The organism is Streptomyces sp. BF23-19, from assembly GCF_041106355.1.
Classification (GTDB): Bacteria; Actinomycetota; Actinomycetes; order Streptomycetales; family Streptomycetaceae; genus Streptomyces; species Streptomyces virginiae_A.
In genome coordinates, this window is record NZ_JBGBPT010000002.1 from 171511 (window position 1) to 226937 (window position 55427).

A 55427-nucleotide genomic window follows, 5' to 3' on the forward strand; every position below is an offset into this window, starting at 1 on the left:
GGTCGTCGGCCTGGAAGTAGAGGCCCGGCTCGACGGTGAGGCACATGCCCGGCTCCAGGGTGCCGTCCACATACGCCTCGCGGCGGGCGGCGGCGCAGTCGTGGACGTCCATGCCGAGCATGTGGCCGGTGCCGTGCAGGGTCCAGCGGCGCTGCAGGCCCAGCTCCAGGACCCGCTCGACCGGGCCCTCCAGCAGGCCCCATTCGACGAGCTTCTCGGCTAGCACGTGCTGGGAGGCGTCGTGGAAGTCGCGGAACTTCGCACCCGGTTTCACCGCGGCGATGCCGGCTTCCTGGGAGTCGTACACGGCGTCGTAGATCTTGCGTTGGATGTCGGTGTACGTGCCGTTGATCGGCAGGGTGCGGGTGACGTCGGCGGTGTAGAGGGTGTGGGTCTCGACGCCGGCGTCGAGCAGCAGGAGGTCGCCGGAGCGGACGTCGCCGTCGTTGCGGACCCAGTGCAGGGTGCAGGCGTGCGGGCCGGCGGCGCAGATGGAGCCGTAGCCGATGTCGTTGCCCTCGACGCGGGCGCGCAGGAAGAAGGTGCCCTCGATGTAGCGCTCGGAGGTGGCCTCGGCCTTGTCGAGGACCTTCACGACGTCCTCGAAGCCGCGGACGGTGGAATCGACGGCCTTCTGCAGCTCACCGATCTCGAACGTGTCCTTCACGGCGCGGGCCTCGGAGAGGTAGACGCGCAGTTCCTCGTCGCGCTCCTTGGTCACCTTGTCGGTGAGGGCGGACTCGATCACCGAGTCGTGGCCGCGCACCGCGCGGACGGGGCCCTCGGCCTCGGTGAGGGCCTCGGCGAGCTCGCGGACGTCCTTCGCGGGGATGCCCAGGAGCTGCTCGGCCTCGGCGAGGGAGTGGCGGCGGCCGACCCACAGCTCGCCCTGGCCGGACAGCCAGAACTCGCCGTTCTCCCGGTCGGAGCGCGGCAGCAGGTAGATGGTGGCGATGTGCCCGGCCGGGCCGGTGGGCTCCAGGACCAGGACGCCGTTCTCGGTCTGGTCGCCGGTGAGGTACGCGTACTCGGTCGAGGCGCGGAAGGGGTACTCGGTGTCGTTCGAGCGGGTCTTCAGGCGGCCCGCGGGGATGACGAGACGCTCACCGGGGAAGCGCCGGGACAGCGCGTCACGGCGGGCGAGGGTGTGCGCGGCCTGGGCGATGGGCTCCAGCCCGTGCAGCTCGGTGTCGGCCCAGCCGCTGCGCATGTTCTCCGCGAGTTCGTCGCTGACGCCCGGGTACAGACCGTTCTTGCGCTGCTTGTGCGTCTTCTTGGGCTGCTCTTCTTCCGGGGTCTCCGGGGTGAGCTCGTCAGCCACGTCTTCTCCTCAGCTACGACGGTACGGACCTGGGTGTGGACCGCATCCATCGTATGCGTGTACGGGAGAGAGCTGTTCCGAATCGTGCCGTCCGTCACGATTCGGAACATGCTCCGGGCCTCATTCGAACCGGGCCGCGAGCAGCACGATGTCCTCGGGGGCGTCGGTCGGGTTCCCGCCGGGCAGGACGGTCCGCAGGATGTGCTCGCACAGGGCGGCCGGGTCCTCGCGGACGCTGCGGGGGGCCCCCGCGGCCGCGGCGTGCAGCCGGGCGTAGGCCCGGTCCATCGGGTCGCCCGTGTGGTGCAGCAGCCCGTCGGTGTAGAGAAGCACCGTTTCTCCGGGTGCGGGTTCGATCTCCATGCTCGGTGCCTCCCAGCAGGACAGCATCCCCAGGGGCGCGGAGAGCGAGGTCTCCACGTACTCGGTGCGGTGCTCGCCGATCAGCAGGGGCGGGGTGTGCCCGGCTCCGGCCAGGATGATCTTGCTGCCCTGGCCGGCGGACTGCGGCCCCCCGGCGGGTTCGCAGTAGGCGAAGAGCGCGGTGGCGGAGCGGGCGGGCTCGGTGAGGCGCAGCAGCAGTTCCAGGTCGGACAGGACCGCCACCGGGTCCTCGCCCTCCATGACGGCGTAGGCGCGCAGTGATGCGCGCAGCCGCCCCATCGCGGCGACGGCGCTCGGCCCGGAGCCGGTGACGGAGCCGACGGCCAGGCCCAGGGCGCCCTCGGGCAGCGGCAGGGCGTCGTACCAGTCGCCGCCGCCGAGCGGCCCGGTGTGGTGGCGGGCCGCGAGTTGTACCCCGGGGATCCGGGGGAGCCGGCTCGGCAGCAGTTCCTCGGAGACGGTGGCCAGGTGCGAGCGGGAGCGCTCCACCTCCAGCATCCGGGCCAGGTGCTCGGCGGCGTGTCGCACGTACAGCCCGACGAGGTCGCGCTGGCGGTCGCTCGGCTCGGCCTGCTCGTCGTAGAGCCAGACGGCCGCGCCGAGCCGGCCGGTGGCCTCGGCGGTGAGGGGGAGCGAGTAGCTCGCGGCGTAGCCGAGGCGGGCGGCGACCTCACGGTGGCGGGGGTCCACGGGGGCGGCGAAACCCCCGGTTCCGGGGGGTGCGCCCGGCTCGGGAAGGAATTCGGAGCCGCCCTGGGCGTCGGGCAGACCGTCGAGGATCCGCCCGTAGGAGGTGGCGCTGCGCGGCACGGTCTCGATGTGGCCGAGCTCCGCGTGGCCGAGCCCGAGGCCGATCGTGCTGGTCGGGCCGAGTCCGTCGGAGGGCTCCAGGACGATCAGACCGCGGCGGGCACCGACGAGCGTGGCTCCGGCGCGCAGGAACTCGCGCAGCGAAGTATCGAGGTCACTGGTGCGAGCGAGGCGTTCGGTGAGTTCGTGGAGGGTGGTGAGGTCCGAGACCATGCCCGCCAGCCGGTCCTGGATGACACTGCCCGGGCCGCCGGGCGGAGGTGCCGGTACAGGGGTGGTCCGGGCGGGCGTGGGCGCCGCAGTGTGCGGCGACGCCGTTACTGCTGGATCGATTCCAGCCACTTTCGGCAGATGCGGGGCGCTCATGGCGTCCGCCTTTCCACCTGGTGCGATTCGCCAAATAGCATCGCAAACCCCCAGATCGTGCTGCGCCGCCATCAAGGAATCCACATCTACACGCACACATGGATGCATGTCCAGCATTGCCCAGGTGGGAATCCTGGTGTCCGTGGGGCCGCAACTCACGGTCGAGCCAAGGCTAGAACTTGGCCGGAAAAAGCGGGAAGCGGTCGGTTTTTGCGATCGACTGAGCGGGCTCCGCAGGGGGCTCGGGTACGTACTCGTTGATGCACGGGGCCAGTTGGCGCCGCCGGGAACCACCCGGCGCGGGCCGTCGTCCTTAGCGGCGGCCGCCGGTCCCGGTGGCCGGCGCGGGTCGCGCTCCACCTCCGCGGGACGTTTGATGGACCTGTAAGAAACTGCACGAACCGTGTGAACCTGCTTCTGGCGGACAGTGACGCGAAACCTGTACGTGTGGTGAGACACCGGTTACATGGTGTGATGTGGCCCTCGGCGTTCAACGGAAAGGAACGAGCGCACATGCGCGAGATCCTCGGAAGGCGTCTCCAGCGGCTCCGCGATCGCTTTCAATTCCTGCGCCCCGACCCGGTACAGAGCGACGGCTCATCGGCTCTCCTCGACGCGGCGCTCGTCTGCGCCACCACCTGGCAGTGGCCCGTCCTGCCCGGCGTCGGCCGGTCCGGCTCCGACGGCAAGCGATGTGCCTGCCCCGACCCCGACTGCGCCGTCCCCGGCGCGCACCCCTTCGACCCCGGACTGCTCGCCGCCACCACCGACCCCCGGATGGTGGCCTGGTGGTGGACCAACCGGCCCACCGCCCCCGTCCTGATGGCCACCGGCGGGACCGCCCCGTGCGCGGTGAGCCTGCCGGCCGGCGCGGCCGCGCGCGCCCTCGTACGACTGGACGCGCAGGGCATGCGGCTCGGTCCGGTCGTTGCCACGCCCACCCGCTGGGCGTTGCTGGTGGAGCCCTACTCCCTGGAGCGGCTCGGCGAACTCCTGTACGCGAAGGATCACGTGCCCTCCTCCCTGCGCTTCCACGGTGAGGGCGGCTACCTGTTGCTGCCGCCCTCCGCCGCGTCCAGCGGTGGTCAGGTGCGCTGGGAACGGGAGCCGCGCGCGCAGTCGACGGCGCGGCAGCCGCGGGCACGTTCGGCGCGGGCGCAGGCGCATGCACAGGTGCCGCAGGCGCCGGCGGGAGGCCTCTGGCTGCCCGAGATCGAGGCGGTCGTGGACGCGCTGGTCGAGGCCAGCAGCGGCGCGCCCGGTGGCGGCAGCAGGCTCGCGTACTGACCTGCGGGGCCTGTGAGGATCACTCGTACGGGTGTCAGCGGGACGAGTTTCCAAGGGAATTGGGCGCGGGGATCTCCGCGCCCCATTCCCTCCTCGCTATGTTCGGCGAATGAATCTCCGTCTGATCGGTATCGGCACCGGTGTGTTGATCATCTTGTCGCTCCCGCTCGCCGGCGCGATCGCCGGGCCGGACTTTGCCGGTCAGGATGACGGGAAAGGCGGCGGCCTGCTCTCGGCGCTCGGCCTTTCGGACTCTTCCCGCACATCCCCCGCCGCGCCCGCGCGCTCGGCGCCCACGGCCGACCCGCAGCAGCCCGGTCCGGCCGAGCAGCCCCGTACGGATTCCAGCTGCGGCCCCGAGCTGTCCTCGCCGCACGGGGTGGAAGCACAAACCTGTGTGTTGGTCGGTGAAGGTCAGACGTGGGGCCGGAGTTACTACCGGAACACAAGTGGTCGCGCCCTGGACGCGGTGCTGACGGTGATGGGTCCGGCCGGGCGCACGGTCCAGATCCGGTGCGCGGTGGGCGCGGGTGACGAACCGGGTTTGTGCGAGACGCCGAAGGAGGCTTCGGCCGGCGGCCCGGAGAGTTACTCGGCCGTAGCGGAGTTTGCAGTTCCGGATGATGAAGGGGAACTGCTCTTGAGGTCCGGGAGCAACTCACCGGCACCGGGTGATCGTTGATCGGACCCGGAAAATCAAGGGCCCGGTCGCTGGCGACGGGGGATGCACCAGCGACCGGGCTACAAGAACGGTAACAAGAGATCGCCTGTACGCAAATTCGATCTCCGATATTCAGACACCGATTTGCAGACGATTAGCGGGAGTTGTGACTCCGGTCACCGGCTCCGCGCGGCCGCTCGGTCAGCTGAGCGTCACCTGGCGGTTGGTGAGTCCACCACGTGCCCGGCGCTCCTCCGTGGTCAGCGGGGCGTCCGTGGCCAGAGCCCCGGCCAGCCGCTCCGCGAACTCCGCCGCGGGCTTCTCGACGTCGTCGGCCGTGACCCCGGTGGGCAGGTCCCAGACGGGGACCATCAGGCCGTGGGCGCGGAAGGAGCCGACGAGCTTCGTGCCCTCGCCGAGCGAGGAGGTGCCGGCCGCGTGCAGTCGCGCGAGGGCGTCGAGCAGCTTCTCCTCGGGGTGCGGCATGACCCAGCGCAGGTGGTTCTTGTCCGGCGTCTCGCACCAGTAGGCGGCGTCCACGCCGGTCAGCTTGACGGTGGGAATGGCGGCCGCGTTGGCGCGCTCCAGCGAGGCGGCGATCTCCGGCGAGGCGTTCTGGGCGTTCTCGGATTCCGGAATCCAGAATTCGAAGCCGGTGTGCACAACCGGCTCGAAACCGCCGTCGGCGTCCAGGAGATCCTGAAGTCGGGGACCCTCGGCGGGAACCCGGCGAGCGGCGACCGGCGTACCGGGCTCCGCCACGAGGGCGCGCTCCAGGGTGTCGGCCATGTCGCGGCCGAGGTCCCCGGAGGACGAGTCGTTCTGCAGGCCGAGGAGGACGGACCCGTCGTCGCGGCGCAGCGCGGGCCACGCCATGGGCAGTACGGTCACCAGGGTGACGGAGGGCACGCCCTCGGGCAGACCGCCCTTGAGGGACAGCGGGACGGTGGCGGCGGGCACCAGCTCGCGCAGCGCGACCCAGTCGCACTCGCCCGGCAGTCCTTCGAAGGGGCGCCGTACGTGCTCGGTGACGGCGTGCGCGGCGGCCGCGCCGTGGCAGGCCTTGTAGCGGCGGCCGGATCCGCAGGGACAGGGCTCGCGGGCGCCCACGACGGGGATCTCACCGTTGTTGAGCTGCGGCTTTGCAGTCTTGGCTGCGGGGCGCTTCTTGGCCATCGTGCGTGTCTCCCGGTTGCGGCGGTACGGCGTCGTGTCTGGGCGCGAGCCTAGCCGTTCGTACCGCCGGAACCGGTTGGGTGCGGCCGGGAGCACGGTCGGCGTGCGCTCCCGGACGGCCGCCTGTGCGGATGACCGGTACTGCTGTAGTGCTGTTGTGCACTCGAGTCGTTCGTGCACTCGAGTCGTTCGTGCGGTCGTGCGGTCGTGTTCGTCATACGGTCGGGGATCCCGGTTCAGGGATCCAGGTCGTCGAACGCCGTACTGAAGTCGATCGCCGGGGGCGCAACGCGCGTAGCGAAATCCTCGTGCCGGGGCCCACAGGCAACGATCACCCACACGGTGACCTCACCCGCCGCTCCGTCCCGGACACCCCAGTCCTGGGCCAGGGCGCTGATGATGTTCAGCCCCCGACCGCCCCGTGCGGTGACCGAGGGCGTGGCAGGAACCGGGCGGGTGGGCCCGCCTCCGTCCGTGACCTCGACCGTCAGTCGACCCGCTCTGTCGACGCGCCATGCGGCGCGTATCTCCCCGTCCCCGACTTCCCGAGAGCCGAGCGGCCTGCCGTGTCGGCAGGCGTTGCTGAGCAGTTCGGAAAGGATCAGTACGGCATCGTCCACGACCGATTCGGGCACTCCGCCGATACGCAGTTGCTCGCGCATCCGGTGTCTTGCCTCGCCCACGCCCGCAGGACCATGGCGTACGTCCATGCACGACGACGTGGGCACTTCTTGTGCCACCACCAACGCCACCCCCGGAACCTCCTTAGCCCCACGCATGGTCTGGATGCCCCAATGGCCTGGACCGGAAACCGCCGAAGCAGCCCGAAGCGGGCCCCTCTGACGCATTCATGGCGACCGAATGCGGAGCGGATGCGCCGGGGCACACCCTGTAACGAACGGGTCAGGGGTGGCGGGTGTGCAAAAGGGTGCTTCAGCGCCCGAGTTGGGACAGAACCTGGCGGGGTCTGTTCGTGATGATTGCTTCCACGCCCAGATCAGCGCAGAGCTGAACGTCTTCGGGTTCGTTCACGGTCCATACGTGTACGGAGTGGCCCGCGCCCTGGAGCTTGTGGATGAAGGCGGGGTGATTGCGCACGATCCGCATCCCGGGGCCCGCGATCGTCACGCCGGCCGGCAGCCGACCGTCCCGCATCCGGGGCGAGATGAACTGCATCAGGTACACGGTCGGGATCGTTGGCGCGGCCGCCCGGATCCGGTGCAGGGAGCGCGCGGAGAAGCTCATGACCCGCACCGGGTGCGGACCCTCGGCCGGTGGGGCGTCCAGATCGAAGCGCTTGAGGAGGGCGAGGAGGCGCTCCTCCACCTGTCCGGCCCAGCGGGTCGGATGCTTCGTCTCGATCGCGAGCTGAACCGGCCGTCCGGCGTCGGAGACCAGCTCCAGCAGGCGTTCCAGGGTGAGGACGGAGGTGCGTTCGGGGTCCGCGTCCCAGTCGGGGGATTCCTCGCGATCCTTCCAGGATCCGAAGTCGAGGGCGGCGAGATCGGCCAGCTCCAGGGCGGAGACGGCACCGCGGCCGTTCGAGGTGCGGTTCACCCGGCGGTCGTGGACCAGGACCAGATGGCCGTCCGCGGTCAGCCGGACATCGCATTCGAGGCCGTCGGCGCCGTCCTCGATGGCCTTGCGGTAGGCGGCCAGGGTGTGCTCGGGGGCATCCTCCGAGGCGCCGCGGTGGGCGACGACCTGGATGGTGCGCGGCATTGCGTGGGTCACCGGGTCATGGTGCCACCGAGAGGTGCCCGGGCGTCGGGGTGGACCCCGAGAGTGCATCCGAAATGTCGGATATAAAGAATGGGGAGAGATGCACAGGTCCGGCTTACAGTGCTCTGACGGGTCATGGGAAAGGCTTTGCCCAGGAACTTGTGCGGCACGTCGAACGTTCAGTCGGACCGATATCGCCAGAGAATTTTCCGAAGCCGTGTGTGACGAGGAGAGAGCGCTGTGAGCAACGAGAACGAGGGCACCGCGGCCCCGACACCCCCCGCGGCCCCGTCCGTACCCCCTGCTCCGGCCTCCGAGACGCAGGACGCGGCCCCCGCGCCCGCCGCCGGCGAGCCGGTGACCCAGCAGCTGCCGCCGACCCCGGCCCCCGGCACCGAGCCCACCCAGCAGATCCCGCCCGCACAGGCGCCCCCGGCCTACGGTCAGGCTCCCGCCCCGGCCGCGCACGGGGCCGAGGGCTGGCCGCCTCCGCCGCCCACGGTGCCGACGTACGGCGCGGGCGGCCACGGCGGCGGCGCCTGGGGCGCTCCCCTGACCACCGACGGCCACCCCGCGCCCAAGCCGAAGGGCAAGGGCGGCCTGGTCGCGGCCGTGCTCGTGGCGGCCCTCCTCGCGGGCGGCATCGGCGGTGGCGTCGGCTACTGGGCCGCCCAGCGCAGCGACAACGGCACCGGCTCCACCACGATCAGCGCCGCGAACACCCCCAAGGACCTCAAGCGCGAGGCGGGCTCCATCGCCGGTCTGGCCGCCGGAGCCCTGCCCAGCGTGGTCACCATCGAGGCCTCGGCCGGCGACGGCGAGGGCGGCACCGGCACCGGGTTCGTCTACGACCAGCAGGGCCACATCCTCACCAACAACCACGTCGTGGCCTCCGCGGCGAACGGCGGCAAGCTCTTCGCGACGTTCTCCGACGGCAAGCGGTACGACGCCGAGGTCGTGGGCCGTGCCCAGGGCTACGACGTCGCCGTCCTCAAGCTGAAGAATCCGCCGGCCGGCCTCAAGCCGCTGCCGCTGGGCGACTCCGACAAGGTCGCGGTCGGCGACTCGACCATCGCGATCGGCGCCCCCTTCGGGCTGTCCAACACGGTCACCACCGGCATCGTGAGCGCCAAGAACCGCCCGGTCGCCTCCGGTGACGGCTCCGGCAGCAAGAACTCGTACATGAGCGCCCTCCAGACGGACGCCTCGATCAACCCGGGCAACTCGGGCGGCCCGCTGCTCGACGGACGCGGCGCGGTCATCGGCATCAACTCCGCCATCCAGTCGGCGGGCAACGGCGGCTTCGGTGGCGGCCAGGCCGGATCCATCGGCCTCGGCTTCGCCATCCCGGTCAACCAGGCGAAGAACGTCGCCGAATCGCTCATCAAGACGGGCAAGCCTGTCTACCCGGTGATCTCGGTCTCCGTCGACCTCCAGGCCAAGTCCGAGGGTGCCAAGATCTCCGAGCAGGGTGCGGCCGCCAACGAACTGGTCGACCCGAACGGTCCGGCCGGCAAGGCGGGACTCAAGCCTGGCGACATCATCACCGAGTTCGGCGGCAAGCCGGTCGACAGCGGCCCGACCCTGATCAGCATGATCTGGACGTACAAGCCCGGCGACACCGTGAAGCTGACCTACCTGCGCGGTGGCAAGCCGACCACGGTCGACATCACGCTCGGCTCGCGGGTCGGCGACAAGTAGCAGCACCCCAGCACCACCGGTCGCGGCGGTGACCCGATGAGGAGGGGCCGTAGGCGGGATTGCGCCTACGGCCCCTCCAACGTCCGCTTATGCTTCGTTGGTGTTCGATTCTCGGCACATACGGACCTTTCACGCGGTGGTCGCCTCCGGGTCGTACTCGGCCGCCGCCCGCGTGCTGGGGTACACCCAGCCCGCCATCACCCAGCAGATGAAGGCGCTCGAACGCGCCGTCGGCACCCCGCTGTTCACTCGTGTGGGCCGCAAGATGCAGCTCACCGAGGCCGGGGAGTCCCTCTCCCGGCACGCCGAGACGATCCTCGGCAACCTCTCCGCCGCCGAGGCCCAGCTGAGGGCGTACGCCCGGCTACGCACCGGCCGGGTCAGGCTGTGCGGCTTCCCCAGCGCCAATGTCACCCTCGTCCCCGAGGCCCTGAGCGGCCTGGCCAAGGACCATCCGGGCATACAGGTGGAACTGCTGGAGGGCGAGCCCCCCGAGTCGCTGCGCCGACTGGAGCGCGGGGAGTGCGACATCACCCTGGCCTTCACCTATCCCGGCCTGCACGAGGAGATCCCGGAGGAGGTTGCCGAGGTCAGGCTGATGGAGGACCAACTGACGGTGCTGCTCCCGACCGGGCATCCGCTGGCCCGCCGCCGCGCCGTGCACCTGGCCGACCTCGCCGAGGAACGGTGGATCGCGGGCTGCCCGCGCTGCCGGGCGAACCTGCTGCACGAATGCGCGGAGCTGGGGTTCGTGCCCGACATCCGGTTCGCCACCGACGACAACCTGGTCGTGCAGAGCCTGGTCGGACAAGGACTGGGCGTGGCGATGATGCCAGCCCTGGTGCTGCCCTCCCTCTCGCTGAGCCGCGTCTGCGGGCGGGCCCTCCAGCCCGCCGCTCGCCGGCACATCGCCGCGTACGTCTACCGCGACCATCTGCGGATCCCGGCGACGGCCGTGGTGCTCGACGCGCTGAAACAGGTGGCGGGGAACCGGGTCGGCTGCTGACCGATCCATAAGCGGTGCTTGGGATTTCAGGTCATAACTGTCGTTGGACGTGATGGAACGTCGGCAGCACGCTGCCGATATGACCACCACCACGCCGGCCCGCACCACCACGAGGATGGCCGCCCTCGTCAGTGAGATCCGCACGGTCGTGGAGCGGGGGCTGGCTCCCGACCTCACCGCGTACCTGGTGGGCGAACGGCTCGCCCCGCACCTGGGCGCGCCCGACCTGCTGACCCCGGCGCAGCAAGAAGGAGACCCGGAGCGCTACCGGCAGCACATCCTGCACGCCGAATCCGACGGCAGCTTCTCCGTGGTGGCACTGGTGTGGCTGCCCGGGCAGGAGACCTGCATCCATGACCACGTGTCCTGGTGCGTGGCCGGGGTGCACCAGGGCGAGGAGAGCGAACGCCGCTTCCGGCTCGCACCGGGCGCCGGTCCCGCCCGGCTGGTGGCCACCGAGGACGTGGTCAACGCCCAGGGCGACGTCTGCGGGTTCGCTCCGCCCGGTGACATCCACAAGGTGCGCAACTCTTGTACGGCCAAGGCGATATCGGTGCATGTGTACGGCGCCGACGTCTCCCGGCTCGGCACCAGCATCCGTCGCGTCTACACGCTCCCCGTCGACTGATGGCCCTCCTCCACCGCCCTCAGGGCACGCCGGTCCGGCCTGTTTCACGTGAAACACCCACTCCGTGGCCCGGGTTGGCGATGGCAGCGGGCGGCGCGCTGACGGCCTGGTGCGTCCATCGCCTCGTGCCCGCCGTGCCGATGCTGACCGCGTCGGTTGTGCTGGGCATCGCGGTGGCGCACCTGCCAGGCCTACGGACGTTCGTACGCGCGGCCGCGCGCCCGGGTCTCTCCCTGGCCGGCCGTCGGCTGATGCGGATGGGCATCGTCCTGCTGGGCCTCGGCCTGGGACTGGAGCAGGTGCTCCGGTTGGGCTGGGCCACAGTGGCCATGGTGGTCGGCGTGGTCGCGGCCACCTTCCTCGGCACCCTCTGGCTGGGCCGTCGGCTGGGACTCCCCGGAGATCAGCCGCTGTTGATCGCCACCGGGTACTCGATCTGCGGTGCCTCGGCGATCGGCGCGGTGAGCGAGGTGTCCGGGAGCGACGAGGAGGACGTGGCCGCCTCGGTGGCACTGGTCACCCTCTGCGGCACGCTCGCCATAGGGATACTCCCGCTTCTCCAGGGGCCGTTGGGACTCTCCGACCCCGCCTTCGGGCGGTGGGTCGGCGCCGGCGTCCACGATGTCGGCCAGGTCGTGGCCACCGCGCAGACCGCTGGCCCCGCCGCCCTGGGCGAGGCGGTCCTGGTCAAACTGATGCGGGTGGCGCTGCTCGCTCCACTGGTGGCGGCCGTGGCCTTCTCGGTACGGGCCCGGCGCCGCGGGGTGCGTACCGCCTCGGGCCGCAGGCCGGCGCCGGTGCCGCTGTTCGTGCTCGGGTTCCTGGCCGCGGCCGGGCTGCGCGCCACCGGGGTCCTGCCCGACGTAGCGCTGGAGTGGGCGCACACCGCCCAGGAGGCCCTGCTGGCGGCGGCCCTGTTCGGCCTGGGGAGCGCGGTGCACCTGCCGACGCTGGCCCGGACCGGCGGCCGGGCCGCGGCACTGGGCCTCGGGGCGTGGGTGGTGGTCGCGGGCGTCTCGTACGCGGGCGTGATGCTCACCGTATGACGCGGCATGACGCGGCATGACGCTGTATGGCGTCGCAACGGCGCGGAGTTGGCCATTTCCTGGCCGGAACCGACCGAACGTTCCGACTGCCCGCTGACATCGCGACGCGCCCGTGCCACTCTGCCCCCGGCAATCAGCACGACGCACGACGCACGACGTTCCATGAACCGCGCACAGCCGATCCGCACCGACCGCTCTTCACCCCCACCCTGCCCGGCTTCGCCACCCGGCCCGGGCACGGCAGAAGGAGTCATGCGTGAATCGTCATCGCACGGCCTTGTCCGTCCTGCTCGCGGCCGGCGCCCTGGTCGCGGGCGCCCTGACGGCGGCCACCCCCTCGATCGCCGCGGATGCCCCCGCGTCCTTCAGGCAGCAGCACACCCAGGGCTTCTGGACCGCCGAGCGGATGCGCACAGCCGTCCCGCTCGACGTGACGGCGGTCCCCGGAGCGGCCCGTACCCCGGTCGCCACGTCGGCGACCCCCACGACCGTCGCCCCGACGGCGGCCGCGTCCCCCACGGCGTTCCCACAGGCGGGAGGCGCCTGGACGGCCGGCGGCGCCGTGGTGAAGACCTCGGGGCGCGTCTTCTTCACGATGGGCGACCGGACCGCGTCCTGCTCCGGCGACTCGATCACCAGCGCCAACGGCAGCACGGTCATCACGGCCGGCCACTGCGTGAAGTACCAGGGCGCCTGGCACACGAACTGGGTCTTCGTCCCCGCCTACAACAACGGCTCCGCTCCCTACGGGCAGTGGTCGGCCACCAAGACCTTCGCCACCGACCAGTGGGCCGCGAGCGAGGACATGAACATGGACGTCGGCCTCGCCGTCGTCGCCCCGCTGAACGGGCAGACCCTCAGCCAGGCCGTCGGGGCCCAGGGGATCGCCTTCAACGGCGGCTACAACAAGAAGATGTATTCCTTCGGCTTCCCCGCGGCGGCTCCGTACGACGGCACCAAGCTGGTCTACTGCAGCGGCAACACCGGCAAGGACTTCCTGCTGACCAAGGACCACAGCCTGGGCTGCAACATGACCGGCGGCTCCAGCGGCGGCCCCTGGTTCCAGGACTTCAACGAGGCCACGGGCCTGGGCACCCAGGTCTCGGTGAACAGCTTCGGCTACACCTTCCTCCCGAACCGGATGTACGGCCCGTACTTCGGCAACGAGGCGAAGGCGGCCTACGACAAGGCCCAGACCTCCTGACCCCCGAGCCGCTCCCGCCACCCCCACCTGGCCGGTACTCTGTACCGGCCAGGTGGGTTGCCCGAGCGGCCTAAGGGAACGGTCTTGAAAACCGTCGTGGCGCGAGTCACCGTGGGTTCAAATCCCACACCCACCGCAGTGGAACGGCCCCTGACCAGGATCCATGGTCAGGGGCCGTTCTGTTCCGGCGTGCCGGCGGCCGACGCGGCGCTCCCGGTGATTCCTCGCCACCTCCCCGCCCGGCGCCCGGCGGCGGGAGGCTCCCGAGGCAGGGCTGACACGTGCCATTTCCTGCGGTCGCGGTCGGTCGCGGTGGCGCGTCGTCGAGGTTGTTTCGAACTTGCTCCGCGTGATGATCATCAGTGTGTGAACAGAAGGATGTTTGCAGTGCAGATCAAGCGCAGCATGAAGAGCGCGGTCGCCACCGGCGCCCTCATCGTCGCCGGTGCCGCTCCGGCGCTCGCGACCAGCGCCTACGTCGGTGGCGGCGAGTGGAACTACGGCGCCGGCACCGCGACCGTGTGGTCGGACTACTACAACGGCTCCAAGTGCCACGGCTCGACCTCTCGGTGCGTACATCGACAGCGACGAGGCCGCCAAGGGCTCCTGGTCCATCACCTCGGCCAAGGTCAAGCTGAGCGGCAACAAGTCGTACTACAACACCTCCTGCTGATCTGAGGCCGGGTCCCACGGCCCGGCCTTCATGAGCGCCCGCCTCGTCCGACGTGCCGTGATCGGCGCTGTGCTCGTCGCCGGCATCGTGGTGCTGGCCGTCTACGGCACGCACGCCGGCACCATCCTCGGCCGGATCGGGCTCAGCATCTTCTGACGCCTCGCCTGTCTCGCCTTTATCGCTTTTCTCGCCCTTCCGAAGCAGGCCCGGGTCGCCGACCCGGGCCCCCTTCCGCATTCACGCCTCCAGGACGTACGTACGTACTCCGCGGGGGCAAGGCGGGCGAGGCGATTCCCGACTTGCCGGTCCGGCGGGTGAGTGCTGAAGGAAATGCGCAGGTCAGGGCGGGTTCGGGCGCAGGTTTTCCGGCGGCTCCGGGGAGGGCGGGCACGGGGCTGAGCCACGTTCTTGGGCCTTCCGAGTGGTGTTTGTCGGAAGATCGGCGCGCGTCGTGGGGACGACGCGGTTGCGGCCACATCATGACGAATGTATTCAGATCCGCCCGTCCGAACATCGTGAATCGAGGCACCTCGTCATGACTCACCGCAGCATTCTCACGTCGATCTGGACCTCCGTCCTCGCCGTCCTGATGGCCGTCCTCTCCGGCTTCGGTCTCGCAGCGAAGTCGGCTCCGGCCGCCGCCGTCTCCGCCCCCGCGGGCACCGAGGGCGCCGAGGCCACCGCCGTACGTCGGCCGGCCGTCGCGGCCCGGCGGAGCTGGCGGGCGATGATGCGGGGCGGTTCGCTGCCGCCGACCATCAAGCAGCGGATCCGCGCCGAGGCGCACGGCAAGACCCCCTCCGTACGGCGTTCCACCACCGCAGCGGCCATGGGCGCCGGTACCGGAACCGAGGCCGGAACCGCCTCCCGCACGCTGACCTCGGCCGCAGTACCCGCCGCAACGCACACCGCGGTACCCGCGCCCGCAGCCGCAGTGCCCGCAGTGCCCGCAGTGCCCGCAGTGCCCGCAGTGCCCGCAGTGCCCGCAGTGCCGGCAGCCGCCACCGGTGCCGCCCGGGACGCGCTCGCGCTCGCCGCGTAGTCCTGCAGCCCGGTACGTACCTCCCGTACACGCAGTCCACGAGAGCGCAGAGCAGAGCAACGCACAGCAGTCGCAGGGTCCGGTTCGCAGGCGTACGCGCCGCCGCCGGACAGGAGCAAGGGCAAGAGCGGTAGCAGCAGCAAGAACCACAGCAAGAACCACAGCAAGAACAGCAGCACGAGCAACAGGCAGAAGCAGTAGTCAGAGGACCAGTAGGAACAAGAGCAGCAGCAGGCCCGGTAACAGGCGCTGGAGCCCGGTCGGTCGTGACCGTGGATCGCGCTGCGAGGGTGCCCAGGGCAGGGCACGGATGGATCACCCCGGCTCGCGCCGGGGCGTGCAAGGGCGCGTAGGGGGCGTGAAGCGTGGCATTGCAGGGCCGCAGGCCCGGGAGACGGTGGGGTTCCCGGACGACGCGGCCCTTTTCGGCATGTCCGGGACAGGCGGTCTGGCGGAACGCTTCACCCCTTGTGCGGCGCGGGATTCAGCGCTTTCCAGGGTGCTGACCTGGGGCTTCGAGGGCGCGAATGAGGTTTATCCGATGTTGGTCATACTTGCGGGGGAATCGGGGGCTCCGGGGTGGTTCGCCGGGGATTCGGTGGGCAACTCTGGTCTCGCGACGTCGTCACCACACGGAACGAACCAACAAGGCGGTCGGCCAACTGCCTTGGAACAAGTCCCACTTCGGTTTTCTGGAGGATCAAGACATGGCAAGCATCCGTACCGCCCGCGTCATCGCCGCCGTCGCCGCTCTCCCCCTCGCCGCCGCTCTCTTCGGCGGGGTGGCGTCGGCCGACAACGGCGCCTTCGCGAACGACGGATCGAATGCGAGCGTGGCAGGCGTCGTCGGCAGCGGTGTGGGCGGCAACAACAACGGCAACTCGTCCACCTCGCAGCAGGTGGCCACGGGTTCCGGCGCCTCCAACCAGAGCAACACCGCCCAGGTGAACGGCTCGGCCCTCACCGCGATCGACCAGTCCAACGCGACCGTCGCGGTCAACTTCGTCCCCTGGTGGTAGCCGCGGCCTGAGCCGCTCCGATTCTTGAGGGCGTCTGTGCGACCGGACCGGCTGGGGTCCGGTAGCGCAGGCGCCCTCGCGCATGTCGCCCCGACCTTGACACCACGGGTGAATCTGACGGACAGTCAGGTTCCCTCGATGATGTGATGCCGGGAGGCCAGCGCCGTGCACCTCGCCCCGACCGAAGGCCAGTTGCGGCTCCGCGCCGAACTGCGCGCGTACTTCAAGGACCTGCTGCCGGACGGCCTCCCCGATGATCCGGCCCGCCAGCGCGAACTCCTGCGCCGAATAGGCGCCGACGGACTCCTCGGCCTCGGCTGGCCCGTCGAGTACGGCGGCCAGGGCCGCGGCGCCGACGAGCAGTTCGTCTTCTTCGACGAGGCCTACCGGGCTGGTGCCCCCGTCTCCATGGTCACGCTCAACACCGTCGGCCCGACCCTGATGAAGTACGGGACCCAGGAACAGAAGGACTACTTCCTCCCCCGGATCCTCGCGGGCGACGTCGTCTTCGCCATCGGCTACTCCGAACCCGAGGCCGGCACCGATCTCGCCGCCCTGCGCACCCGCGCCGTCCGCGAAGGATCCGACTGGCTGATCGACGGGCAGAAGGTCTTCACCTCCAACGCCCAGAACGCGGACTGGATCTGGCTCGCCTGCCGCACCGACCCCGAGGCCCCCAAGCACAAGGGCATCTCGATCATCTTGGTGCCCACCGACACTCCGGGCTTCTCCTGGACGCCGATCGACACCGTGGGCGGGCTCACCACCACGGCCACGTACTACGACGGCGTCCGCGTGCCCGCAGGTCGTCTCGTCGGCCCCGAGCATGGCGGCTGGGGCCTGATCACCAACCAGCTCAACCACGAGCGCGTCGCCCTCGCCGCCATCGGCATGCAGGCCGAGGACTTCTACGCGTACGCGCTCGACCACGCCCGCACCCCCGACCCGGTCACGGGCGACCGCTCCGCCGACCTCCCCTGGGTGCAGTCCCGGCTTGCCGAGGCGCACGCGCGCCTGGCCGCCGTACGCCTCCTCAATTGGCGCCTCGTCCAGGACGTGGGCAGCGGCGCGTTGGCTCCCGGCGACGCCAGCGGGGTGAAGTTCCTCGGCACCGAGTCCACCGTCGAGGTGTACCGGATGTGCCAGGAGGTGGTGGGCGAGGAGGCCCTCATCCGCGGGCCCGCGGCCTTCGCGGGCGGCGAGCTCGAACGGATGAACCGGGCCGCCCAGATCAACACGTTCGGCGGCGGGGTGAGCGAGGTCCAGCGGGAGATCGTCGCCATGATGCGGCTCGGCATGAAGGGAAGGAAGCGATGACGGCGGACGCGGATGCGGACGTGCACGACGTGGACACGCACGCGGACGCGGCTACGGCAGAGGCCGGGGCCGAGGACGCAGCCCGGTTCCACGCCCTGCTGGCGGCCTTCGAGGGCCGGCCGGCCGCCACCGGGGGCCGGGGCAAGGACGCGGTCAACGAGCCGATGATCCGCCACTGGTGCGAGGCGATGGGCGATGCCAACCCCGCCTACACCGGGCCCGACGCCATCGCGCCGCCCACCATGCTCCAGGCCTGGACGATGGGCGGCCTCTCCGGACACGCGGACCGCTCCTCCGCCTACGACGAACTCCTCACCCTCCTCGACGGCGCCGGCTTCACCTCCGTGGTCGCCACCGACTGCGAGCAGGAGTACCACCGCCCCCTGCGCCCCGGCGCCGCGATCAGCTTCGACGCCGTCATCGAGACCGTGTCGCCCCGCAAGACGACCAAATTGGGCACCGGCCACTTCGTGACCACCCGTATGGACGTCCGGGCCGACGGGGAGCTCGCCGGCACCCACCGCTTCCGCATCCTCAAGTACGCCCCCGCCGCCCGACCGGTGGGGCGGCCGCCGGCACAGCGCCCCCGCCCAGTGATCAACCGCGACAACCAGGGGTTCTGGGACGGGGTGCGCGATCACAAACTGCTGATCCAGCGCTGCACCTCCTGCGCGGCCCTGCGCTTCCCGTGGCTCCCCGGCTGCAACGCCTGCGCGAGCCCCGACTGGGACACGGTCGAGGCCTCCGGCGCCGGCACGGTGTTCAGCTACGTCGTCATGCACCACCCGCCCTTCCCGGCCTTCGACCCGCCCTACGCGGTCGCACTCGTCGAGCTCGCCGAGGGAGTCCGGATGGTCAGCAACATCACGGGCGTGCCCTACGACAAGGTGCGCATCGGCCTCCCCGTCCAGCTGGAGTTCCTGCGCGTCGACGACGGCCTCGAACTCCCCGTTTTCAGAGGGAGCGAGGGCTGATGGACTTCCACCCCACCGAGGAGCAGGCCGCCGCGGCAGGTCTCGCCGCCCGGATCTTCGCCGATCTCGCCACCCATGAACGCCTCGCCGAAGCCGGCACCGGCAGCGACGCCGAGCTGTGGAAGGCCCTCACCACCGCCGGACTGACCGCCGCGATCGAGGAGATCGGCCTGCTCGGCCTGGTCCTGCTGCTGGAGGAACAGGGCCGCACCACCGCACAGGTCCCGTACGCCGCCACCTGCGTGTACGGGATCCTCCCCGTGGCCGCGCACGGCAGCCCCGAGCAGCGCGCCCGGCTGCTGCCCGCCCTCGGCACGGGTGAGGCGGTCGCCACCGGAGCCTTCCCGGCGCACGGCCGGATCACCATCGAAGGCGGCCGGCTCACCGGGACCGCCTCCGCCGTGCCGTGGTTGCGCGACGCCACGCACGTACTGGTCCCGGACGCGGACCGGGCGCTGTGGCTGCTGAGGACCGACGCGCCCGGCGTACGGACCTCACCGGTGGAGACCACCGCCCCCTGGTCGGCGGGCCGGCTGACGCTGACCGGGGCCGAGGGTGAACGCCTCGGTTCCGAGGGCGCGTACGAGGACACGCTGGCCGCCGCCCGCACCGCCTTCGCCGGACTCCAGGCGGGCGTCTGCGCGGGCTCCCTGGCCCGCGCGGTGGAGTACACCTCCACCCGGGAGCAGTTCGGCAGGCCGCTCTCCACCAACCAGGGGGTCATGCTGCGCGCGGCCGACGCGTACATGGACACCGAGGCGATCCGGGTCACCACCTACGAGGCGGCGTGGCGGATCGACCAGGGCCTCGCGGCACACGAGCACGCGCTGACGGCCGCCTGGTGGGCCTCGGAGGCAGGCAAGCGGGTCGTGCACGCGGGCCAGCACCTGCACGGCGGCATGGGCGCCGACCTGGACCACCCCGTCCACCGGCACTTCCTGTGGGGACGCCACTTGGACGCCTACCTGGGCTGCGGCAGCGAGCTGCTGGCCGAGCTGGGGGCCTCGATCGCGGCGTCCCCCGCATTCGCTTCGACAGCCGAGGGAGAGCAGGCATGAAGGTCGGCGACACGCTGCCGCCGCTGGAGATACCGGTCACCCGCACGCTGATCGTCGCGGGTGCGATCGCCTCCCGCGACTACCAGGACGTGCATCATGACGCGGCGCTCGCGCAGGAGAAGGGCTCCCCGGACATCTTCATGAACATCCTGACCACGAACGGCCTGGTCGGCCGGTACATCACCGACCACCTCGGGCCGCGCGCCGTCCTGCGCAAGGTGGCCATCCGCCTCGGTGCCCCCAACTATCCGGGCGACACGATGACCCTCACCGGCACCGTCACCGCCGTCTCGGGGACCGCTGTCGCCGGGACCGTCGTCGAGATCCGGGTCGTCGGCGCCAACAGCATCGGCCACCACGTCACGGGAACGGTCACCGCGGAGGTGCCGGCATGAGCGTCCGTACCCGCGACGAGCTCGGTGGCCGAGCCGCGATCGCCGGCATCGGAGCGACCGAGTTCTCCAAGGACTCCGGCCGCAGCGAGCTCAAGCTCGCCGTCGAGGCCGTGCACGCGGCCCTCGACGACGCCGGCCTCACCCCCGCCGACGTCGACGGCATGGTCACCTTCACCATGGACACCAGCCCCGAGATCACCGTCGCCCAGGCGGCGGGCATCGGGGACCTGTCCTTCTTCTCCCGGATCCACTACGGCGGCGGCGCGGCCTGCGCCACCGTCCAGCAGGCCGCCCTGGCCGTCGCCACCGGGGTCGCGGAGGTCGTCGTCTGCTACCGCGCCTTCAACGAGCGCTCCGGGCGCCGCTTCGGGTCCGGGGTCCAGCAGCGGGAGCCCTCGGCGGAGGGGGCGGCGCTCGGCTGGTCGCTGCCCTGGGGCCTGCTGACCCCCGCCTCCTGGGTGGCCATGACCACCCAGCGCTACCTGCACACCTACAACCTCACCCCCGAAGCCTTCGGGCACGTCGCGGTCACCGACCGCCGGCACGCCGCGAACAACCCCGCCGCGTACTTCCACGGCAAGCCCATCACCCTGGCCGACCACGCCGCCTCACGCTGGATCGTGGAACCGCTGCGGCTGCTGGACTGCTGCCAGGAGACGGACGGCGGCCAGGCCGTCGTCGTCACCACGACCGAGCGCGCCCGGGACCTGCGGCACGCGCCCGCCGTGATCACCGCGGCCGCGCAGGGCGCCGGGCGACGCCAGGAGGGCATGACCTCCTTCTACCGCGACGACCTCACCGGGCTGCCGGAGATGGACGTCGTCGCCCGCCAGCTGTGGCGGACCAGTGGGCTGCGGCCGTCGGACATCGACGTCGGCATCCTCTACGACCACTTCACCCCCTTCGTGCTGATGCAGCTGGAGGAGTTCGGCTTCTGCGCGCCGGGCGAGGCCGCCGACTTCGTGGCCGCGGACGCACTCCCGCTCAACACCCACGGTGGCCAGCTCGGAGAGGCGTACCTGCACGGGATGAACGGCATCGCCGAGGCCGTTCGTCAGCTGCGCGGCACCTCCGTCAACCAGGTCGCGGGCGCGGCGCACGCACTCGTCACGGCCGGCACCGGGGTCCCGACCTCGGGTCTGATCCTCGGCACCGACGGTTGAGAACCGGGACCCGCCGCCCCCGCCCCCTCCACCTTCAGGGGGTGGGGAAGGCCTTGTTCCTACAACCTGAGGTGGATCCACCATCGGCACCTGCGGCCGATCCCAGGGCGGTCGCGCGCTCCTAGCGTGGAGACATGACCACGCCTGTGTGCACGCTCGCCTCGAATCCGACGCCGTACCCGTCGTTCTCGGCGTACGTCCGGACCCGCGGCACGGTCCTGATGCGCACCGCGCGCTCCCTCACCGCCAACCCGTGCGATGCGGAGGACCTGCTCCAGACCGCCCTCACCAAGACGTACGTGGCCTGGGACCGGATCGAGGACCACCGCGCCCTGGACGGCTACGTCCGGCGGACCCTCGTCAACACCCGTACCTCCCAGTGGCGCAAGCGCAAGGTCGACGAGTTCGTATGCGACGAGCTCCCGGAGCCCGAGGCGGTTTCGGCCTGCGATCCCGCCGAGGCGCAGGCGCTGCGCGATGCGATGTGGCGCGCGGTGACCCGGCTGCCCGACCGACAGCGGGCCATGGTCGTCCTGCGGTACTACGAGGACCTGAGCGAGGTGCAGACGGCGGAGCTGCTCGGGGTCTCGGTCGGCACCGTCAAGAGCGCGGTCTCCCGCGCGCTGGGCAAGCTCCGCGAGGACCCGGAGCTCATGCCGGTCCGGTGAGGCGGAGGGTGTTTCACGTGAAACCTGAGGACGTCCGGGGACGTTTCACGTGAAACACGCCCTGGTTTCTACTCCCGGGTAGTGACATGCCGACCGGTACGTGCGCAGAATCGGCAGCATCCGTAGCCGCCGCAGCGCCGCAGCGCTCACCGGGAGGACGCTTTGCTCAGCACCATGCAGGACGTACCGCTCCTCGTCACCCGCATACTCCGACACGGGATGACGATCCACGGGAAGTCCCAGGTCACGACCTGGACCGGGGAGGCTGAGCCGCACCGCCGCAGCTTCGCCGAGATCGGCAACCGCGCCACCCGACTCGCCGGCGCCCTGCGCGACGAGCTCGGAGTGCAGCAGGACGAGCGGGTCGCCACCCTCATGTGGAACAACGCCGAGCATGTCGAGGCGTACTTCGCGATCCCCTCCATGGGCGCGGTCCTGCACACCCTCAACCTGCGGCTTCCTCCTGAGCAGCTGGTCTTCATCGTCAACCACGCCGCCGACCGGGTGGTGCTGGTCAACGGCACGCTGCTGCCCCTGCTCGCACCGCTCCTGCCGCACCTGCCGACCGTCGAGCACGTGGTGGTCAGCGGCATCGGCGACCGGTCCGCGCTCGAAGGCCTGAACGTGCGCGTGCACGAGTACGAGGAGCTCCTCGCGGGCCGCTCCGACAGCTACGACTGGCCGGAACTGGACGAGCGCCGGGCGGCCGCGATGTGCTACACCTCCGGCACCACCGGGGACCCCAAGGGCGTCGTCTACTCCCACCGCTCGCTCTACCTGCACTCGATGCAGGTCAACATGACCGAGTCGATGGGGCTGACCGACCGGGACACCACCCTCGTCGTGGTTCCGCAGTTCCACGTGAACGCCTGGGGGCTGCCGCACGCCACCTTCATGACCGGTATCAACATGCTGATGCCGGACCGGTTCCTGCAGCCCGCCCCGCTCGCCGAGATGATCGAGCGGGAGAAGCCGACGCACGCCGCGGCTGTCCCCACGATCTGGCAGGGCCTGCTGGCCGAGGTCACCGCCAACCCGCGCGACCTCACGTCGATGAAGCAGGTCACCATCGGCGGCGCGGCCTGTCCGCCCTCCCTGATGGAGGCGTACGACAAGCTCGGCGTCCGCGTCTGCCACGCCTGGGGCATGACCGAGACCTCGCCGCTGGGCACGATGGCGCACCCGCCGGCCGGCCTGAGCGCCGAGGAGGAGTGGCCCTACCGGATCACCCAGGGCCGGTTCCCGGCAGGTGTCGAGGCCCGGCTGATCGGCCCCGCCGGCGACCTCCTGCCCTGGGACGGGGAGTCGGCGGGCGAGCTGGAGGTGCGCGGCAACTGGATCGCGAGCTCCTACTACGGCGGTGCGTCCGGTGAACCCTTCCGGCCCGAGGACAAGTTCAGCGCCGACGGCTGGCTCAAGACCGGCGATGTCGGTGTGATCAGCGCCGACGGCTTCCTCACCCTCACCGACCGCGCCAAGGACGTCATCAAGTCCGGCGGCGAGTGGATCTCCAGCGTGGACCTGGAGAACGCGCTGATGGCGCACCCCGAGGTCGCCGAGGCCGCGGTCGTCGCCGTCCCCGACGAGAAGTGGGGAGAGCGCCCGCTGGCCACGGTCGTCCTCAAGGAGGGCGCGACCGTGAACTACACGGGGCTGCGCGAGTTCCTCGCCCAGACCGTCGCCAAGTGGCAGCTGCCGGAGCGCTGGACGTTCATCGAGGCGGTGCCGAAGACCAGTGTCGGCAAGTTCGACAAGAAGGTGATCCGCAAGCAGTACGCGGACGGCGCACTGGACGTCACCAAGCTCGACTGACGATCGCGGACGCCTAACCCCGAGTGAGCCATGGCCGCAGCAGCCTGCTGACCGCGGGCATGGCCACGTAGGTCATCAGCGTGCTGAACACGATGGCGAAGGCAGCCGTCCGCAGCACGAAGTGCAGATCCACCAGGTACGGCCCGAGCACCGCGTTGCCGATCAGCGAGATCGGGAAGATGGCCAGCCCCGAGCTGATCACCATCTTCCACCGCGGCGGCGCGGGCCGGGTCGTACCCGGCTTGGCGAACCACGTCTCCATGCCGTGCAGTTCCCGGCGGGCTATCTCCGTGTGGTGGTGGCCGAGGCAGTTGGAGAACCACTCCGCGCGCTCCGGGGAGTCCTGCCAGCGCTCGAAAGCGGCCTGGTTACGGAAGCGGTGGACCAGGAACCACGGCCCGCCCTCCGTCGCCGGCCGGAAGAGCCCGTACCCCAGGTGGTCCGGGAAGCCCGCGGCCGTCTCCAGGATGCCGTGGGCCCAGGCCTCGAAGGTCTCCTCGTGTCCGGGCTCCACCTGCCGTGCGATGAGCAGATTCACCTCCCCGTTGTCGGCGGGGACGGTGTGCTCGCTCGTGTTGATGATGGCCATCGGCCCAGGATTACTAGTTGGTGCCGATCTTGGCGAGCAGGTCCACGATGCGGCCTTGGACGTCCGCCGTGGTGGCCCGCTCGGCGAGGAAGAGGACGCTCTCGCCGGACGCGAGCCGCGGCAGTTCGGCCGGGTCGATGCCGGTCGTCGTATAGACGACCAGAGGGGTGCGGTTCAGCTGCCCGTTCGCGCGCAGCCAGTCCACGATCCCGGCCCGCCGACGGCGCACCTGCATCAGGTCCATGACCACCAGGTTGGGCCGCATCCGCGTCGCCAGTTCCACGGCGTCGGTGTCGGCACCCGCCCGCGCGACCTGCATGCCGCGCCGTTCCAGGGCGGCGGTCAACGCGGTCGCGATCTCGTCGTGCTCCTCGATCAGCAGCACCCGGGAAGGGTGCTGTTCGCTGTCACGCGGCGCCAGCGCCTTCAGCAGCACGGCCGGATCGGCGCCGTACGCCGCCTCGCGCGTGGCGTGCCCCAGCCCGGCCGTGACCAGTACGGGGACCTCCGCGGCCACCGCGGCCTGACGCAGGGACTGCAGAGCCGTCCGGGTGATCGGCCCGGTCAGCGGGTCGACGAACAGCGCGGCGGGGAACGCGGCGATCTGCGCGTCCACCTCCTCGCGGGAGTGCACGATCACCGGCCGGTAGCCGCGGTCGCTCAGCGCCTGCTGCGTCTGCACATCGGGCGCGGGCCACACCAGGAGCCGGCGCGGGTTGTCCAGGGGTTCCGGCGGCAGCTCGTCGTCCACGGGCCGCGGCACGGGCCGGTTGACCACCTCGACGGCGCCGCCCGGGCCGTCCAGCGGCTCGGGGCCCTCGTCGGAGCCGGCCTCGGGCGCCCCTATCGCGAAGGCGCGGCCCTGCGGGGCGGGCTCGGCGAGCCGGCGACGGCGGCCGGAGCCGGAAGTGGCGTCGGACGCGGGCGCGGGCGGGTTGGAGCCGCCCGGATCGACGGAGATGCCCTGGCCGAGGGTGCCGAGGGCACGCACGCTGATCGGCTGCGCGGCCTGGCCCTCCGCCGGGGTGTCCTGAGGCCGACGCGCACCGGGGACGGCGACCTGGCCGGAGGCCTCGTCGCCCTCGGGAGCCGTACGGGCGGCCGGAACCGGCCACGCCGGGGCGCCGGTCAGCGCGCGGCGCCGTCCGGTCGGATTCTCGGCGGAGTCGTCGGGCTGCGCGGTGGCAGCAGTAGTGGCAGTAGCGGCAGCGCCGGCGGCCTCGGGCTCGGGTTCGGCGGCGGGGGTGCCCAGCACCCGGCGGCCACGCCGCCCGGCCGGAGCGTCCGCGTCGGAGCCCGCCGCGGGGGGAGCCGGTGTCGGGCCGGCGGGCAGCGCGAAGCCGCCCTCGGGGGCGATGGGCCGCGCGGGAGCGGGCGTCGGCCCGAGCCCGGTCGCGGGGACGGGGCCGCCGGGCTGCACCGCACCGGCCGGGCCCAGCGCCCGGCGCCGTCCGGCGGGATGCTCGGTCACCGGAACCGGGGGCACCGCGGGTACGGGCGGGAGCGCGGGCATGGCGGTGCCCTGGGGGGGCACGGGCCGGCCGGGGCCGTCCTGCCCGCCGGGGCCTTCGGCCTCGCCGCTGCCGTCACCGGCCCGGCCGCGCCTGCGTCCGGTGCCGAGCCCTGCCGGGTTCACCGGGGATTGTGCGAGTTCGGGGCCCGTCTCGGGAACGTCTGCGGCCTCGCCCGCGCGCCGCCGCCCGGAAGGCAGCGCCAGCGCGCCACCACCCTGGCCGGCCTGTGCTGCCTGTGCTGCCTGTGCGGCTGCGGGGCCGGGGGGCTCGTCGTCCAGGAAGGCGTCCACCCCGCGCCGGGCACGCCGCCCGCCGGAGACCTTGCCGGGAGCCGCGCCACCGGCCGTCCCCGCGCCGTCCGTGGTCGGACCGGCCGGGGGCTCCTCCGCCGGCTCCGGCAGGACCACCGTTCCGGCACCCGAGCCGAGCGGGAGTTCCAGCACGTACGCCCCGCCGGGCGCGCCCGGGACCTCAACCGTCTGCAGGACGCCGCCGTGCGCGGCCACGATCCCCCGCACGATCGGCTCGTGGACCGGGTTCCCGCCCTCGTACGGCCCGCGCACCTCGATCCGAACGACATCGCCGCGCTGTGCGGCGGCCACCACGATCGTCGAGTCGCTGTAGCCGCTGCCCTGGCGGGTCTTGCCGGTGGCGTCCACCCCGGCCACGTCCGCGACCAGGTGGGCGAGCGCGGTCGCGATCCGGTCCGCGTCCACCTCGGCCTCGATGGTCGGCGCGTGGACGGCGAACTGCGCGCGGCCCGGACCGATCAGCTCGACGGCCCCGTCGACGCCCGCCGAGACGACGGTGTTGATCAGGACGTTCTTCTTCGCGAGCCGGTCCCTGCCGGTGTCCAGGCGCTGGTAGCCGAGGACGTTGTCCACCAGCGTGGTCATCCGCGAGTACCCGGCGGCCAGGTGGTGCAGCAGCTGGTTGGCCTCGGGCCACAGCTGTCCGGCGTCGTCGGCGGCGAGCGTCGCCAGCTCACCGCGCAACTCGTCCAGCGGCCCCCGCAGCGATTCGCCGAGGACGGCCATCAGCTGGGCGTGCCGTGCGGCGAGGGCGTCGTAGGGCCGACGGTCGGTGAAGGTCATGACGGCGCCGACGAGCTGCTCCCCGTCCCGTACGGGCGAGGTGGTCAGGTCGACGGCGACCGGCTGTCCGGCCTTGTTCCACAGCACCTGCCCGCGGACGCGGTGCTTGCGGCCGCTGCGCAGGGTGTCGGCGAGCGGGGACTCCTCGAAGGGGAAGGGGGAGCCGTCGGCGCGGGAGTGCTGGACGAGGCCGTGCAGTTCGCGGTTGCCGAGGTCGGTGGCGCGGTAGCCGAGGATCTGGGCGGCGGCCGGGTTGACCAGCACCACCCGTCCGTCGGTGTCGGTGCCGACGACGCCCTCGGCGGCGGCACGCAGGATCATCTCGGTCTGTCGCTGCGAGCGGGCCAGCTCGGCTTCGGTGTCCACGGTCTGCGAGAGGTCGCGGACCACGAGCATCAGCAGCTCGTCACCCGTGTAGGCGGGTTGCGGCTCACGGTAGGCGTCGCGTCCGTCGAGATGCGCGCTGGTGACCTCGACGGGGAACTCGGAGCCGTCGGTACGGCGCGCGGTCATCCGCTTGGGTTTGGCGCGGCCGCCTTCGTCCTCGCCGGGTCGGCGCATCGAGCCGGGGATCAGCTTGGAGTCGAACTCGGGCAGGAGGTCGAGCACGCCCCGGCCGACGAGCCCGGTGCCGGGGCTCTCCATGACCTCGAGCGCGATCGAATTGGCGTTGACGACCGTGCCGTTGGCGTTGACGAGCAACAGCGCGTCCGGAAGAGCGTCGAGTATTGCTGCGAGGCGAGCAGCGCCTCGGGATGGCCTGCTGCTCACGACGAGCTTCCTCCCTGACCACAACTACCGGCAAGTCACGGGAGGAGTCTAAGGCCACAGGCCCGCGATGGGGTGGCCGATGTGTGGTGGATACCGCCCATCTCGCGCATCCTCCCAGGTCAGGCACGCCCACTCGGAAGCAGAGGTTCCAACTCGTCCCAGCGGCGGATCTCGCATCCGTCGGTCCGCCGGAACGTGGCGTCCACCTTGTGGCCGTTCCACGTTCCGGTGATCCGGGCGGTGGCGGGGCCCCCGTGCTGCATGGTGCAGATCTGCCGCTTGGAGACGGGGGCGAAGGGGTCCTTCCCCTCCCTGGCGAACTGGTCCAGCCGGGCGCAGGCCCCTTCCGCCTCCGGGTGGTCGCCGCCGACGGGGCCGCATTCGAGCCGGTACTCCCGGTCCAACTGGCGGTTGCCGGTGTCGGCCATGGCGATGGTGAGGCGGTCGGGCGTCGCCAGCAGCCGGCCCAGCGGGAGCGGCGGCAGTGGCCCGGCCACCGCGGCGGCCAGGGCGGAGGTGGCGGCGAAGGCGGCGAGACGCAGCATGGGGCACTCCAGGTCGTCCGTACGTCGTACGCCTGCCCAACGACGGGAGGGCGCCGACGTTGCGTGCGGCGGCTGCTTTAAGGCTTTGCCCTCCGCCCGTCCCGCCTAGTACCGTGGGAGCGGATTGGTGAGGGGCCCTGCGCCTGTGTCATCATCTGCACGCACCTTCGTACGCGGGGGTGTGCTGGAGGCGTCGCCTAGTCCGGTCTATGGCGCCGCACTGCTAATGCGGTTTGGGGCTTACACCCCATCGAGGGTTCAAATCCCTCCGCCTCCGCACCTCATCGAAGCCCCGGTCCTGACGGACCGGGGCTTTGATGCGTTCCGGGGTGATCCGGCCGGCTCCGACCTTTGAGCGAAGCCATCCGGATGATCTCCATCCGGGCCGTTTCCGCAGGTCAGCAGCGGTTTGGCTAATGGATTTCGCGTCCCGGCGAGGTCCATGTATTGTTGTTCTCGCAAGGCCAACGGGGCGCAAAACCCCGAGAAGCCCAAGCACTCGTAGCTTAACGGATAGAGCATCTGACTACGGATCAGAAGGTTGCAGGTTCGAATCCTGCCGAGTGCACAGCAGGACAGAGGCCCCCAGGAGAAATCCTGGGGGCCTCTGTCGTATGTCCTCGCGGCTGTCGTGACGGCCCGGCGTCTCCTCCTTGATGGGGACGGGTCCCCCGGAGGATGTCGGGGGTGGGATGGCTCTGGCGGGGGACGCGGACCAGGGGCCGACGTCGGTACGGTTTTTGAAGATCGTCCGAGGCTGGACGTCCGAAGCCGGAAAACGGGGGCACTCATGGGACTGTTCGGGAACGCTCACACCGTCGACCCCGTGTCGGCGCAGCGGGACTACGCACGGCTGCTGGGGCAGGGAGAGCGGGTGCATGCCGCGTACCTGCTGATCCGGGACACGATCCTGTTCACCGACCGGCGGCTGGTGCTCGTCGACAAGCAGGGGCTCACGGGGAAGAAGGTGGAGTACCACTCCGTCCCGTACCGGAGCATCACGCACTTCTCCGTCGAGACGGCCGGGCACTTCGATCTCGACGCCGAACTCAAGATATGGATATCCGGCAGCTCGGCGCCGATCGAGAAGACCTTCACCAAGGGCGTCGACATCTACGAGGTGCAGGCGATCCTGACCCAGTTCGTCGCCCGGTAGGCGGCCCGGCCCTCACAGGACTCGGGGCAGGCCGGTCACCGACATCACCAGGGAGTAGAGCGAGGTGGTGGCGGTGATGAAGAGGCGGTTGTTCTTGGCGCCGCCGAAGGCGATGTTCGAGACCGGTTCGGGGACGCGCAGGCGGCCGATCAAGGTGCCGTCCGCGGCGTAGCACCGGACACCGTTCTCCATGGCGGCCGCCCACAGTCGGCCCTCGTCGTCGAAGCGGATGTTGTCGACGCCTGGGCAGGTGGTGAAGACGCGGTCGTCGGTGAGGGCGCCGTCGTCGGTGACCTTGAAGGCGCGGATGTGGCCGGCCCGGGTGTCGGCGGCGTACAGCTCGCTCTCGTCGGAGGAGAAGACCAGCCCGTTGGGGCCGAGGAAGCCGTCGGCGACCATCCGGACCTCTCCGGTCGAGGGGTCGGCCCGGTAGAGGTTGCAGGCGCCGATCTCGCTGGTCGCGCGGTGGCCCTCGTAGTCGTTGGTGATGCCGAAGTCCGGGTCGGAGAACCAGATGGAGCCGTCCGAGCGGACGACCGCGTCGTTCGGGCTGTTGAGTCGCTTGCCGTCGAAGCGGTCGGCGATGACGGTGAGGCTGCCGTCCGGTTCGGTGCGGGTGACGCGCCGGTTGCCCTGCTCACAGGTGATCAGGCGGCCTTCGCGGTCCAGGGTGTTGCCGTTGGAGTGGCCGGCCGGGGAGCGGAAGACGGAGACCGCGCCGGTCGCCTCGTCCCAGCGCAGCATCCGGTCGTTGGGGATGTCGCTCCACACCAGTTGCCGCCAGGCGGGCAGGTAGAGCGGGCCCTCCGCCCAGCGGCAGTCGTCGTAGAGCCGGTCCAGTCGGGCGTCGCCGTTGGCGCAGCGGCCGGTCTGGAAGCGTTCATCCAGAATCTCGTACAAGGTGAGGTCGGCTATGGCAGACATGATTCCCCCTGGAAGAGTCATACCGAATTTTGTTCGGCCTGATGGTGAGATTGCAGGATCAGGTACCGTCTTCGCAAGGGTCGACAGGCCCATGAGAGGAAGATTGCGTGGACGACATCGACCGTGCGCTCGTCCTGCGCCTGCAGCAGGACGCCGGCCAGTCGTACGCCGCTCTCGGCACGGCCGTCGGGCTCTCGGCGGGGGCCACCCACGAGCGGGTACGGAAACTGCGCGAGCGCGGGGTGATCCGGCGGACCACCGTCGACGTCGACCCGGCGGCCGTCGGCAGCGGCGTCCTGGCCTACGTGATGGTCGATTCCAATGCCTGGATGGGCGAGTCCGGTGCCGACTTCGCGGCGATCCCCGAGATCCAGGAGGCGCACATCATCGCCGGCAGCGCGTCGGTACTGGTCAAGGTGCGCACGGCCTCGACCGAGCAACTGCAGGACGTCCTGCGCCGCCTCTATGCCATCGACGGCGTCAGCGGTACGCACGCCACCGTCGTCCTGGACACCTTCTTCGAGCGGCCGCTCCCGCTGTGACCTGGTGGTGCACCGGGATCCGGTGGAAGGACGGGCGCCCTGCCATCGGGTGGTACGGGGAGGGGCGCGGCGAGCGGGTGAGCGAGCTCGCGTACGGGCAGCGGATCGCCTTCGCCGCCCGCGGGGAGCGGCACTGCCTCGGTGTGTGGCGGGCCGGGAAGCGCACCCCCTGCCCCACCGCGGAGACCGTGCCGGGCCGCGCCGGGAACGCGCAGTGCCCCGAGTGCGCCCGCCTCGACCGGTCGTTCTCCGTGGCGGCCGACACCAACGCCTCGGATCCGCGCACCTACCGGGTCTACCTGGCCTGGTTCGGGCCCGGCATGGTCAAGGTCGGGATCACCGCCGAGGAACGCGGTTCGGCCCGGCTGCTGGAGCAGGGGGCGGTGGCATGGGCCTGGCTCGGGCGCGGTCCGCTGATGGCCACCCGGCGTACCGAGGAGCTGCTGCGGGCGGCGCTCGGGGTGCCCGACCGGATCGCGTACGCCCGTAAGCGCGGCGTACGGGCACACCTGCCGGCAGCGTCCGATCGGGCCCGGGAGGTCGCCGAGCTGCACGCACGGGCGGCGGCGCTGACCGGGTGGCCGGAGTCGCTGGAGCGGGTGGGGTGCGAAGTGGCCGACCATGCCGGGGCGTTCGGGCTGGACGCCCTGCCGGGTCTGCCTGGGCCGGGACGGGTGCTCACCGAGATGGTGTCCGGCGGGTTTGTCGTGGGCCGGCTGGCGGGCGCGGCCGGTCCCGATCTGCACCTCGCGGACGGACTCGTGGTGGACACCCGGCTGCTGGCGGGCTGGGAGCTCATCGCCACGGGGGACGAGGCAGTGACCTCGGTTCCGACGGCGCAGATCCCGGCCGCCGCCGGGGCTCCCACCGAGCAGGACGGGCTGTTCTGACACGGGTGGACCGAGGCTCGGACCATGGCGCGGAGCACGGAGCGGAGCACGGTTCCGATCGTGGCGGCCATGGTCAAAACTTGGATCCCTTTGGCCTTCCGGGGCCGATTCCGGTGGACATGCCGGGGGCGCTCCGCCGAGGGTGTTCGACATGACCACTCAGCCCGTACCGGCCTTCGAACCGCCTTATGTCATGGCCGTTTTCAGCAACATCAGGACCGACGACGACAGCGGATACCCCGAGACCCTCGCGCGGATGAAGGAGATCGTCCGGACGAACCCGGGCTACCTCGGTTACGAGTCCGCGCGCACCCCCGGGGGCCTGGGCATCACCGTCGCCTACTTCCGCGACCACGAGTCCCTCACCGCGTGGCGCAAGGACCTTGAGCACCAGGCGGCCATGAAGCAGGGCCGCTCCGACTGGTACGAGAGCTACACCCTGCACGTCGCGACGGTCGAACGGAGCCACGGCTTTGTCCGCAACGGTTGAGGCCGTCCGCGCCTTCCGGGAGCGGCTCGGGCTGCCCGGACTGGTCGACGTCCACACCCACTTCATGCCCGAGCGGGTCCTGGACAAGGTGTGGGACTACTTCGACGCGGTCGGCCCGCTGACGGGTGTCGAGTGGCCCATCACCTACCGGCACGAGGAGGAGCAGCGCGTCGCGCTCCTGCGGGAGTTCGGGGTCCGCGCCTTCACGGCCATGCTCTACCCGCACAAGCCGGCGATGGCCGCCTGGCTCAACGCCTGGTCCGCCGATTTCGCCGCCCGCACCCCCGACTGCCTGCACACCGCGACGTTCTTCCCGGAGAAGGGCGTGAGCGCGTACGTTCGCCAGGCCGTCGAGTCCGGGGCCCGGATCTTCAAGTCGCATCTCCAGGTCGGCGGCTACGACCCGAACGACGACCGGCTCGACCCCGTCTGGGGGCTGCTCGCCGAGGCCGGCCTGCCGATCGTGATCCACTGCGCCTCCGGCCCCGTCCCGGGCAAGCACACCGGACCCGAGCCGATCGCCCGGCTGCTGGCCCGCCACCCGAGGCTGCCGCTGGTCATCGCCCACATGGGCATGCCCGAGTACACGGATTTCCTCGACCTCGCCGACCGGTACGCCGAGGTGCGCCTGGACACCACCATGGCCTTCACCGACTTCTCCGAGCAGATGTGCGGCTTCCCGCCCGGGGACCTCGGACGCCTCGCGGACCTCGGCGACCGGATCCTCCTCGGCACCGACTTCCCGAACATCCCCTATCCCTACGAGCACCAGCTCGCCGCGCTCGAACGGCTCGGCCTCGGCGACGACTGGCTGCGAGCGGTCTGCCACGACAACGGAGCCCGGCTGTTCCGCCTCGACGGCTGACGCCCCGGCCCGGGCCCGGCTCCGGCGTCCGGCCCCGGTGTCCCGCCCCCTTCCCCGGATTCCCTTTCTCAGGAAATTCACAGGAAGGCACAAGAACGCTCTCAGAGGCGCCGGACAGCGTGTTCGGTATGACTGCGACGACCACCTCCCATGCGTCCACGTCCACCAACCACCCCACGGCCCTGGTGCGGCCCGACGGCGGGCCCTGCCGGGTACTCGTCGTCGACGACGAGGCCTCGCTCTCCGAGCTGCTGTCCATGGCCCTGCGCTACGAGGGCTGCGAGGTCCGCAGTGCCGGCGACGGGGCGGGCGCGGTGCGGGCGGCGCGGGAGTTCCGGCCCGACGTGGTCGTCCTCGACATCATGCTTCCCGACATGGACGGCCTGACCGTCCTCGGCCGGCTGCGCCGGGAGATCCCCCAGGTCCCCGTGCTGTTCCTGACGGCCAAGGACTCGCTGGAGGACCGGATCGCGGGCCTCACGGCCGGCGGCGACGACTACGTCACCAAGCCCTTCAGCCTGGAGGAGGTCGTGGCCCGGCTGCGGGGCCTCGTCCGGCGCTCCGGGGCGGCGCAGGCCGCGCGCGGCGGTTCGGTGCTGGCCGTCGGCGATCTGCGGCTGGACGAGGACAGCCACGAGGTGGTGCGGGGCACCCGGGAGATCCACCTGACCGCCACCGAGTTCGAGCTGCTGCGCTACCTGATGCGCAACCCCCGGCGCGTGCTGAGCAAGGCGCAGATCCTGGACCGGGTGTGGTCCTACGACTTCGGCGGTCAGGCCAATGTGGTCGAGCTCTACATCTCCTACCTGCGCAGGAAGCTGGAGAGCGGCCTCGGTATGCCGCCGATGATCCACACCCGACGCGGCGCCGGATACCTGATCAAGCCGGCCGAGTCGGCCGAGTCGGCCGAGTCGGCCAAGACGTCCGAGTAGTGGCCCTGCGCACGAAACGGCGGCCGCGCGGACGCCGGCCCTGGTCCCTGCGCACCCGGCTCGTCGTCTCGGCGGTCGCCCTGATCGCCGTGGTAGGTGCGGCCATCGGGACCGTCACCACCTTCGCCCTGCGCTCGTACCTGGTCACCGAGCTCGACGAGCAGCTGAAGACGGCCGTGAGGATGGCCGTCCGGGCGCCCGGCGGGAAGCTGGCCCGGGAGAACAGCGCCGGCTTCGTCATGGCTCCCGGCAGCCCGCTGGACGCCGCCGGCATGCGCTTCGATCCCGCCGGGACCGTGCTCGGGACCGCCCGCAACGCCCGCGTCGACGGATGGTCGGCCGACCAGGCGCCGCCGCTCACCGAGGCCCAGGGCAAAGCCCTCGCCCAGGCCGCCAAGGCCGCCCGCACGGCCACGCAGGGCGCGCCCGGGCCGGTGGACACGGAGCTTCCGGGCCTCGGCAGCTACCGGGTGCGGATCGCGCCCGACGGGAGCCTCGCCCTCGCCTTCCCGCTGGGTGACGTCGACTCCACCGTGCGCACCCTGGTCGGGGTGGAGCTGTGCGTCACGCTGGCCGGGTTGATCGCGGCCTCCCTCGCCGGGCAGGCCCTGGTCGGGGTCGCCCTGCGCCCGCTGCGCCGGGTGGCCGCCACCGCCACCCGGGTCTCCGAACTCCCGCTGCACAAGGGTGAGCCCGCCCTCCACGAGCGGGTCCCGGACGCCGAGGCCGACCCCCGCACCGAAGTGGGCCAGGTCGGCGCGGCACTCAATCGGATGCTGGGCCATGTCTCCTCCGCCCTCACCGCCCGCCAGCAGAGCGAGATGCGGGTCCGCCAGTTCGTCGCCGACGCCAGCCACGAGCTGCGCACCCCGCTGGCCTCCATCCGCGGCTACGCCGAACTGACCCGCCGGGGCCGCGAGGAGCCCGGCCCCGACACCCGGCACGCCCTCGGCCGGATCGAGTCCGAGGCCACCCGGATGACCGGCCTGGTCGAGGACCTCCTGCTGCTGGCCCGGCTCGACGCGGGCCGCCCGCTGTCCACCGGCGACGCCGAAACCGACTTGGCGCCGCTCGTCGTCGACGCCGTCAGCGACGCCCGGGCCGCGGGCCCCGAGCACCACTGGCGCCTGAGCCTGCCCGAGGAGCCGGCCCCTGTCCGGGCCGACCCGGCCCGGATCCAGCAGGTGCTGGTGAACCTGCTCGCCAACGCCCGTACGCACACCCCTCCGGGCACTACCGTCACCGCGCGCGTTTCACGTGAAACATCCGCCGTCCGGCTGCGGATCGAGGACGACGGGCCAGGGATCGCCCCCGACCTGCTCCCCCGTGTCTTCGAGCGCTTCGCCCGCGGTGACGCCTCCCGCTCCCGCGTGGCCGGTTCCACCGGCCTCGGGCTGGCCATCGTCCAGGCCGTGGTCACGGCGCACGGCGGGCGGGTCGACGTACGGAGCGAGCCCGGACGGACCTGCTTCGAGGTCCTGCTGCCGCACGCGCGACCGGACCGGCCGGACTCACAGGCAGGGCACAGGCTCAGCACACAGCGGTGACAGGGCGCCCCGCGAGTGTCGGACCATGCGAACCGACACCTCTCCCGGGGCCCTTCCGGCAAGGGCGCCCCTCGCGCTCGTGCCCGGCGAGCCCGTCCTCGACGTGGTGATCCCCGTCTTCAACGAGGAGAAGGACCTCGGCCCGTGCGTCCGCAGACTGCACGAGCACCTCACCCGGACCTTCCCCTACCCCTTCCGGATCACGGTCGCCGACAACGCGAGCACCGACCGCACCCCCGAGGTCGCGCGCGGGCTCGCCGCCGCACTGGACGGCGTACGCAGCACCCGGCTGGAGGAGAAGGGCCGGGGCAGGGCCCTGCGTCAGGTGTGGTCCGCTTCCGACGCCCCCGTCCTCGCCTACATGGACGTGGACCTCTCCACCGACCTCAACGCCCTGCTGCCGCTGGTCGCGCCGCTGGTCTCCGGCCACTCCGACCTCGCCATCGGCACCCGTCTGGCCCGGTCCTCACGGGTGGTACGGGGCGCGAAGCGGGAGTTCATCTCGCGCGCCTACAACCTCCTGCTGCGGTCCTCGCTCGCCGCCCGGTTCAGCGACGCGCAGTGCGGCTTCAAGGCGATCCGGCGCGAGGTCGCCGAGCGGCTGCTGCCGCTGGTGGAGGACACGGGCTGGTTCTTCGACACCGAGCTGCTCGTGCTCGCCGAACGCGCCGGACTGCGGATCCACGAGGTGCCGGTGGACTGGGTCGACGACCCCGACTCCACCGTCCACATCGTCCGGACCGCCACCGAGGACCTCAAGGGCGTCTGGCGCGTGGGCCGGGCACTGGCGGTCGGCGCGCTTCCGTTGGACCGGCTCGCCCGCCCCTTCGGCGACGATCCGCGCGACCGCGCCGCACTGCCCGAAGTGGAAGGCGGACTCGCCCGCCAGCTGCTCGGCTTCTGCGCCGTCGGAGCGCTGTCCACCGTCCTCTACCTGCTCCTTTACTCCGCCTTCCGCGCCGGGACCGGTCCGCAGTTCGCCAACGGCGCCGCGCTGCTGCTCTCCGCGATCGCCAACACCGCCGCCAACCGCCGGCTCACCTTCGGGGTGCGCGGCCGGGACCGGGCCGTGCGCCACCAGGCCCAGGGCCTCGTGGTGTTCGGCATCGGACTGGCCCTCACCAGCGGCTCCCTCGCCGCGCTCGGGGCGGCCACCGCCGATCCCGCGCACAGCACCGAACTGGCCGTGCTGATCACCGCCAACCTCGCCGCCACCGTGCTGCGCTTCCTGCTCTTCCGCGCCTGGGTCTTCCCCGAGCGGCGCGACACTCCCGTGAACGTGAAGGACGACATCCGATGACCACGGCAGCACCCTCGCTCTTCCCGGTCCCCGAGGCCCGCGCCGGTACCGGCCACCACGCGGTCGACCGTCCCCGCTGGGAACTCCCCTCCCTGGCCGGTCTGCTGATCGCCACCGCCGCCCTGCTCCTGTGGGACCTCGGCTCCTCCGGCTACGCCAACTCCTTCTACTCCGCCGCCGTACAGGCGGGCAGCGAGAGTTGGAAGGCCTTCTTCTTCGGCTCCTCCGACGCCGGGAACTCCATCACCGTCGACAAGCCCCCGGCGTCGCTGTGGCCGATGATGCTGTCCGTCCGGCTCTTCGGGCTCGGCGCCTGGCAGATTCTCGTACCGCAGGCCCTGATGGGCGTCGCGACCACCGGTGTCCTGTACGCGGCCGTGCGCCGCCAGTTCGGTCCCGGGGCCGGTCTGCTGAGCGGCGCCGCCTTCGCGCTGACGCCCGTGGCCGCGCTGATGTTCCGCTTCAACAACCCCGACGCGCTGCTGACCCTGCTGCTGACCGTCACCGTGTACTGCGTGGTGCGCGCCCTCGACGGTGCCCGCACCCGGTGGCTGGTCTGGGCCGGGGTGGCGGTCGGCTTCGCCTTCCTCACCAAGACCCTGCAGGCCTTCGTCATCCTGCCGCCGCTGGCCCTGCTGTACGCCGTCTGCGCGCCCACCCGGCTGCGCAAGCGGCTGGGCCAGCTGCTGCTGGCGGGGCTCGCGATGGTGGTGGCCGGCGGCTGGTGGGTCGCGATCGTAGAACTGTGGCCGGCGTCGTCCCGCCCGTACATCGGCGGCTCGCAGAACAATTCCTTCCTGGAACTGACCCTCGGCTACAACGGCCTGGGCCGGATCAACGGCAACGAGACCGGCAGCGTGGGCGGTGGCGGCCGGGGCGGCGCCGGCGGAGGCGGTGGCGGAGGCTGGGGAGAGACCGGCATCGACCGGCTCTTCTCGGGCAACATCGGCGGGCAGATCTCCTGGCTGCTGCCGGCGGCCCTGGTGCTGCTGGTGGCCGGTCTGGTGATCACCTGGCGGGCCCGCCGTGCCACGGACTCGCTGGAGGGCATGGCCCGGGCGGCCTTCCTGGCCTGGGGCGGCTCGCTGCTGATCACCGCGGTCGTCTTCAGCTACATGCAGGGCATCTTCCACGAGTACTACACCGTGGCGCTGGCCCCGTTCGTGGCGGCGCTGATCGGCATGGGTGCCGCCGTGCTGTGGGAGGAGCGGGGCGGCAAGGCCGCCGCGATCACCCTGTCCGGCACGCTCGCCCTGACGGCGGTCTGGTCGTTCGTGCTGCTCGGCCGCGCCACCGGCTATCTGCCGTGGCTGCGCTGGGCGGTGCTGGTGGGTGGGCTGCTCGCCGCGGCCGCGCTGCCGTTCGCGGCGCGGGCCGGGCGCCGGGCGCTGCAGGCCACGGCGGCGCTGGGCGTGGCGGCGGCGCTGGCCGGTCCGTTCGCGTACTGCTTGACCACCGTGAGCACCGCGCACACCGGCTCCATCGTGACCGCCGGACCGGCGGTGGCGGGAGGCCGGGGCGGCCCCGGCGGGATGATGGGCGGACCCGGCGGTGCGGGCGGACCCGGGGAGATGCTCCCGGGCGGCCCGGGCGGGCAGCAGAACGGTGGCCGGCAGGGCGTCGGCCGGCAGGGCGGCTTCCCGCCGCAGGGCGCGCACACGCAGGGCCAGGGTGGCCGGGGTGCTCAGGGCGGAATGCCGCAGGGCCTCGGCGGCCAGGGCGGACGCGGTGGCGAGCGGTTCGGCGGCGGCCAGGGCGGTCCGGGGGGCCTGCTGAACGGCGCCCGGGTGAGCGCCGAGGCCAAGAAGGCCCTCACCACCGACGCCGACACGTACACGTGGGCGGCGGCCGCCGTCGGCTCCCAGAACGCGGCGAGTTACCAGCTGGCCTCCGGTGCGCCCGTCATGCCGATCGGTGGCTTCAACGGAAGCGACCCCTCGCCGACCCTGGAGCAGTTCCAGCAGTACGTGCGGGACGGGAAGATCCACTGGTTCATCGGCCAGGGCACGAGCACCGACGCGGCCGGCGCCGCCGAGGGCGGCATGGGCGGTGGCGGTGGCGGCGGCCAGGGCGGCGGTCGTGGCGGCCCGGGCGGGGGAACGAGCTCGGACATCGAGACCTGGATCAAGGCCACCTTCAAGGCGTCCACGATCGGCGGAGCCACCTTCTACGACCTGACGGCTCCGACGAGCTGACCAGGTCTCACGGCACCGGGCAGCCCTGCCCGATCGGGCCGGATCGGTGGTGCCCCACCGATCCGGCCGGGCTCGCGGTGGTCGGTGCCTGATCCGCCCTGACGACACGACACCCCCTAGCATCAAGAGGGCGGACCGGGCATTCCGGGCTGATCCACCTGTCGTGAGGAGGGTGCCTGCATGGTGACCGCGGCCGATCCCGGCGAGACCCGCACCAGTGTGTGGCTGGCCGCCAGGCCCGCCGCACCCGCCAGACGCCGCAGCGAGGCACCCTCAGGGTTGGACCGGGAGCGGATCACCGCCGCCACCGTGCGGTTGCTCGACGCCGACGGGCTGGCCCGGTTCTCGATGCGGCGGCTCGCCGCCGGGCTCGGGGTGACCGCGATGTCCCTGTACTGGTACGTGGACACCAAGCAGGATCTGCTCGAACTCGCTCTCGACAGCGCCCTGGGCGAACTGGAACTGCCACCCGAGACGGCTGAGGGCACGGAGAGCACGGCGGAGAGCGGCGACGCGGGTTGGCCGGGGCGGCTGAAGGCGCTGGCCCGCGGCTACCGGCGGGTGCTGGCGGACCACCCGTGGCTGGCTCCGCTCACCGCCGCGTATCCGAACATCGGCCCGCACGCGCGGGCCTTCGACGCCGCCCTTCAGCGGCTGCTGGACGCCACCGGCCTGGTGGACGCCGCACGCACCGGCGCCCACCTGGCCGTCTCGCAGTTCCTGCACGGCTGCGGGGGGACGGTTCGGCGGGCGCCGGAGGGCGACTTCTGTCTCGCGCTCGACATCCTGATCGCGGGTATCGAGGCCAAGGCTCCGGCCGGCCGGAGCGGCGCGGCCCAGGCCCAGGGCTAGGCCTTGACGACCGTCTCGGCGGGGGCCGGCTCGTTCGACGCCGCCGGGGCGTGGGCCGCCGGCTTCGACTTCAGGGCGACCTCCTTGATGAACACCACCAGGACCAGTCCGAGCAGCGCGAACGGGGCGGCGTAGAGGAAGACGTCGCCGACGCCGTGCCCGTACGCGGACTCGATGACCTCGCGGAACGGCGCGGGCAGCTTGTCGAGATCGGGGATCCCGCCCCCGGCGGTGCCGCCGTGGCCGAGGGCCGCGGCCTTCGGGCCGAGGGCGGCGAGGCCGTCCTGGACGTAGTGCGTGACCCGGTGGGCCATGACCGCGCCCAGCGCGGAGACGCCCATGGCGCCGCCGAGGGAGCGGAAGAAGGTGACGACCGAGCTGGCCGCGCCCAGGTCCTCCGGGGCCACCTGGTTCTGGGTGGCGAGGACCAGGTTCTGCATCATCATGCCGAGACCGAGACCGGTCAGCGCCATGTAGATCGCGATGTGCCAGTACGGGGTGTCGTGGCGCAGGGTGCCCAGCAGACCCAGACCGGCCGTCAGCAGGACGCCGCCGGAGACGAGCCAGGCCTTCCACCTACCGGTCTTGGTGATCACCTGACCGGAAACCGTGGAGGAGACGAAGAGGCCGGCGATCATCGGAATCGTGAGGATTCCGGACATCGTCGGGGACTCACCGCGGGCCAACTGGAAGAACTGGCTGAAAAACACGGTCCCCGAGAACATCGCGATGCCGACGAACAGGGAGGCCGCCGAGGCCAGGGTGATGGTCTTGTTGCGGAACAGGCGCAGCGGGATGATCGGGTCGCTCGCGCGGGACTCGACGAGGACGAACAGCAGGCCGAGCAGCACCGCGCCGCCCGTCATCGCCCAGGTCTGCCAGGAGATCCACTCGTAGGAGTCGCCGGCCTGCGTGACCCAGATCAGCAGCAGCGAGACGGCGCCGCTGATCAGGAAGGCGCCCAGCCAGTCGACCTTGACGTCGCGGCGCACGACCGGGAGGTGCAGGGTGCGCTGGAGCACGATCAGCGCGATGATCGCGAACGGCACGCCGACGTAGAAGCACCAGCGCCAGCCCAGCCACTCGGTGTCGGTGATGACACCGCCCAGCAGCGGGCCGCCGACGGTGGCGACGGCGAAGACCGCGCCCAGGTAGCCGCTGTACCGGCCGCGCTCGCGCGGGGAGATCATCGCGGCCATCACGATCTGCGCCAGGGCGGAGAGGCCGCCGACGCCGATGCCCTGGACCACGCGGCAGGCGATCAGCGTGCCGGTGTTCTGGGACAGGCCCGCGACCACGGAGCCGAGGACGTAGATCACGAGGGATATCTGGACGAGCAGCTTCTTGCTGAAGAGGTCGGACAGCTTGCCCCACAGCGGGGTGGCGGCCGTCATCGACAGCAGGGCGGCGGTGACCACCCAGGTGTACGAGGACTGGGTGCCGCCGAGGTCGCCGATGATCTGGGGGAGGGCGTTGGAGACGATCGTGGACGACAGGATCGCCACGAACATGCCGAGCATCAGCCCGGACAGCGCCTTCATGATCTGTGGGTGGGTCATGGTCACGGAAGTGGCCGCGGACGTGGGCGGGTGGTCGGTCGTCGTCTCCGACTGGGCCATGTCTTTCCTTTGTCTAGAAGCTCGATCGGAGTCGGGCCAGCAGGGTGTTCAGTACGTCGATGTCCTGGGCGGACCAGTCGCGGAGGGATCTCTCCAGCGAGGCCGTGTAACGGGCGCCGAGCTCGGCGAGGAGCGCCCGCCCGGCCGGGGTGAGCCGCAGGATCCGGCAGCGCCCGTCGCCCGGGTCGGTCTCGCGCTCGATCCAGCCGCGGTCGGCGATGTGCGTGACGTGCCGGCTGGTCACGGAGATGTCGACCCCCATGAACTCGGTCAGCCGGCTCAGCCGCATCTCCCCGTGTCGGTCGAGCAGGGTCAGGACGGCGGCGGCGCCGGGCGGGCAGTCCGGAGGCAGGCTGCGGGCGAGCTCGCGCTTGACCGCGCCGATTCCGGTGAGCTGGCGGGCCAGCTCCGCGTACGGAGCGGTCGGCGCCGTCTGCGCCGTCTGCGCGGGCGGTGCGGGCGGGGCGCTCCGCAGGGTCGGAGCTGTCTGCGCGGTCGTCACCGGGTCTCCCCCATCTTGTTGCTTGAGGCAACCATAGAAGCGCATGGTTGCTACAGGCAAATGAATCCGGGGGGTGGGGCGGTAAAGGAATCGGAAAACCGGCTAGGGTCCTGCTCCATGGCTGACAACCACAACTCACAGGTCCCCGAGGGCAACTACGACCCCGCGGGCAGCACGCAGATGTTCAAGGCCTTCGTCGAGGAGGCCGCACCGGCCCGCCAGGCGGGTCCCGGATCCCGTCAGCAGCGCCGCGCCGAGCAGCAGCAGTCGGGATCCTCGAACCCGGCCGCGAAGGTCGGGCTGATCATCGCCCTCGTGCTCGTCATCGGCGCGGCCGCCTGGGTCGTCCTGCACTGACGCCACCACGCCGAAGACGGCACCACGGCACCGACGGCGCTGATGCCGACGACGGCGCTGATGGCAACGACGCCACCGACCGCACCGACCTCCCGGGCCGGCGCCCGGGGACGTCCCGCCTCGCCCCGGCTCAGCTCCAGGTCGCGGTGACCTTCTGGGTGTCGACGTGCATGCCCAGCGGCACCCGCCAGGACTCCACGCACACCGTGTAGGTCTGTGTCTTCGAAGCCCCGCCCGCCAGCGGCGTCGGCAGGGGCTGGTTCGTGGTGATCGTGGCCCAGTCGATGCCGAGGGCTCCGATGATGTGCGTCGCGAAGCTGACCGTGCCCGCGCGGGCCGCGGTGGTTCCGGTGTTGGTGAAGGTCACGGTGACCCGCTCGCACCAGCGGTCGGCCGCGGCCGACCGGACCGGCGTGGACAACGCCAGCCGGGCCGGTGTGGACGGCGGGGCCGGCGGTGTCGTGCCGGGCTTGCCGGGCGGGCTCGTCGGCGTGCCCGGGCTGCCCGGCGAGGTCGAGGCGGGCGGCGTCGACGGCGTGCCGGGTGTGCCGGGGGACGGTGGGGTCCGGCCCGGCCCCGGCAAGGTGCCGGAGGTGCCCGCGGAGCCGCCGGGGTCGGTGGTCGTGGCTCCGCCCGGGGTGGAGCCGCCAGGGGGCGCGGATCCCGCGGGACCGGTCGACGTACCGGAGGTCGTGTCGGACCGGGCGGATCCGGCCGCCGCGTCCGGGTCGCCGAGCTGTTGGAACTCCACCTGACCCCGCGGTGCCACGTTCTCCCCCGCACCCCGTTCGGGGCCCGGGGCCGCGGCACCCACGGCGACATAGCCGTCCCGCGCCGGGCCGCCGCAGCCGGTGAGGCCGGCGGCGGCCGTGCAGCACAGGGCGAGCAGGGTGGTGGCGGAGGCCCCTCGCGATCCCTTTCGCATCGCGTCAGTTTTCCTGACGGATCGTCAATTGGGAAGCGCGAGGCGCCGGATCACTCCCCGATGAGGCCTACGCGCAGTTGCGCGAGGGTGCGGGTCAGCAGCCGGGAGACGTGCATCTGGGAGATGCCGACCTCCTCGCCGATCTGCGACTGGGTCATGTTCGCGAAGAAGCGCAGCATGATGATCTGCCGTTCCCGGGGCGGGAGTTTGGCGAGCAGCGGCTTCAGGGACTCGCGGTACTCGACGCCCTCCAGTGCGGTGTCCTCGTAGCCGAGGCGGTCCGCGAGGGAGCCCTCGCCGCCCTCGTCCTCGGGTGAGGGCGAGTCGAGCGAGGAGGCGGTGTAGGCGTTGCCCACGGCGAGGCCGTCGACGACGTCCTCCTCCGAGACCCCGAGCACGGCGGCGAGCTCCGGCACGGTCGGCGAGCGGTCCAGCTTCTGGGCGAGCTCGTCGCTGGCCTTGGTCAGCGCCAGGCGTAGTTCCTGGAGCCGGCGCGGGACGCGGACGGACCAGGAGGTGTCCCGAAAGAATCGCTTGATCTCGCCCACGACGGTCGGCATCGCGAACGTCGGGAACTCGACGCCGCGTTCGCAGTCGAAGCGGTCGATCGCCTTGATCAGGCCGATGGTGCCGACCTGGACGATGTCTTCCATCGGTTCGTTGCGGCTGCGGAATCGGGCGGCCGCGTAGCGCACCAGAGGCAGGTTCAGCTCGATCAGGGTGTCGCGTACGTACGCCCGTTCGGGGCTGTCCGCATCCAGGGCGGCGAGCCGCAGGAAGAGGGAGCGGGAGAGGGTGCGGGTGTCGATGGCTTCCGAGCGGTCGGACGCTACAGGTGCTGTGGGCGCAGGAGCGCTCTTGACGAGCGTGAGCACCTTGGAGCTGCCCTGGTCTACGGACATGCCACCCCCTTGAGGTCGCGGACGGTCGCGTACTGCGCGCCCGTCGGAGGAACGCAGCCTCCACCTGAATACCGGAGGCGGGGCTGCGGCAAACGCGGTTCACGCAGAATGTCACATGTCGGCAACGCGCTGTAGCGCCATGTCGACATATATCTCCAGCGACAGAGCAGGTCGGAGGGCGATCAGTCCGATCTGTCGGGAAACGTGTGAATGATCTCCACTCGTTCCGGTTACGCCTCGATCCTGTTTGCGGATCTCAGTCGGGCGAAGCTCCGGGCGAGGAGTCGGGAGACGTGCATCTGGGAGACGCCGAGCTCCACGCTGATCTGTGACTGCGTCAGGTTGTTGTAGTACCGCAGGAGCAGGATCCTTTGCTCACGTTCGGGCAGTTGTACGAGGAGATGCCGAACGAGGTCGCGGTGCTCGACCCCGGCCAGCTCCGGGTCCTCGTAGCCGAGGCGGTCCAGCAGCCCGGGCATGCCGTCGCCCTCCTGGGCGGCCTCCAGGGAGGTCGCGTGGTAGCTGCGGCCGGCCTCGATGCAGGACAGCACCTCGTCCTCGGTGATGCGCAGCCGCTCGGCGATCTCGGCGGTGGTCGGGGTGCGGCCGTGGAGGGTCGTGAGGTCCTCGGTGGCGGCGTTGACCTGGACCCACAGCTCGTGGAGCCGGCGCGGCACGTGGACGGTGCGGACGTTGTCGCGGAAGTACCGCTTGATCTCGCCCACGACGGTCGGCATCGCGAAGGTCGGGAACTGCACGCCCCGGTCCGGGTCGAACCGGTCGATGGCGTTGATCAGGCCGATGGTGCCGACCTGGACCACGTCCTCCATCGGCTCGTTGCGGCTGCGGAACCGGGCGGCCGCGTACCGGACGAGCGGGAGGTTGGCCTCGATGAGGGCCCCGCGCACCCGGCTGTGCTCGCCGGTGCCCGGCTCCAGTCCCTTCAGCCGGCCGAACAGGACCTGGGTGAGGGCTCGGGTGTCCGCGCCCCTGCTCGGGGGTCTCGGCGCGACCGGGGGCTCCTCGGGCGGCTCCTGGCGGGGCTCCGGGCGGTGTTCCCGCTGGGGCTCCGGCTGGGGCGGTACCTGGGGGTCCTGCTGGGGTGGCACTTGAGGCGCAGTACTGGCCGGCACGGTCACGCCACCCCTTCGGTCAACTCTCATCCATCAAAAGCGGTCATAGCATCACAAGAGATGTGCACTGTGTGCAAGCACCGTATATCGCCGTGTTGGTGGCAAGTTGGGCATATCAGGGCAATACGCCCAGTGGTGGGTATACAAAAGCCCCCCACCCGTCGGAGTGGGGGGCCGGAAGTCCGGGAACCGCTTCAGCGTACGGGTCAGCGCACCAGTTCGGTCATGAACTCGCCGATGCCGGAGGCGGCATCCGATATCCCCTGGAAGCCTATTTCCACGATCTCGGCCGCTCTCTTCGGTTGGGTGATGATCACGAAGAGGGCGAACACGGTGAGGGCACCCGTGATGAGCTTCTTGGTGTCCACGTGCGGGCGGCCTCCCCAACCGGTCCGAGCAAGTCGGGTGAGTCTAACCGGTCAAGATTGGACACTCACCTGTCCTTTAAGGACCAATGACCCGGTACTCCGGGCCCTTTGCCGTGAAGGGGGCGGTTGCGGTGGCCGCAGGATGGATGGGAGCCCACCGGTTCTGGCAGGAAACCGGTGGGTGAGGGACAGGGCCTCGCTGCGGGGTCCGGGCCGCGGGCTTCCCCCTGAGCGCGGCCCGGACCGGCAGGTCCGTCCTCGTCGGGGGAAGTGGCTTGTCCCCCGATGCCGCTTCCCCCGTCCCACCCGTCGAAGGTCCCGACTCCGGTCGGGGCCTTCTTCGCGTCGCGACCGCGGCCGCCGGGGCCTGCGGGGGGCGTACGGGGTGTTCAGGCGGGTCGGGGCGCACTCGGGGCGCGCTCGGGGCGTACGAGAGGCGCACAGGAGGCGTGCGGAGCCCGTACGGAGCCCGCGCGGAGCCGGTTCGGGCGCGGCCGGCTACTCCAGGCCGCCGGCCAGGTCCGTGAGGGGCTGGACGGGCGCGATGACGGGGGCCAGCTGGTTCGGCAGCTCCATCAGGGCGTTGAGCTGGTTCGCGCCGGCGCTGAGCTGCGACCCGATCTCCTGGACGGACGTGGGCTGGGCCCCGGCCGGCATCCCCGGGGCGGCCGCCGGCAGGTCCGGGAGGGTGAGGGGGGAGACCGGGGCGGCCGAGGCGGCGGGTGCGGCGAGGCCCGCGGCGGCCCCCGCGAGGGCGAGGGCGGCGAGCATGCGCTGGGTCTTGGTCATGCCGTGACAACGGCCGAAGGGGCGGGCGGTCACGCGGGTGTCCTCCGGAGAGGCGATCGGAATACGCCGAGAGCCCCGACCTTTGCGGGTCGGGGCTCTCGATCGAAGCGGTAGTGGAGGGATTTGAACCCCCGATGGGTTGCCCCATACTCGCTTTCGAGGCGAGCTCCTTCGGCCACTCGGACACACTACCGAGATGGATCCTAGCCTAAGGAACCCCATCCTCTGAAATCGGTATGTCCGGGGGCGTCGCGGTGGCCGTACGCAGCCCTTTTCCCACCCCCTAGGCCTCGGGCCCCGCCCCCGGACCGGCTCAGAGGTCGCGGAAGAAGTCCGTCAGCTGCCGGGCGCACTCGTCGCCGAGGACGCCGCGGATCACCTCGGGACGGTGATTGAGCCTGCGGTCCCGTACGAGGTCCCACAGCGACCCGGCGGCGCCGGCCTTCTCGTCGTCCGCGCCGTAGACGACCCGGGCGATCCGCGACTGGACGAGCGCGCCCGCGCACATGACGCACGGCTCCAGGGTTACCACGAGGGTGCACCCCGGCAGGCGCCATTCCCCGAGCTCGGCGGCCGCTCGGCGCAGTGCCACCACCTCGGCGTGCGCGGTGGGGTCACCGGTCGCCTCGCGTTCGTTGTACCCGGTGGCGAGGATCCGCCCGTCCGGGCCCAGCACGACGGCGCCGACCGGCACATCGCCGGCCGGCACCGCCCGGGCGGCCTCCTGGAGCGCCAGGCGCATGGAGTCCCGCCACGGGTCCCGTACGGGATCGTCGGTGTTCGTAGGGAGCACTAGCGGACGGCCTCCAGGACCTCGGTGGCGCCGAGGGACTCGGCGATCTCCGAGAGGGCGTCCCCGTCCAGGGTCATCAGTTGCTTGTTGGTCACCCCGAGATCGTCCAGCAGCATCGGGTCGCCGAGCGGACCGGCCGGTACCGGCTCCGTGCCGGTCCCGCCCACCTCGTCCTCCTCGGAGTCCTCGTCCGTGAACGCGGCGACGGCATCCTCCTCGCCGTCCTCGGTGCCGTCGAGGTCCAGGTCGTCGAGTTCGTCGTCCTCCTCGTCGCTGCCCAGCAGCTCTTTGGTCAGCATCGAGCCGTAGGAGCTGCGGGCGGCCGCGGAGGCGTTGGAAACGAAGTACCGCGGGTCCTCCTCGCCGTCCACGCGGACGACGCCGAACCAGGCGTCCTCCTGCTCGATGAGGGCGACCACCGTGTCGTCGTCGACAGCGGCGGACCGGGCGAGATCGATCAGATCACTGAGGGACTCGACATCGTCGAGTTCCATGTCGCTCGCTTCCCACCCGTCTTCGGTGCGCGCGAGCAGTGCGGCGAAATACACCGTGACTCTCCCACTGGTCTTAGGCGTGCCGGTTGGAGGTCCCCCCGGCCGGAGGATGGGGCACAGCGGCCGTGCTGCTCGCCGTCCGTACCCCGCCCAATCGGCATCGTGGCAGAAACAGCGGCTTTGCGAGAGGTCTTCCGCGCTTGCGTCGTGCCGCGCCGTGCACCGGTGGGGGCCGCGCGGGGTTGCGGCGTGGGGGCGGCGGGGCCGTGGGGAGGGTTGTGGGGCGCGTGGTGCGGCCCGGACGTGTCGCGGCGTGCCGGGGTCCGGATCACCACGACACGTCAGTGCCGCACCACCCGGCTGCCGGGCCCGGGGCGTCCGCGGAGCACGGGAGGGCGGGTGGCCGGAACGTTCCGGATCACCAGCGGAAGGTGCGCATGCGCATCTGCTGGCGCATACGGGCCGCTCGGGCGCGGCGGGGCTGGACACGATCGCGCAGCTCGCGCGCCTCCATCAGGTCGCGCAGGAACTGCGCGCGGCGTGCTCGACGCTGCGCCGCGGTCTCCGGCACGTCGTCCTTCGGCTGCCTGTCGGGCATCGGCCACCACCTGGCTGGTCGGTCGTCCCCCCCTTGCACCCACCTTCCCCCGGACGGCGCGTTTGATGCCACCCCGCCGCAGGTCAGAACGTCGTCAGACGTCGTCAGACGTCGTCCTTGAGGGTCGGGACCACGGCCACCGGTCCGTGCGCGTGGTGGAGCACGGCATGGGCCACCGAGCCGATCGCCAGTGACATGGCGGTGCGCCGCGGGTGGTGGCGGCCCACCACGACCAGCGCCGCCGCCCGGGAGGCGATGACCAGCCGGCCCGCCGGGTCCCCGGGCACCGCGGCCTGCTCGACCGGGACGTCCGGAAAACGCTCCCGCAGCGGCGCCAGCCGCTCCGTCTGGGAGCGCAGCATCTCCCGTTCGGCCGGTACCCCGTCCCCCTCGTCGGCCAGCCCCTCCGGCGGGATCACCGCGAAGGGGCTGTCCATCACCAAGGTCGGCGAGGGCGGGATGGCGTACGCGGAGACCACCTGGACGGTGGTCCCCCGCACGGCGGCCTCGGTGAACGCGAAGGTCAGTACGTCGTCGGGCGTCTCGGCGGCGTGCAGCCCGAGCACCACCCGCCCGGCGGACCGCTCGGCGTCGGCGTCGGGGTGGGCGCCGCGCTCCGCGTGCGGGACCACGACCACCGGGCAGGCGGCCGTACTGGCCACGGCCCGACTGTTCGAGCCGAGCAGCAGGCTGGCGAAGCCGCCGCGGCCCCGGGAGCCCATCACCAGCATCCGGGCCTGCGAGCCGATCACCCGGAGCGCCTCGGGTACGGAGCCCTCCAGGGCCTCGTACGTGACCCCCTCGGGCAGCGTGGAGTCGTCGCCGCCGAGCAGGGACCGGACCCAGTCGCGTACGGGGTCGGCGAATTCCTGCGGCTCGGAGGCGTCGTGCAGCGAGGCCCGGCGCCCGGCGTACAACTGGGCGTGGTCGGGCAGTACATGGGCGACCAGTAGTCCGGTGTCGTGCCGGACGGCCTCCTTCCGTGCCCACTCCAGGGCTCTGAGGCTGTGTTCCGAACCGTCGACGGCCGCGATCACCGGTGTGTTGCTCATCCGTCCAGCCTGCTGGGCGTCCGCGCGGGTCGCATCCGCAAGGAAGCGGCGGGCGCGGCCGCCCTTCGGACGCGAAGGAGCCGCGTCAGCGCGTAGCCTTTTGGGTGCAGGTCGCGTCGTGCGACCGTTTTTGCAGGTCGCAGGCTGAGTTTTGGAGGATGTTGTGCGTTTGCAGGTCGTCGATCACCCCTTGGTGGCGCACAAACTCACCACCCTGCGCGACAAGCGCACCGACTCCGCCACCTTCCGGCGGCTCGCCGACGAGCTCGTGACCCTGCTCGCCTACGAGGCCACCCGGGACGTGCGCACGGAGCAGGCCGACATCGAGACCCCGGTCGCGCCGACCACCGGCGTGAAGCTCTCGCACCCGCGCCCGCTGGTCGTCCCGATCCTGCGCGCCGGTCTCGGCATGCTCGACGGCATGGTGCGGCTGCTGCCGACCGCCGAGGTGGGCTTCCTGGGCATGGTCCGCAACGAGGAGACCCTGGAGGCCTCCACGTACGCGACGCGCATGCCGGAGGACCTCTCGGGCCGCCAGGTCTACGTCGTCGACCCGATGCTCGCCACCGGCGGCACGCTGGTCGCGGCGATCCAGGAACTGATCAAGCGCGGCGCCGACGATGTCACGGCCGTGGTGCTGCTGGCCGCGCCCGAGGGCGTCGAGATCATGGAGCGCGAGCTGGCGGGCACGCCGGTGACGGTGGTGACGGCCGCGGTGGACGAGCGGCTCAACGAGCACGGCTACATCGTGCCGGGCCTGGGTGACGCGGGCGACCGCATGTACGGCTCGGCGGAGTAGGACCGCGGCGGTCCGGCACGCCGTACGGCGTGCCGGCGCGTCAGCAGTTCTTGGGCGCGGGCACGGGGTTGGCCAGCAGGGCCAGCGCCTTGTCCGCGTCCTCCTTCGTACTCAGCTCCTTGAAGGCGTCGCCCAGGATCAGGTCGACGTCCGCGGTCTCGCGGGTGTCGGTCTGCTGGGTGGTGCCGGCGAGCTGTGTGCCGAGTACGGAGAAGACGGCCTTGTCGGTCGTGGGGGAGCCCAGCAGTATCCCCGTGCCGGGGACCTTCTTGTCGAAGGTGGCCGGGGCGTTGCCCACGTTGCCGATCACGAAGCCGCGTTTGGCCAGCTCGTCACCGACGGCCTTGGCCAGACCCGCGCGCGGGGTCGCGTTGTAGACGTTGACCGTGATCTCCCCTGGCGGGGGGAGCACGACGGCCGGTTTCGCGGCGGCCGATGCCGTGGAGGCGGCGCCGGGACCGCCCTTGGCGGCGGTGCCGGGAGGCGTCGTGGGGCAGTCCTTGGCACCCGCAGCCGTGTTCCGCTTCGGGCTGTCGCCCCGGAACACGTCGATGAGCTGCAGGGCCCCGTAGCCGACCAGGGCCAGCGCAAGGATCGAGCCGAGCACGGCGAGGACGATCCGGGTACGGCTCCGCTTACGACTCATACGGGGGTAGGCGGCTCCCGTGACGCGGTACTTTCCGCCCATGCCGGGGGGAGTGAGCATGCTCATGGGCGCAGCGTAGTGCGGCCCGGTGTCGATGCCTACTAAATGATCTGCTGATAGGTCAATGGTGACCCGAAAGGCGCAATCCAGACGAAGCCGTCAGTCCATTTCGAGGACCCGTGCGTGCAGCACCTGGCGCTGCTGCAGGGCCGCGCGCACGGCGCGGTGCAGCCCGTCCTCCAGGTAGAGGTCGCCCCGCCACTTCACGACGTGGGCGAACAGGTCGCCGTAGAAGGTGGAGTCCTCGGCGAGCAGCGTTTCGAGGTCGAGCTGGCCCTTGGTCGTCACGAGCTGGTCCAGCCGGACCGGGCGCGGCGCGACGTCCGCCCACTGCCGGGTGGTTTCCCTGCCGTGGTCGGGGTAGGGCTTTCCGCTTCCGATGCGCTTGAAGATCACACGGAAAGCCTACCGGGCCGGTGCGTGCGGGCGCAGCCTCGTGACGGCGGTGCAAAAGTGACGAACAGCGCTATTTGGGGAGTGAAGCATGAGCGAGAGCACCGACCCCCGCACCGACCCCGCCCTTCCCGCGGACGGGACGGGTCCGGCGGGACCGGCCGCGGAGATCGCCGCCGGGTACGCCTTCACCGGACCCGCGCTCGACCTCGGGGCCCTCCTCTGGGACGGCGCCTGCCTGCCCGACCGTCAGATCCGTATCCCCCTGGCGATGCTCAACCGCCACGGACTGGTCGCCGGGGCCACCGGAACCGGAAAGACCAAGACGCTCCAACTCATCGCCGAACAGCTGTCCGCGGGCGGCGTCCCGGTCTTCCTCGCGGACATCAAGGGCGACATCTCCGGGATCTCCGCGCCCGGGACGCCGGGCGACAGGGTCGACGAACGGGCCCGGGAGGTGGCCCAGACGTGGGAGCCCACCGGCCACCCCTGCGAGTTCTACTCGCTCGGCGGGATCGGACCCGGCATCCCGCTCCGGTCCACGGTCACCAGCTTCGGCCCGGTCCTGATGTCGAAGGTGCTCCAGCTCAACCAGACGCAGGAGCAGTCACTCGGCCTGATCTTCCACTACGCCGACACCAAGGGCCTCGAGCTCATCGACCTCAAGGACCTGCGCGCGGTCGTCGCCTTCCTCGTCTCCGACCAGGGGAAACCCGAACTCAAGGGGATCGGCGGACTGTCCACCGTGACGGCCGGGGTGATCCTGCGGGCGCTCACCGCCTTCGAGCAGCAGGGCGCCTCGGAGTTCTTCGGCGAGCCCGAGTTCGACACGAGCGAGTTCCTGCGGACGGCCGCCGACGGGCGCGGACTGGTCTCCGTACTGGAACTCCCGGCCGTCCAGGACAAGCCGCAGCTCTTCTCCACCTTCCTGATGTGGCTGCTGGCCGACCTCTACAACGACCTGCCGGAGGTCGGCGACCTGGACAAGCCCAAGCTCGTCTTCTTCTTCGACGAGGCGCACCTGCTCTTCAGCGGGGCCTCGAAGGCCTTCCTCGCGGCCATCACCCGGACGGTCCGGCTCATCCGCTCCAAGGGCGTCGGTGTCTTCTTCGTGACGCAGACCCCCAAGGACGTGCCGGCGGACGTCCTGGCCCAGCTCGGCAACCGGGTGCAGCACGCCCTGCGCGCCTTCACCCCCGACGACGCCAAGGCGCTGAAGGCGACCGTGAAGACCTTCCCCCACTCCGCGTACGACCTGGAGGAGCTGCTCACCGGGCTGGGCACCGGTGAGGCGGTCATCACCGTGCTCAGCGAGAAGGGCGCCCCCACCCCGGTCGCGGCGACCCGGCTGCGCGCCCCGCAGTCGCTGATGGGGCCGATCGCGGCGGCGGACCTGGAGCAGGCCGTGAAGGCCTCGCTGCTCTGGTCGCGCTACGCGGAGCCGATCGACCGGGAGTCGGCGTACGAGAAGATCACCGCCGAACAGGCCGCCGCCGAGGCACGGGCGGAGGAGGCCGCGGCCGCCGCCGAGGCCGAGAAGGAGGCCGAGGCGGCACAGAAGGAGGCCGCGCGGGCCGCGCGCAGCGCCCCGAAGCCGGATCCCTCGCTGGCCGAGCAGGTGGTGGGGAGCGGGCTGTTCCGCTCGCTGACCCGGTCGATCGGGACCCAGTTGGGAAGGGAGATCTCCCGCTCCATCTTCGGTACCGCGCGCAAGCGACGGTGACGCGGTGACAGACTCTGGCCCATGCGGACCGAACTCACCGACACCACGTCCAGCAAGGTCAACCGGGCCCTGCTCGAAGCCCGCCGGGCGATAGGCAGCCCGACCATGGGGCTGGTGCTGACCCTTGTCCTCGCCACCGACGAGGAGAACGCCTACGACGCCGTACGTGCGGCCTCCGAGGCCTCGCGTGAACACCCCTGCCGCATCATCGCGGTGATCCGGCGGACCACCCGCGGCCCGCACAAGCTCCGCGCGGACCGCGTCGACGCCGAACTGCGGGTCGGCTCGGACGCCGGGACCGGCGAGATCGTGCTGCTGCGCCTGCACGGGGCGTTGACCGAGCAGGCCGGCTCGGTCGTCCTGCCGCTGCTCCTGCCGGACGCGCCCGTGGTGGCCTGGTGGCCGGCCGACGCGCCCGCCGAGCCGGCGCGGGACCCGCTGGGCGAGCTCGCGCAGCGCCGGATCACGGATGCGGCCGCCGCCTTCGACCCGGTCGCAGTGCTCGACGAGCGGGCCGCCGGCTACCAGCCCGGCGACACCGACCTGGCCTGGACCCGGCTCACGCCGTGGCGCTCGCTGCTGGCCGCGGCCCTGGACCAGAAGCCGCTGCCGGTGACCGGCGCGGCGGTGGAGAGCGAGCCGGACAACGCGAGCGCGGAGCTGCTGGCGCGCTGGCTGGAGGACCGGCTGGGGGTGCCGGTGGCCCGGATGGCGAGCGAGGGCCCGGTGATCACCGGGGTCAGCCTGCAGACCACGGCCGGGGAGATACGGGTGGACCGCCCCGCGGGCGTGCTGGCCACCTTGAGCCTGCCGGGGAGCCCCGACCGCAAGGTGGCCCTGAAGATCCGCAGCGGCGCGGAACTGCTCGCGGAGGAACTGCGCCGCCTCGACGCGGACGTGGTCTACGGCTCCGCGCTGCGGCGGCGGCCGCTCCAGACGGGGCTCTCCGCGTAGTGGTTGTCGTAGGTCGCCGAGCTGTCCTTGATGTCCTGCACGGTGGCCTCGCCCGCGTTGACCCGGCCGAGGAGCCGGTAGTAGTCGAAGCGGCCCATGCCGGGGGTGAAGCCGACGAAGACGGCGGCGGTGTGGCCGGCCGCCGGGGCGAAGGCGTGCTTGACGCCCGGCGGGACGGCGATGAAGTCGCCGGCGCCCAGGGTGTGGATCTCGTCGTCGACGAGGATGTCGAGCTTGCCCGCGGTCACGTGGAAGAACTCGGTGGCCTTGGTGTGGAAGTGGACGGGGGCGCCCGCCGCGCCCTCGTCGAAGGTGGCGGTGTTGCAGGTGAGCTCGGCGGTGTCGGTGAGCAGGGTGATGAGGCTGCCGGGGCCGTCGTAGATGGCTTCGGCGGTGGCGGCGCGGGTCGCGATCTCTGTCATGTCCACCAATCTACGATCTTGAGCGACCGGAATCAGGGGTCAATCAACGGCCGATCCGACCGGTCAATTCCTGACCGACCTGCCGCCTGACCAGCGATCAGGAGCCGCCCGCGGCCTTGGCGGCCTTCGCGGCGGCCTTCATCTCCTGCTTGTGCGCCCGCACCTTGGCCAGGGACTCCGGGCCCGTGATGTCGGCCGCCGAGCGGTAGACGTTCGCCGGTCCGTACCCGCCCGCGGCCTCCCGCCAGCCCGTCGGACGCACGCCGAACCGCTTGCCCAGCAGGGCGAGGAAGATCTGCGCCTTCTGCTCCCCGAAGCCCGGCAGCGCCTTGAGGCGCTTCAGCAGTTCCTGGCCCGTCGTGGCGTCGGCCCAGACCGCCTCCGCGCTCCCGTCGTAGTGCTCCACGAGGTACGCGCACAGCTGCTGGATCCGCGTCGCCATCGACCCCGGATACCGGTGCACGGCGGGCTTCTCGGAGAGCAGGGCGGCGAAGGCCTCCGGGTCGTACGCGGCGATGGCGTGCGCGTCGAGATCGTCGGAGCCGAGCCGCTGGGCGATCGTCCAGGGCCCCGAGAACGCCCACTCCATCGGCACCTGCTGGTCCAGCAGCATTCCGACGAGCGCGGCGAGCGGGCTCCGGCCGAGCAGCGCGTCGGCCTCCGGCTGTTGTGCCAGCCGGATGGTGATGTCCTTGTCCATGGCTCCAGCGTCCCGCCTGGGCGCGCTCCCCGCGCGGTCGCCGCACCGCGCGCCTAGCGTGAGTACGACCGTCTACGACGACGACAGGTACGAGACGACAGGTACGAGACGAGGAGTCGATCGATCATGTCTGAGTTCTCCGAAGGCGCTCCGTGCTGGGTGGACGCGATGTTCGCCGACGTGGAGGGGGCCAAGACCTTCTACGCGGACGTGTTGGGCTGGACCTTCGGCGAGGCCAGCAGCGAGTACGGCAACTACACGCAGGCCTACTCCGACGGCAAGGCCGTCGCCGCCGTGGTCCCGCCGATGCCGGGAGCCGACGCCCCGTCCCAGTGGTGTCTGTACTTCGCCTCGCCCGACGCGGCGGCCACCGCCGAGAAGGTGACGGCGAACGGCGGCGAGGTGCTGATGGGCCCCATGCAGGTGGGCGCCTTCGGCACGATGCTGATCGCGAAGGAGCCGAGCGGCGCGGTCTTCGGCGTCTGGCAGCCGGGCGAGCACAAGGGCTTCGAGAAGATGGGCGAGCCGGGCTCGTACGCGTGGGCGGAGGTCTTCACCC

56 protein-coding genes, 4 tRNA genes and 1 pseudogene (2 of these 61 only partly in view) are annotated in these 55427 nt (G+C 71.5%); 36 read left to right on the forward strand and 25 right to left on the reverse strand.

Translation table 11 applies throughout. The annotated features are described in order from the left end of the window. Together AB8A24_RS01985 and AB8A24_RS01990 are read right to left on the reverse strand one after the other, a co-directional pair. Positions 1–1321: the 5' portion of an aminopeptidase P family protein gene (locus AB8A24_RS01985; protein WP_328962611.1), read on the reverse strand. It extends 146 nt beyond the left edge of the window; 1321 of the gene's 1467 nt are visible here — the first part of the coding sequence; it begins with the start codon at positions 1319–1321; its stop codon lies off the left edge, out of view. A 120-nt stretch (positions 1322–1441) separates the two neighbouring features. Next, entirely contained in the window at positions 1442–2998 is a 1557-nt protein-coding gene (locus AB8A24_RS01990) for a PP2C family protein-serine/threonine phosphatase (protein ID WP_328962612.1), read from the reverse strand. A 396-nt stretch (positions 2999–3394) separates the two neighbouring features. Here AB8A24_RS01990 and AB8A24_RS01995 point away from each other — a divergent pair, with 396 nt between their 5' ends. Beyond that, positions 3395–4168 carry a bifunctional DNA primase/polymerase gene (locus tag AB8A24_RS01995; RefSeq protein ID WP_369474390.1) on the forward strand — a complete coding sequence of 258 codons (774 nt, stop codon included), beginning with the start codon at positions 3395–3397 and terminating at the stop codon, positions 4166–4168. 109 nt (positions 4169–4277) lie between these two features. Then, positions 4278–4850 (forward strand): hypothetical protein, encoded by a 573-nt coding sequence (locus AB8A24_RS02000; protein ID WP_328962614.1) that lies wholly within the window; start codon positions 4278–4280, stop codon positions 4848–4850. A 180-nt stretch (positions 4851–5030) separates the two neighbouring features. Here AB8A24_RS02000 and AB8A24_RS02005 read toward each other — a convergent pair whose 3' ends face one another. The 3 genes and pseudogenes from AB8A24_RS02005 to AB8A24_RS02015 form a co-directional block, all read right to left on the reverse strand. After that, entirely contained in the window at positions 5031–6005 is a 975-nt protein-coding gene (locus tag AB8A24_RS02005; protein WP_369474392.1) for a DUF5926 family protein, read from the reverse strand. Between the two features lie 236 nt (positions 6006–6241). Next, positions 6242–6828 (reverse strand): annotated as a pseudogene (locus tag AB8A24_RS02010) (ATP-binding protein). A 110-nt stretch (positions 6829–6938) separates the two neighbouring features. Continuing rightward, complete coding sequence (locus AB8A24_RS02015; protein ID WP_328965918.1) at positions 6939–7727, reverse strand: glycerophosphodiester phosphodiesterase; 789 nt, start codon at positions 7725–7727, stop codon at positions 6939–6941. Positions 7728–7967: 240 nt separating this feature from the next. Between AB8A24_RS02015 and AB8A24_RS02020 the strand changes: the two genes are divergently transcribed. The 17 genes from AB8A24_RS02020 (at position 7968) to AB8A24_RS02100 (ending at position 23433) form a co-directional block, all read left to right on the forward strand. Next, positions 7968–9428 (forward strand): trypsin-like peptidase domain-containing protein, encoded by a 1461-nt coding sequence (locus AB8A24_RS02020; protein WP_328962615.1) that lies wholly within the window; start codon positions 7968–7970, stop codon positions 9426–9428. A 100-nt stretch (positions 9429–9528) separates the two neighbouring features. After that, positions 9529–10434, forward strand: coding sequence for a LysR family transcriptional regulator (locus tag AB8A24_RS02025; protein WP_328962616.1), 906 nt, complete (start codon positions 9529–9531; stop codon positions 10432–10434). A 79-nt stretch (positions 10435–10513) separates the two neighbouring features. Continuing rightward, on the forward strand, positions 10514–11062 hold the full coding sequence (locus AB8A24_RS02030; protein WP_328962617.1) for a cysteine dioxygenase family protein: 549 nt from the start codon (positions 10514–10516) through the stop codon (positions 11060–11062). After that, the gene (locus AB8A24_RS02035) at positions 11062–12108 is read left to right on the forward strand and encodes a YeiH family protein (protein WP_369474394.1); all 1047 of its coding nucleotides are present in this window, start codon (positions 11062–11064) and stop codon (positions 12106–12108) included. The genes AB8A24_RS02030 and AB8A24_RS02035 overlap by 1 nt, the downstream gene beginning before the upstream one ends. 256 nt (positions 12109–12364) lie before the next feature. Further along, on the forward strand, positions 12365–13312 hold the full coding sequence (locus tag AB8A24_RS02040; RefSeq protein ID WP_328962619.1) for a peptidase: 948 nt from the start codon (positions 12365–12367) through the stop codon (positions 13310–13312). Positions 13313–13363: 51 nt separating this feature from the next. Further along, a tRNA-Ser gene (locus AB8A24_RS02045) sits at positions 13364–13448 on the forward strand. Between the two features lie 251 nt (positions 13449–13699). Next, a complete protein-coding gene (locus AB8A24_RS02050) occupies positions 13700–13990 on the forward strand; it encodes a lactococcin 972 family bacteriocin (protein ID WP_328962620.1) in 291 nt (96 codons plus the stop codon). A 25-nt stretch (positions 13991–14015) separates the two neighbouring features. Beyond that, positions 14016–14141, forward strand: a complete 126-nt coding sequence (locus AB8A24_RS02055) for a hypothetical protein (RefSeq protein WP_328962621.1) — start codon at positions 14016–14018, stop codon at positions 14139–14141. Positions 14142–14520: 379 nt separating this feature from the next. Continuing rightward, complete coding sequence (locus AB8A24_RS02060; protein ID WP_369474397.1) at positions 14521–15027, forward strand: DUF6344 domain-containing protein; 507 nt, start codon at positions 14521–14523, stop codon at positions 15025–15027. Positions 15028–15734: 707 nt separating this feature from the next. Then, positions 15735–16046: a hypothetical protein gene (locus tag AB8A24_RS02065; RefSeq protein WP_328962623.1), complete on the forward strand. Its 312-nt coding sequence runs from the start codon at positions 15735–15737 to the stop codon at positions 16044–16046. A gap of 165 nt (positions 16047–16211) precedes the next feature. Continuing rightward, positions 16212–17363, forward strand: coding sequence for an acyl-CoA dehydrogenase family protein (locus AB8A24_RS02070; RefSeq protein WP_328962624.1), 1152 nt, complete (start codon positions 16212–16214; stop codon positions 17361–17363). After that, the gene (locus AB8A24_RS02075; protein WP_369474400.1) at positions 17360–18337 is read left to right on the forward strand and encodes a bifunctional MaoC family dehydratase N-terminal/OB-fold nucleic acid binding domain-containing protein; all 978 of its coding nucleotides are present in this window, start codon (positions 17360–17362) and stop codon (positions 18335–18337) included. The genes AB8A24_RS02070 and AB8A24_RS02075 overlap by 4 nt, the downstream gene beginning before the upstream one ends. Further along, positions 18337–19395, forward strand: a complete 1059-nt coding sequence (locus AB8A24_RS02080) for an acyl-CoA dehydrogenase family protein (protein WP_369474402.1) — start codon at positions 18337–18339, stop codon at positions 19393–19395. Before AB8A24_RS02075 ends, AB8A24_RS02080 begins: the two co-directional genes overlap by 1 nt. After that, positions 19392–19790 carry a MaoC family dehydratase gene (locus tag AB8A24_RS02085; protein WP_369474404.1) on the forward strand — a complete coding sequence of 133 codons (399 nt, stop codon included), beginning with the start codon at positions 19392–19394 and terminating at the stop codon, positions 19788–19790. Before AB8A24_RS02080 ends, AB8A24_RS02085 begins: the two co-directional genes overlap by 4 nt. Further along, entirely contained in the window at positions 19787–20953 is a 1167-nt protein-coding gene (locus tag AB8A24_RS02090; RefSeq protein WP_369474405.1) for a lipid-transfer protein, read from the forward strand. The genes AB8A24_RS02085 and AB8A24_RS02090 overlap by 4 nt, the downstream gene beginning before the upstream one ends. Positions 20954–21087: 134 nt before the next feature. Next, the gene (locus AB8A24_RS02095; RefSeq protein ID WP_328962629.1) at positions 21088–21621 is read left to right on the forward strand and encodes a SigE family RNA polymerase sigma factor; all 534 of its coding nucleotides are present in this window, start codon (positions 21088–21090) and stop codon (positions 21619–21621) included. A gap of 162 nt (positions 21622–21783) precedes the next feature. Then, positions 21784–23433, forward strand: coding sequence for a long-chain fatty acid--CoA ligase (locus AB8A24_RS02100; RefSeq protein ID WP_328962630.1), 1650 nt, complete (start codon positions 21784–21786; stop codon positions 23431–23433). A gap of 13 nt (positions 23434–23446) precedes the next feature. Here AB8A24_RS02100 and AB8A24_RS02105 read toward each other — a convergent pair whose 3' ends face one another. The 3 genes from AB8A24_RS02105 to AB8A24_RS02115 form a co-directional block, all read right to left on the reverse strand. Further along, a complete protein-coding gene (locus tag AB8A24_RS02105; RefSeq protein ID WP_030768916.1) occupies positions 23447–24022 on the reverse strand; it encodes an antibiotic biosynthesis monooxygenase in 576 nt (191 codons plus the stop codon). A 13-nt stretch (positions 24023–24035) separates the two neighbouring features. Continuing rightward, positions 24036–27401: a PAS domain-containing protein gene (locus AB8A24_RS02110; RefSeq protein ID WP_369474408.1), complete on the reverse strand. Its 3366-nt coding sequence runs from the start codon at positions 27399–27401 to the stop codon at positions 24036–24038. Positions 27402–27520: 119 nt separating this feature from the next. Then, entirely contained in the window at positions 27521–27946 is a 426-nt protein-coding gene (locus AB8A24_RS02115; protein WP_369474409.1) for an SSI family serine proteinase inhibitor, read from the reverse strand. 186 nt (positions 27947–28132) lie between these two features. Here AB8A24_RS02115 and AB8A24_RS02120 point away from each other — a divergent pair. The 3 genes from AB8A24_RS02120 to AB8A24_RS02130 all read left to right on the forward strand — a co-directional run bounded on the left by AB8A24_RS02120 (position 28133) and on the right by AB8A24_RS02130 (position 29102). Next, positions 28133–28223 (forward strand) — tRNA-Ser (locus AB8A24_RS02120). A gap of 218 nt (positions 28224–28441) precedes the next feature. Continuing rightward, a tRNA-Arg gene (locus AB8A24_RS02125) sits at positions 28442–28514 on the forward strand. A 222-nt stretch (positions 28515–28736) separates the two neighbouring features. Next, positions 28737–29102, forward strand: coding sequence for a PH domain-containing protein (locus AB8A24_RS02130; RefSeq protein WP_030726155.1), 366 nt, complete (start codon positions 28737–28739; stop codon positions 29100–29102). Between the two features lie 12 nt (positions 29103–29114). Here the strand turns inward: AB8A24_RS02130 and AB8A24_RS02135 are convergent, their stop codons facing one another. Then, complete coding sequence (locus AB8A24_RS02135; RefSeq protein WP_328962634.1) at positions 29115–30026, reverse strand: SMP-30/gluconolactonase/LRE family protein; 912 nt, start codon at positions 30024–30026, stop codon at positions 29115–29117. A gap of 107 nt (positions 30027–30133) precedes the next feature. Here AB8A24_RS02135 and AB8A24_RS02140 point away from each other — a divergent pair, with 107 nt between their 5' ends. From AB8A24_RS02140 to AB8A24_RS02180, 9 genes are all read left to right on the forward strand, one after another. Further along, entirely contained in the window at positions 30134–30568 is a 435-nt protein-coding gene (locus AB8A24_RS02140) for an Lrp/AsnC family transcriptional regulator (protein WP_033223357.1), read from the forward strand. Next, positions 30565–31458: a DUF2797 domain-containing protein gene (locus tag AB8A24_RS02145; RefSeq protein ID WP_328962635.1), complete on the forward strand. Its 894-nt coding sequence runs from the start codon at positions 30565–30567 to the stop codon at positions 31456–31458. The genes AB8A24_RS02140 and AB8A24_RS02145 overlap by 4 nt, the downstream gene beginning before the upstream one ends. A gap of 151 nt (positions 31459–31609) precedes the next feature. Next, a complete protein-coding gene (locus tag AB8A24_RS02150; protein ID WP_266383378.1) occupies positions 31610–31948 on the forward strand; it encodes an antibiotic biosynthesis monooxygenase in 339 nt (112 codons plus the stop codon). Next, positions 31932–32813, forward strand: a complete 882-nt coding sequence (locus AB8A24_RS02155; protein ID WP_369474413.1) for an amidohydrolase family protein — start codon at positions 31932–31934, stop codon at positions 32811–32813. The genes AB8A24_RS02150 and AB8A24_RS02155 overlap by 17 nt, the downstream gene beginning before the upstream one ends. Before the next feature lie 128 nt (positions 32814–32941). Beyond that, positions 32942–33745, forward strand: coding sequence for a response regulator transcription factor (locus AB8A24_RS02160; RefSeq protein ID WP_369474415.1), 804 nt, complete (start codon positions 32942–32944; stop codon positions 33743–33745). Further along, on the forward strand, positions 33745–35292 hold the full coding sequence (locus AB8A24_RS02165; RefSeq protein ID WP_369474417.1) for a sensor histidine kinase: 1548 nt from the start codon (positions 33745–33747) through the stop codon (positions 35290–35292). Before AB8A24_RS02160 ends, AB8A24_RS02165 begins: the two co-directional genes overlap by 1 nt. Before the next feature lie 25 nt (positions 35293–35317). Further along, the gene (locus tag AB8A24_RS02170) at positions 35318–36592 is read left to right on the forward strand and encodes a bifunctional glycosyltransferase family 2/GtrA family protein (RefSeq protein ID WP_328962639.1); all 1275 of its coding nucleotides are present in this window, start codon (positions 35318–35320) and stop codon (positions 36590–36592) included. Then, positions 36589–38787 (forward strand): ArnT family glycosyltransferase, encoded by a 2199-nt coding sequence (locus tag AB8A24_RS02175; RefSeq protein WP_369474419.1) that lies wholly within the window; start codon positions 36589–36591, stop codon positions 38785–38787. Before AB8A24_RS02170 ends, AB8A24_RS02175 begins: the two co-directional genes overlap by 4 nt. 180 nt (positions 38788–38967) lie before the next feature. Further along, positions 38968–39639 (forward strand): TetR/AcrR family transcriptional regulator, encoded by a 672-nt coding sequence (locus AB8A24_RS02180; protein WP_369474421.1) that lies wholly within the window; start codon positions 38968–38970, stop codon positions 39637–39639. On the opposite strand, the gene AB8A24_RS02185 is transcribed toward AB8A24_RS02180, so the two are convergent. Together AB8A24_RS02185 and AB8A24_RS02190 are read right to left on the reverse strand one after the other, a co-directional pair. Continuing rightward, positions 39636–41258 carry an MDR family MFS transporter gene (locus tag AB8A24_RS02185; protein WP_328962642.1) on the reverse strand — a complete coding sequence of 541 codons (1623 nt, stop codon included), beginning with the start codon at positions 41256–41258 and terminating at the stop codon, positions 39636–39638. The genes AB8A24_RS02180 and AB8A24_RS02185 overlap by 4 nt on opposite strands. Positions 41259–41271: 13 nt before the next feature. Beyond that, positions 41272–41664 (reverse strand): MarR family transcriptional regulator, encoded by a 393-nt coding sequence (locus AB8A24_RS02190; RefSeq protein WP_328965919.1) that lies wholly within the window; start codon positions 41662–41664, stop codon positions 41272–41274. A gap of 213 nt (positions 41665–41877) precedes the next feature. On the opposite strand from AB8A24_RS02190, the gene AB8A24_RS02195 reads away from it, so the two are divergent. Further along, positions 41878–42117 carry a hypothetical protein gene (locus AB8A24_RS02195; protein WP_266383397.1) on the forward strand — a complete coding sequence of 80 codons (240 nt, stop codon included), beginning with the start codon at positions 41878–41880 and terminating at the stop codon, positions 42115–42117. A gap of 130 nt (positions 42118–42247) precedes the next feature. Here AB8A24_RS02195 and AB8A24_RS02200 read toward each other — a convergent pair whose 3' ends face one another. The 10 genes from AB8A24_RS02200 to AB8A24_RS02245 all read right to left on the reverse strand — a co-directional run bounded on the left by AB8A24_RS02200 (position 42248) and on the right by AB8A24_RS02245 (position 49171). After that, complete coding sequence (locus AB8A24_RS02200; protein WP_369474423.1) at positions 42248–43042, reverse strand: hypothetical protein; 795 nt, start codon at positions 43040–43042, stop codon at positions 42248–42250. A gap of 50 nt (positions 43043–43092) precedes the next feature. After that, positions 43093–43944, reverse strand: a complete 852-nt coding sequence (locus AB8A24_RS02205) for an RNA polymerase sigma factor SigF (protein ID WP_033223368.1) — start codon at positions 43942–43944, stop codon at positions 43093–43095. Positions 43945–44174: 230 nt separating this feature from the next. Continuing rightward, the gene (locus AB8A24_RS02210; RefSeq protein ID WP_106971460.1) at positions 44175–45107 is read right to left on the reverse strand and encodes an RNA polymerase sigma factor SigF; all 933 of its coding nucleotides are present in this window, start codon (positions 45105–45107) and stop codon (positions 44175–44177) included. A 176-nt stretch (positions 45108–45283) separates the two neighbouring features. Beyond that, positions 45284–45445, reverse strand: a complete 162-nt coding sequence (locus AB8A24_RS02215) for a hypothetical protein (RefSeq protein WP_167745563.1) — start codon at positions 45443–45445, stop codon at positions 45284–45286. A 498-nt stretch (positions 45446–45943) separates the two neighbouring features. After that, complete coding sequence (locus AB8A24_RS02220) at positions 45944–46234, reverse strand: hypothetical protein (RefSeq protein ID WP_158781067.1); 291 nt, start codon at positions 46232–46234, stop codon at positions 45944–45946. Between the two features lie 108 nt (positions 46235–46342). After that, positions 46343–46427 (reverse strand) — tRNA-Ser (locus AB8A24_RS02225). A gap of 120 nt (positions 46428–46547) precedes the next feature. Beyond that, positions 46548–46976, reverse strand: a complete 429-nt coding sequence (tadA, locus tag AB8A24_RS02230) for a tRNA adenosine(34) deaminase TadA (protein ID WP_328965920.1) — start codon at positions 46974–46976, stop codon at positions 46548–46550. 50 nt (positions 46977–47026) lie between these two features. Then, entirely contained in the window at positions 47027–47575 is a 549-nt protein-coding gene (locus tag AB8A24_RS02235; RefSeq protein WP_266383404.1) for a hypothetical protein, read from the reverse strand. Between the two features lie 364 nt (positions 47576–47939). After that, positions 47940–48119, reverse strand: a complete 180-nt coding sequence (locus AB8A24_RS02240; protein WP_030010606.1) for a hypothetical protein — start codon at positions 48117–48119, stop codon at positions 47940–47942. 104 nt (positions 48120–48223) lie between these two features. Then, entirely contained in the window at positions 48224–49171 is a 948-nt protein-coding gene (locus AB8A24_RS02245; RefSeq protein WP_369474427.1) for a universal stress protein, read from the reverse strand. A gap of 163 nt (positions 49172–49334) precedes the next feature. Between AB8A24_RS02245 and upp the strand changes: the two genes are divergently transcribed. Beyond that, positions 49335–49970 carry a uracil phosphoribosyltransferase gene (gene upp / locus AB8A24_RS02250; protein WP_030010426.1) on the forward strand — a complete coding sequence of 212 codons (636 nt, stop codon included), beginning with the start codon at positions 49335–49337 and terminating at the stop codon, positions 49968–49970. A 40-nt stretch (positions 49971–50010) separates the two neighbouring features. Here upp and AB8A24_RS02255 read toward each other — a convergent pair whose 3' ends face one another. Beyond that, the gene (locus tag AB8A24_RS02255) at positions 50011–50682 is read right to left on the reverse strand and encodes a LytR C-terminal domain-containing protein (protein ID WP_266383409.1); all 672 of its coding nucleotides are present in this window, start codon (positions 50680–50682) and stop codon (positions 50011–50013) included. Positions 50683–50775: 93 nt separating this feature from the next. Continuing rightward, positions 50776–51072 (reverse strand): type II toxin-antitoxin system VapB family antitoxin, encoded by a 297-nt coding sequence (locus AB8A24_RS02260; protein ID WP_030726217.1) that lies wholly within the window; start codon positions 51070–51072, stop codon positions 50776–50778. 88 nt (positions 51073–51160) lie between these two features. Here AB8A24_RS02260 and AB8A24_RS02265 point away from each other — a divergent pair, with 88 nt between their 5' ends. Beyond that, positions 51161–52792 (forward strand): helicase HerA-like domain-containing protein, encoded by a 1632-nt coding sequence (locus AB8A24_RS02265; protein WP_328962645.1) that lies wholly within the window; start codon positions 51161–51163, stop codon positions 52790–52792. 21 nt (positions 52793–52813) lie between these two features. Further along, entirely contained in the window at positions 52814–53746 is a 933-nt protein-coding gene (gene opcA, locus AB8A24_RS02270) for a glucose-6-phosphate dehydrogenase assembly protein OpcA (protein ID WP_328962646.1), read from the forward strand. Here the strand turns inward: opcA and AB8A24_RS02275 are convergent. Together AB8A24_RS02275 and AB8A24_RS02280 are read right to left on the reverse strand one after the other, a co-directional pair. Further along, positions 53695–54168 (reverse strand): cupin domain-containing protein, encoded by a 474-nt coding sequence (locus tag AB8A24_RS02275; protein WP_030726226.1) that lies wholly within the window; start codon positions 54166–54168, stop codon positions 53695–53697. The genes opcA and AB8A24_RS02275 overlap by 52 nt on opposite strands. 97 nt (positions 54169–54265) lie before the next feature. Next, positions 54266–54868 (reverse strand): HhH-GPD-type base excision DNA repair protein, encoded by a 603-nt coding sequence (locus AB8A24_RS02280; RefSeq protein ID WP_030726228.1) that lies wholly within the window; start codon positions 54866–54868, stop codon positions 54266–54268. Between the two features lie 126 nt (positions 54869–54994). On the opposite strand from AB8A24_RS02280, the gene AB8A24_RS02285 reads away from it, so the two are divergent. Beyond that, positions 54995–55427, forward strand: partial view of a VOC family protein gene (locus AB8A24_RS02285; protein ID WP_266383421.1) — the 5' portion only. 380 nt of this gene lie beyond the right edge of the window; the window shows 433 of its 813 coding nt (coding positions 1–433); its start codon is at positions 54995–54997; its stop codon lies beyond the right edge, outside the window.

Bases quoted from the DNA above. Each gene is read 5' to 3' on its own strand.
- AB8A24_RS01990 (WP_328962612.1), bottom strand. From the start codon at position 2,998: ATGCTGGACATGCATCCATGTGTGCGTGTAGATGTGGATTCCTTGATG.
- AB8A24_RS01995 (WP_369474390.1), top strand. From the start codon at position 3,395: ATGCGCGAGATCCTCGGAAGGCGTCTCCAGCGGCTCCGCGATCGCTTT.
- AB8A24_RS02000 (WP_328962614.1), top strand. From the start codon at position 4,278: ATGAATCTCCGTCTGATCGGTATCGGCACCGGTGTGTTGATCATCTTG.
- AB8A24_RS02005 (WP_369474392.1), bottom strand. From the start codon at position 6,005: ATGGCCAAGAAGCGCCCCGCAGCCAAGACTGCAAAGCCGCAGCTCAAC.
- AB8A24_RS02015 (WP_328965918.1), bottom strand. From the start codon at position 7,727: ATGCCGCGCACCATCCAGGTCGTCGCCCACCGCGGCGCCTCGGAGGAT.
- AB8A24_RS02030 (WP_328962617.1), top strand. From the start codon at position 10,514: ATGACCACCACCACGCCGGCCCGCACCACCACGAGGATGGCCGCCCTC.
- AB8A24_RS02035 (WP_369474394.1), top strand. From the start codon at position 11,062: ATGGCCCTCCTCCACCGCCCTCAGGGCACGCCGGTCCGGCCTGTTTCA.
- AB8A24_RS02055 (WP_328962621.1), top strand. From the start codon at position 14,016: ATGAGCGCCCGCCTCGTCCGACGTGCCGTGATCGGCGCTGTGCTCGTC.
- AB8A24_RS02060 (WP_369474397.1), top strand. From the start codon at position 14,521: ATGACTCACCGCAGCATTCTCACGTCGATCTGGACCTCCGTCCTCGCC.
- AB8A24_RS02065 (WP_328962623.1), top strand. From the start codon at position 15,735: ATGGCAAGCATCCGTACCGCCCGCGTCATCGCCGCCGTCGCCGCTCTC.
- AB8A24_RS02075 (WP_369474400.1), top strand. From the start codon at position 17,360: ATGACGGCGGACGCGGATGCGGACGTGCACGACGTGGACACGCACGCG.
- AB8A24_RS02080 (WP_369474402.1), top strand. From the start codon at position 18,337: ATGGACTTCCACCCCACCGAGGAGCAGGCCGCCGCGGCAGGTCTCGCC.
- AB8A24_RS02085 (WP_369474404.1), top strand. From the start codon at position 19,392: ATGAAGGTCGGCGACACGCTGCCGCCGCTGGAGATACCGGTCACCCGC.
- AB8A24_RS02090 (WP_369474405.1), top strand. From the start codon at position 19,787: ATGAGCGTCCGTACCCGCGACGAGCTCGGTGGCCGAGCCGCGATCGCC.
- AB8A24_RS02095 (WP_328962629.1), top strand. From the start codon at position 21,088: ATGACCACGCCTGTGTGCACGCTCGCCTCGAATCCGACGCCGTACCCG.
- AB8A24_RS02105 (WP_030768916.1), bottom strand. From the start codon at position 24,022: ATGGCCATCATCAACACGAGCGAGCACACCGTCCCCGCCGACAACGGG.
- AB8A24_RS02115 (WP_369474409.1), bottom strand. From the start codon at position 27,946: ATGCTGCGTCTCGCCGCCTTCGCCGCCACCTCCGCCCTGGCCGCCGCG.
- AB8A24_RS02130 (WP_030726155.1), top strand. From the start codon at position 28,737: ATGGGACTGTTCGGGAACGCTCACACCGTCGACCCCGTGTCGGCGCAG.
- AB8A24_RS02135 (WP_328962634.1), bottom strand. From the start codon at position 30,026: ATGTCTGCCATAGCCGACCTCACCTTGTACGAGATTCTGGATGAACGC.
- AB8A24_RS02150 (WP_266383378.1), top strand. From the start codon at position 31,610: ATGACCACTCAGCCCGTACCGGCCTTCGAACCGCCTTATGTCATGGCC.
- AB8A24_RS02160 (WP_369474415.1), top strand. From the start codon at position 32,942: ATGACTGCGACGACCACCTCCCATGCGTCCACGTCCACCAACCACCCC.
- AB8A24_RS02170 (WP_328962639.1), top strand. From the start codon at position 35,318: ATGCGAACCGACACCTCTCCCGGGGCCCTTCCGGCAAGGGCGCCCCTC.
- AB8A24_RS02175 (WP_369474419.1), top strand. From the start codon at position 36,589: ATGACCACGGCAGCACCCTCGCTCTTCCCGGTCCCCGAGGCCCGCGCC.
- AB8A24_RS02180 (WP_369474421.1), top strand. From the start codon at position 38,968: ATGGTGACCGCGGCCGATCCCGGCGAGACCCGCACCAGTGTGTGGCTG.
- AB8A24_RS02185 (WP_328962642.1), bottom strand. From the start codon at position 41,258: ATGGCCCAGTCGGAGACGACGACCGACCACCCGCCCACGTCCGCGGCC.
- AB8A24_RS02195 (WP_266383397.1), top strand. From the start codon at position 41,878: ATGGCTGACAACCACAACTCACAGGTCCCCGAGGGCAACTACGACCCC.
- AB8A24_RS02200 (WP_369474423.1), bottom strand. From the start codon at position 43,042: ATGCGAAAGGGATCGCGAGGGGCCTCCGCCACCACCCTGCTCGCCCTG.
- AB8A24_RS02205 (WP_033223368.1), bottom strand. From the start codon at position 43,944: ATGTCCGTAGACCAGGGCAGCTCCAAGGTGCTCACGCTCGTCAAGAGC.
- AB8A24_RS02210 (WP_106971460.1), bottom strand. From the start codon at position 45,107: ATGAGAGTTGACCGAAGGGGTGGCGTGACCGTGCCGGCCAGTACTGCG.
- AB8A24_RS02220 (WP_158781067.1), bottom strand. From the start codon at position 46,234: ATGACCAAGACCCAGCGCATGCTCGCCGCCCTCGCCCTCGCGGGGGCC.
- tadA (WP_328965920.1), bottom strand. From the start codon at position 46,976: ATGCGCCTGGCGCTCCAGGAGGCCGCCCGGGCGGTGCCGGCCGGCGAT.
- AB8A24_RS02240 (WP_030010606.1), bottom strand. From the start codon at position 48,119: ATGCCCGACAGGCAGCCGAAGGACGACGTGCCGGAGACCGCGGCGCAG.
- AB8A24_RS02245 (WP_369474427.1), bottom strand. From the start codon at position 49,171: ATGAGCAACACACCGGTGATCGCGGCCGTCGACGGTTCGGAACACAGC.
- AB8A24_RS02255 (WP_266383409.1), bottom strand. From the start codon at position 50,682: ATGAGCATGCTCACTCCCCCCGGCATGGGCGGAAAGTACCGCGTCACG.
- AB8A24_RS02265 (WP_328962645.1), top strand. From the start codon at position 51,161: ATGAGCGAGAGCACCGACCCCCGCACCGACCCCGCCCTTCCCGCGGAC.
- opcA (WP_328962646.1), top strand. From the start codon at position 52,814: ATGCGGACCGAACTCACCGACACCACGTCCAGCAAGGTCAACCGGGCC.
- AB8A24_RS02275 (WP_030726226.1), bottom strand. From the start codon at position 54,168: ATGACAGAGATCGCGACCCGCGCCGCCACCGCCGAAGCCATCTACGAC.
- AB8A24_RS02280 (WP_030726228.1), bottom strand. From the start codon at position 54,868: ATGGACAAGGACATCACCATCCGGCTGGCACAACAGCCGGAGGCCGAC.